This is a genomic window from Serratia oryzae (genome assembly GCF_001976145.1).
GTDB lineage: Bacteria > Pseudomonadota > Gammaproteobacteria > Enterobacterales > Enterobacteriaceae > Chania > Chania oryzae.
Genome location: NZ_MOXD01000009.1, coordinates 173,065 through 225,955 on the forward strand (window position 1 = coordinate 173,065; position 52,891 = coordinate 225,955).

General features: G+C 52.5%; 71 protein-coding genes (2 of these 71 running past the window's edge). 55 read left to right on the forward strand and 16 right to left on the reverse strand.

Going from position 1 to position 52,891, the window contains the following annotated elements; all coding sequences use genetic code 11:
* The 3 genes in view from BMI79_RS16690 to BMI79_RS16700 are tightly spaced (at most 25 nt apart) and all read right to left on the reverse strand, a layout consistent with a single transcriptional unit that may run on beyond the window.
* A protein-coding gene (locus tag BMI79_RS16690) for a PTS lactose/cellobiose transporter subunit IIA (protein ID WP_076943303.1) crosses the window boundary here: on the reverse strand, positions 1-74 show its beginning. It extends 265 nt beyond the left edge of the window; 74 of the gene's 339 nt are visible here — the first part of the coding sequence; it begins with the start codon at positions 72-74; its stop codon lies beyond the left edge, outside the window.
* Between the two features lie 25 nt (positions 75-99).
* Positions 100-1,425, reverse strand: a complete 1,326-nt coding sequence (locus tag BMI79_RS16695; protein ID WP_076943248.1) for a PTS sugar transporter subunit IIC — start codon at positions 1,423-1,425, stop codon at positions 100-102.
* A gap of 16 nt (positions 1,426-1,441) precedes the next feature.
* Positions 1,442-1,747, reverse strand: a complete 306-nt coding sequence (locus tag BMI79_RS16700; RefSeq protein ID WP_076943249.1) for a PTS sugar transporter subunit IIB — start codon at positions 1,745-1,747, stop codon at positions 1,442-1,444.
* A gap of 313 nt (positions 1,748-2,060) precedes the next feature.
* Between BMI79_RS16700 and ppiA the strand changes: the two genes are divergently transcribed.
* The 6 genes from ppiA to argD all read left to right on the forward strand — a co-directional run bounded on the left by ppiA (position 2,061) and on the right by argD (position 8,863).
* A complete protein-coding gene (gene ppiA, locus BMI79_RS16705) occupies positions 2,061-2,630 on the forward strand; it encodes a peptidylprolyl isomerase A (protein ID WP_076943250.1) in 570 nt (189 codons plus the stop codon).
* A gap of 168 nt (positions 2,631-2,798) precedes the next feature.
* Positions 2,799-4,484, forward strand: a complete 1,686-nt coding sequence (locus tag BMI79_RS16710) for a sensor histidine kinase (protein WP_076943251.1) — start codon at positions 2,799-2,801, stop codon at positions 4,482-4,484.
* Entirely contained in the window at positions 4,484-5,209 is a 726-nt protein-coding gene (btsR, locus tag BMI79_RS16715) for a two-component system response regulator BtsR (RefSeq protein ID WP_076943304.1), read from the forward strand. Before BMI79_RS16710 ends, btsR begins: the two co-directional genes overlap by 1 nt.
* 143 nt (positions 5,210-5,352) lie before the next feature.
* Positions 5,353-6,879 (forward strand): helicase HerA-like domain-containing protein, encoded by a 1,527-nt coding sequence (locus BMI79_RS16720; RefSeq protein WP_076943252.1) that lies wholly within the window; start codon positions 5,353-5,355, stop codon positions 6,877-6,879.
* A gap of 58 nt (positions 6,880-6,937) precedes the next feature.
* The gene (locus tag BMI79_RS16725; RefSeq protein ID WP_076943253.1) at positions 6,938-7,513 is read left to right on the forward strand and encodes an aminodeoxychorismate synthase component II; all 576 of its coding nucleotides are present in this window, start codon (positions 6,938-6,940) and stop codon (positions 7,511-7,513) included.
* A gap of 132 nt (positions 7,514-7,645) precedes the next feature.
* Complete coding sequence (argD, locus tag BMI79_RS16730) at positions 7,646-8,863, forward strand: bifunctional acetylornithine/succinyldiaminopimelate transaminase (protein ID WP_076943254.1); 1,218 nt, start codon at positions 7,646-7,648, stop codon at positions 8,861-8,863.
* A 43-nt stretch (positions 8,864-8,906) separates the two neighbouring features.
* On the opposite strand, the gene BMI79_RS16735 is transcribed toward argD, so the two are convergent.
* Positions 8,907-10,982, reverse strand: a complete 2,076-nt coding sequence (locus tag BMI79_RS16735) for a YccS/YhfK family putative transporter (protein ID WP_076943255.1) — start codon at positions 10,980-10,982, stop codon at positions 8,907-8,909.
* 55 nt (positions 10,983-11,037) lie between these two features.
* Entirely contained in the window at positions 11,038-11,670 is a 633-nt protein-coding gene (gene crp / locus BMI79_RS16740; protein WP_005969523.1) for a cAMP-activated global transcriptional regulator CRP, read from the reverse strand.
* A 382-nt stretch (positions 11,671-12,052) separates the two neighbouring features.
* On the opposite strand from crp, the gene BMI79_RS16745 reads away from it, so the two are divergent.
* Positions 12,053-12,460, forward strand: coding sequence for an OsmC family protein (locus tag BMI79_RS16745; protein WP_076943256.1), 408 nt, complete (start codon positions 12,053-12,055; stop codon positions 12,458-12,460).
* A gap of 209 nt (positions 12,461-12,669) precedes the next feature.
* On the opposite strand, the gene BMI79_RS16750 is transcribed toward BMI79_RS16745, so the two are convergent.
* From BMI79_RS16750 to BMI79_RS16760, 3 genes are all read right to left on the reverse strand, one after another.
* Entirely contained in the window at positions 12,670-13,539 is an 870-nt protein-coding gene (locus BMI79_RS16750; protein ID WP_076943257.1) for a phosphoribulokinase, read from the reverse strand.
* A 133-nt stretch (positions 13,540-13,672) separates the two neighbouring features.
* On the reverse strand, positions 13,673-13,906 hold the full coding sequence (locus tag BMI79_RS16755; protein ID WP_076943258.1) for a YheU family protein: 234 nt from the start codon (positions 13,904-13,906) through the stop codon (positions 13,673-13,675).
* Complete coding sequence (locus BMI79_RS16760) at positions 13,903-14,883, reverse strand: hydrolase (protein ID WP_076943259.1); 981 nt, start codon at positions 14,881-14,883, stop codon at positions 13,903-13,905. Before BMI79_RS16760 ends, BMI79_RS16755 begins: the two co-directional genes overlap by 4 nt.
* Positions 14,884-15,000: 117 nt before the next feature.
* On the opposite strand from BMI79_RS16760, the gene BMI79_RS16765 reads away from it, so the two are divergent.
* Both BMI79_RS16765 and BMI79_RS16770 read left to right on the forward strand, forming a co-directional pair.
* Positions 15,001-15,603 (forward strand): LysE family translocator, encoded by a 603-nt coding sequence (locus BMI79_RS16765; RefSeq protein WP_076943260.1) that lies wholly within the window; start codon positions 15,001-15,003, stop codon positions 15,601-15,603.
* Between the two features lie 10 nt (positions 15,604-15,613).
* Positions 15,614-16,396: a PhzF family phenazine biosynthesis protein gene (locus BMI79_RS16770; RefSeq protein WP_076943261.1), complete on the forward strand. Its 783-nt coding sequence runs from the start codon at positions 15,614-15,616 to the stop codon at positions 16,394-16,396.
* Positions 16,397-16,679: 283 nt separating this feature from the next.
* Here BMI79_RS16770 and BMI79_RS16775 read toward each other — a convergent pair whose 3' ends face one another.
* The gene (locus BMI79_RS16775) at positions 16,680-17,408 is read right to left on the reverse strand and encodes an ankyrin repeat domain-containing protein (protein WP_076943262.1); all 729 of its coding nucleotides are present in this window, start codon (positions 17,406-17,408) and stop codon (positions 16,680-16,682) included.
* Positions 17,409-17,653: 245 nt separating this feature from the next.
* Positions 17,654-19,573 (reverse strand): ABC transporter ATP-binding protein, encoded by a 1,920-nt coding sequence (locus tag BMI79_RS16780; RefSeq protein ID WP_076943263.1) that lies wholly within the window; start codon positions 19,571-19,573, stop codon positions 17,654-17,656.
* Positions 19,574-19,749: 176 nt separating this feature from the next.
* Here BMI79_RS16780 and kefG point away from each other — a divergent pair, with 176 nt between their 5' ends.
* From kefG to slyD, 4 genes are all read left to right on the forward strand, one after another.
* Positions 19,750-20,304, forward strand: coding sequence for a glutathione-regulated potassium-efflux system ancillary protein KefG (gene kefG, locus BMI79_RS16785; protein ID WP_076943264.1), 555 nt, complete (start codon positions 19,750-19,752; stop codon positions 20,302-20,304).
* Complete coding sequence (kefB, locus tag BMI79_RS16790; protein ID WP_076943265.1) at positions 20,304-22,112, forward strand: glutathione-regulated potassium-efflux system protein KefB; 1,809 nt, start codon at positions 20,304-20,306, stop codon at positions 22,110-22,112. Before kefG ends, kefB begins: the two co-directional genes overlap by 1 nt.
* A gap of 14 nt (positions 22,113-22,126) precedes the next feature.
* Positions 22,127-22,330 carry a YheV family putative zinc ribbon protein gene (locus BMI79_RS16795; protein WP_037376686.1) on the forward strand — a complete coding sequence of 68 codons (204 nt, stop codon included), beginning with the start codon at positions 22,127-22,129 and terminating at the stop codon, positions 22,328-22,330.
* 94 nt (positions 22,331-22,424) lie between these two features.
* On the forward strand, positions 22,425-23,015 hold the full coding sequence (gene slyD / locus BMI79_RS16800; protein ID WP_076943266.1) for a peptidylprolyl isomerase: 591 nt from the start codon (positions 22,425-22,427) through the stop codon (positions 23,013-23,015).
* 44 nt (positions 23,016-23,059) lie between these two features.
* Here the strand turns inward: slyD and BMI79_RS16805 are convergent, their stop codons facing one another.
* Positions 23,060-23,287: a SlyX family protein gene (locus tag BMI79_RS16805; protein WP_076943267.1), complete on the reverse strand. Its 228-nt coding sequence runs from the start codon at positions 23,285-23,287 to the stop codon at positions 23,060-23,062.
* Positions 23,288-23,649: 362 nt separating this feature from the next.
* Here BMI79_RS16805 and fkpA point away from each other — a divergent pair, with 362 nt between their 5' ends.
* The 41 genes from fkpA (at position 23,650) to BMI79_RS17010 (ending at position 47,044) form a co-directional block, all read left to right on the forward strand.
* Complete coding sequence (fkpA, locus tag BMI79_RS16810) at positions 23,650-24,528, forward strand: FKBP-type peptidyl-prolyl cis-trans isomerase (RefSeq protein ID WP_076943268.1); 879 nt, start codon at positions 23,650-23,652, stop codon at positions 24,526-24,528.
* A gap of 330 nt (positions 24,529-24,858) precedes the next feature.
* Positions 24,859-25,581: a helix-turn-helix transcriptional regulator gene (locus BMI79_RS16815; RefSeq protein ID WP_076943305.1), complete on the forward strand. Its 723-nt coding sequence runs from the start codon at positions 24,859-24,861 to the stop codon at positions 25,579-25,581.
* On the forward strand, positions 25,581-25,970 hold the full coding sequence (tusD, locus tag BMI79_RS16820) for a sulfurtransferase complex subunit TusD (protein WP_076943269.1): 390 nt from the start codon (positions 25,581-25,583) through the stop codon (positions 25,968-25,970). The genes BMI79_RS16815 and tusD overlap by 1 nt, the downstream gene beginning before the upstream one ends.
* Before the next feature lie 9 nt (positions 25,971-25,979).
* The gene (gene tusC / locus BMI79_RS16825) at positions 25,980-26,339 is read left to right on the forward strand and encodes a sulfurtransferase complex subunit TusC (RefSeq protein ID WP_076943270.1); all 360 of its coding nucleotides are present in this window, start codon (positions 25,980-25,982) and stop codon (positions 26,337-26,339) included.
* A 12-nt stretch (positions 26,340-26,351) separates the two neighbouring features.
* Positions 26,352-26,639, forward strand: coding sequence for a sulfurtransferase complex subunit TusB (gene tusB, locus BMI79_RS16830; protein ID WP_076943271.1), 288 nt, complete (start codon positions 26,352-26,354; stop codon positions 26,637-26,639).
* A 143-nt stretch (positions 26,640-26,782) separates the two neighbouring features.
* Positions 26,783-27,157 carry a 30S ribosomal protein S12 gene (gene rpsL, locus BMI79_RS16835; protein WP_004930426.1) on the forward strand — a complete coding sequence of 125 codons (375 nt, stop codon included), beginning with the start codon at positions 26,783-26,785 and terminating at the stop codon, positions 27,155-27,157.
* Between the two features lie 96 nt (positions 27,158-27,253).
* A complete protein-coding gene (gene rpsG / locus BMI79_RS16840; RefSeq protein WP_021181637.1) occupies positions 27,254-27,724 on the forward strand; it encodes a 30S ribosomal protein S7 in 471 nt (156 codons plus the stop codon).
* Positions 27,725-27,821: 97 nt separating this feature from the next.
* Positions 27,822-29,930: an elongation factor G gene (fusA, locus tag BMI79_RS16845; RefSeq protein WP_076943272.1), complete on the forward strand. Its 2,109-nt coding sequence runs from the start codon at positions 27,822-27,824 to the stop codon at positions 29,928-29,930.
* Positions 29,931-30,001: 71 nt separating this feature from the next.
* Complete coding sequence (gene tuf / locus BMI79_RS16850) at positions 30,002-31,186, forward strand: elongation factor Tu (RefSeq protein WP_076943273.1); 1,185 nt, start codon at positions 30,002-30,004, stop codon at positions 31,184-31,186.
* Between the two features lie 132 nt (positions 31,187-31,318).
* On the forward strand, positions 31,319-31,513 hold the full coding sequence (bfd, locus tag BMI79_RS16855; RefSeq protein ID WP_076943274.1) for a bacterioferritin-associated ferredoxin: 195 nt from the start codon (positions 31,319-31,321) through the stop codon (positions 31,511-31,513).
* A 75-nt stretch (positions 31,514-31,588) separates the two neighbouring features.
* Positions 31,589-32,068 (forward strand): bacterioferritin, encoded by a 480-nt coding sequence (bfr, locus tag BMI79_RS16860; protein WP_076943275.1) that lies wholly within the window; start codon positions 31,589-31,591, stop codon positions 32,066-32,068.
* A gap of 366 nt (positions 32,069-32,434) precedes the next feature.
* A complete protein-coding gene (gene rpsJ, locus BMI79_RS16865; RefSeq protein WP_001181005.1) occupies positions 32,435-32,746 on the forward strand; it encodes a 30S ribosomal protein S10 in 312 nt (103 codons plus the stop codon).
* 32 nt (positions 32,747-32,778) lie between these two features.
* Positions 32,779-33,408, forward strand: coding sequence for a 50S ribosomal protein L3 (rplC, locus tag BMI79_RS16870; protein WP_076943276.1), 630 nt, complete (start codon positions 32,779-32,781; stop codon positions 33,406-33,408).
* A 10-nt stretch (positions 33,409-33,418) separates the two neighbouring features.
* The gene (gene rplD / locus BMI79_RS16875; RefSeq protein ID WP_046898648.1) at positions 33,419-34,024 is read left to right on the forward strand and encodes a 50S ribosomal protein L4; all 606 of its coding nucleotides are present in this window, start codon (positions 33,419-33,421) and stop codon (positions 34,022-34,024) included.
* Positions 34,021-34,323, forward strand: a complete 303-nt coding sequence (gene rplW, locus BMI79_RS16880; protein WP_004951179.1) for a 50S ribosomal protein L23 — start codon at positions 34,021-34,023, stop codon at positions 34,321-34,323. Before rplD ends, rplW begins: the two co-directional genes overlap by 4 nt.
* Positions 34,324-34,341: 18 nt before the next feature.
* The gene (gene rplB / locus BMI79_RS16885; protein ID WP_024912205.1) at positions 34,342-35,166 is read left to right on the forward strand and encodes a 50S ribosomal protein L2; all 825 of its coding nucleotides are present in this window, start codon (positions 34,342-34,344) and stop codon (positions 35,164-35,166) included.
* Positions 35,167-35,180: 14 nt separating this feature from the next.
* Complete coding sequence (rpsS, locus tag BMI79_RS16890; RefSeq protein WP_004929772.1) at positions 35,181-35,459, forward strand: 30S ribosomal protein S19; 279 nt, start codon at positions 35,181-35,183, stop codon at positions 35,457-35,459.
* Between the two features lie 14 nt (positions 35,460-35,473).
* Positions 35,474-35,806, forward strand: coding sequence for a 50S ribosomal protein L22 (gene rplV / locus BMI79_RS16895; RefSeq protein WP_002223844.1), 333 nt, complete (start codon positions 35,474-35,476; stop codon positions 35,804-35,806).
* A gap of 17 nt (positions 35,807-35,823) precedes the next feature.
* A complete protein-coding gene (gene rpsC / locus BMI79_RS16900; RefSeq protein ID WP_004956187.1) occupies positions 35,824-36,522 on the forward strand; it encodes a 30S ribosomal protein S3 in 699 nt (232 codons plus the stop codon).
* A 12-nt stretch (positions 36,523-36,534) separates the two neighbouring features.
* Positions 36,535-36,945, forward strand: a complete 411-nt coding sequence (gene rplP, locus BMI79_RS16905; protein ID WP_076943277.1) for a 50S ribosomal protein L16 — start codon at positions 36,535-36,537, stop codon at positions 36,943-36,945.
* Complete coding sequence (gene rpmC, locus BMI79_RS16910; RefSeq protein ID WP_024912203.1) at positions 36,945-37,136, forward strand: 50S ribosomal protein L29; 192 nt, start codon at positions 36,945-36,947, stop codon at positions 37,134-37,136. Before rplP ends, rpmC begins: the two co-directional genes overlap by 1 nt.
* Positions 37,137-37,391 carry a 30S ribosomal protein S17 gene (gene rpsQ, locus BMI79_RS16915; RefSeq protein WP_020837241.1) on the forward strand — a complete coding sequence of 85 codons (255 nt, stop codon included), beginning with the start codon at positions 37,137-37,139 and terminating at the stop codon, positions 37,389-37,391.
* 166 nt (positions 37,392-37,557) lie between these two features.
* On the forward strand, positions 37,558-37,929 hold the full coding sequence (gene rplN / locus BMI79_RS16920; protein ID WP_000613954.1) for a 50S ribosomal protein L14: 372 nt from the start codon (positions 37,558-37,560) through the stop codon (positions 37,927-37,929).
* A gap of 10 nt (positions 37,930-37,939) precedes the next feature.
* The gene (gene rplX / locus BMI79_RS16925; RefSeq protein ID WP_037402707.1) at positions 37,940-38,254 is read left to right on the forward strand and encodes a 50S ribosomal protein L24; all 315 of its coding nucleotides are present in this window, start codon (positions 37,940-37,942) and stop codon (positions 38,252-38,254) included.
* A 14-nt stretch (positions 38,255-38,268) separates the two neighbouring features.
* A complete protein-coding gene (gene rplE, locus BMI79_RS16930) occupies positions 38,269-38,808 on the forward strand; it encodes a 50S ribosomal protein L5 (RefSeq protein ID WP_076943278.1) in 540 nt (179 codons plus the stop codon).
* 13 nt (positions 38,809-38,821) lie between these two features.
* Complete coding sequence (gene rpsN, locus BMI79_RS16935) at positions 38,822-39,127, forward strand: 30S ribosomal protein S14 (protein ID WP_076943279.1); 306 nt, start codon at positions 38,822-38,824, stop codon at positions 39,125-39,127.
* A gap of 30 nt (positions 39,128-39,157) precedes the next feature.
* Complete coding sequence (gene rpsH, locus BMI79_RS16940; protein ID WP_076943280.1) at positions 39,158-39,550, forward strand: 30S ribosomal protein S8; 393 nt, start codon at positions 39,158-39,160, stop codon at positions 39,548-39,550.
* A 14-nt stretch (positions 39,551-39,564) separates the two neighbouring features.
* A complete protein-coding gene (rplF, locus tag BMI79_RS16945; protein WP_076943281.1) occupies positions 39,565-40,098 on the forward strand; it encodes a 50S ribosomal protein L6 in 534 nt (177 codons plus the stop codon).
* A gap of 9 nt (positions 40,099-40,107) precedes the next feature.
* Positions 40,108-40,461 (forward strand): 50S ribosomal protein L18, encoded by a 354-nt coding sequence (gene rplR, locus BMI79_RS16950; protein WP_076943282.1) that lies wholly within the window; start codon positions 40,108-40,110, stop codon positions 40,459-40,461.
* A 14-nt stretch (positions 40,462-40,475) separates the two neighbouring features.
* The gene (gene rpsE, locus BMI79_RS16955) at positions 40,476-40,976 is read left to right on the forward strand and encodes a 30S ribosomal protein S5 (protein ID WP_004956164.1); all 501 of its coding nucleotides are present in this window, start codon (positions 40,476-40,478) and stop codon (positions 40,974-40,976) included.
* A 6-nt stretch (positions 40,977-40,982) separates the two neighbouring features.
* Complete coding sequence (gene rpmD, locus BMI79_RS16960; protein WP_004956161.1) at positions 40,983-41,162, forward strand: 50S ribosomal protein L30; 180 nt, start codon at positions 40,983-40,985, stop codon at positions 41,160-41,162.
* 3 nt (positions 41,163-41,165) lie between these two features.
* Positions 41,166-41,600, forward strand: coding sequence for a 50S ribosomal protein L15 (gene rplO / locus BMI79_RS16965; protein WP_024912197.1), 435 nt, complete (start codon positions 41,166-41,168; stop codon positions 41,598-41,600).
* Between the two features lie 8 nt (positions 41,601-41,608).
* Positions 41,609-42,940 (forward strand): preprotein translocase subunit SecY, encoded by a 1,332-nt coding sequence (secY, locus tag BMI79_RS16970; protein WP_021182218.1) that lies wholly within the window; start codon positions 41,609-41,611, stop codon positions 42,938-42,940.
* Positions 42,941-42,973: 33 nt separating this feature from the next.
* On the forward strand, positions 42,974-43,090 hold the full coding sequence (gene rpmJ / locus BMI79_RS16975; protein WP_037402687.1) for a 50S ribosomal protein L36: 117 nt from the start codon (positions 42,974-42,976) through the stop codon (positions 43,088-43,090).
* A 146-nt stretch (positions 43,091-43,236) separates the two neighbouring features.
* Entirely contained in the window at positions 43,237-43,593 is a 357-nt protein-coding gene (gene rpsM / locus BMI79_RS16980; protein ID WP_025123454.1) for a 30S ribosomal protein S13, read from the forward strand.
* Between the two features lie 16 nt (positions 43,594-43,609).
* On the forward strand, positions 43,610-43,999 hold the full coding sequence (rpsK, locus tag BMI79_RS16985) for a 30S ribosomal protein S11 (protein ID WP_004929731.1): 390 nt from the start codon (positions 43,610-43,612) through the stop codon (positions 43,997-43,999).
* A 33-nt stretch (positions 44,000-44,032) separates the two neighbouring features.
* On the forward strand, positions 44,033-44,653 hold the full coding sequence (rpsD, locus tag BMI79_RS16990; protein ID WP_076943283.1) for a 30S ribosomal protein S4: 621 nt from the start codon (positions 44,033-44,035) through the stop codon (positions 44,651-44,653).
* Positions 44,654-44,679: 26 nt separating this feature from the next.
* The gene (locus BMI79_RS16995; protein ID WP_002919219.1) at positions 44,680-45,669 is read left to right on the forward strand and encodes a DNA-directed RNA polymerase subunit alpha; all 990 of its coding nucleotides are present in this window, start codon (positions 44,680-44,682) and stop codon (positions 45,667-45,669) included.
* 40 nt (positions 45,670-45,709) lie between these two features.
* Positions 45,710-46,099 (forward strand): 50S ribosomal protein L17, encoded by a 390-nt coding sequence (rplQ, locus tag BMI79_RS17000; RefSeq protein ID WP_004929726.1) that lies wholly within the window; start codon positions 45,710-45,712, stop codon positions 46,097-46,099.
* 223 nt (positions 46,100-46,322) lie between these two features.
* On the forward strand, positions 46,323-46,754 hold the full coding sequence (zntR, locus tag BMI79_RS17005) for a Zn(2+)-responsive transcriptional regulator (RefSeq protein ID WP_076943284.1): 432 nt from the start codon (positions 46,323-46,325) through the stop codon (positions 46,752-46,754).
* Positions 46,755-46,837: 83 nt separating this feature from the next.
* On the forward strand, positions 46,838-47,044 hold the full coding sequence (locus BMI79_RS17010) for an alternative ribosome-rescue factor A (RefSeq protein ID WP_076943285.1): 207 nt from the start codon (positions 46,838-46,840) through the stop codon (positions 47,042-47,044).
* Between the two features lie 61 nt (positions 47,045-47,105).
* Here the strand turns inward: BMI79_RS17010 and mscL are convergent, their stop codons facing one another.
* The 5 genes from mscL to def all read right to left on the reverse strand — a co-directional run bounded on the left by mscL (position 47,106) and on the right by def (position 51,937).
* Complete coding sequence (gene mscL, locus BMI79_RS17015; protein WP_076943286.1) at positions 47,106-47,522, reverse strand: large-conductance mechanosensitive channel protein MscL; 417 nt, start codon at positions 47,520-47,522, stop codon at positions 47,106-47,108.
* Between the two features lie 130 nt (positions 47,523-47,652).
* On the reverse strand, positions 47,653-49,029 hold the full coding sequence (trkA, locus tag BMI79_RS17020; protein ID WP_076943287.1) for a Trk system potassium transporter TrkA: 1,377 nt from the start codon (positions 49,027-49,029) through the stop codon (positions 47,653-47,655).
* A gap of 70 nt (positions 49,030-49,099) precedes the next feature.
* Positions 49,100-50,389 (reverse strand): 16S rRNA (cytosine(967)-C(5))-methyltransferase RsmB, encoded by a 1,290-nt coding sequence (gene rsmB / locus BMI79_RS17025; protein WP_076943288.1) that lies wholly within the window; start codon positions 50,387-50,389, stop codon positions 49,100-49,102.
* Between the two features lie 76 nt (positions 50,390-50,465).
* Complete coding sequence (gene fmt, locus BMI79_RS17030; protein ID WP_076943289.1) at positions 50,466-51,410, reverse strand: methionyl-tRNA formyltransferase; 945 nt, start codon at positions 51,408-51,410, stop codon at positions 50,466-50,468.
* A gap of 17 nt (positions 51,411-51,427) precedes the next feature.
* Complete coding sequence (gene def, locus BMI79_RS17035; protein ID WP_076943290.1) at positions 51,428-51,937, reverse strand: peptide deformylase; 510 nt, start codon at positions 51,935-51,937, stop codon at positions 51,428-51,430.
* Positions 51,938-52,069: 132 nt separating this feature from the next.
* Between def and dprA the strand changes: the two genes are divergently transcribed.
* Positions 52,070-52,891, forward strand: the 5' portion of a protein-coding gene (dprA, locus tag BMI79_RS17040) for a DNA-protecting protein DprA (RefSeq protein ID WP_076943291.1). Its footprint extends 300 nt past the window's final position; 822 of the gene's 1,122 nt are visible here — the first part of the coding sequence; the start codon lies at positions 52,070-52,072; its stop codon lies off the right edge, out of view.

The window sequence follows — 52,891 nt, forward strand, 5'->3', positions numbered from 1 at the left end:
CTGCTGCGGGCGCTACCGGCGAACACCAGCAGTTCCATGATGGTGCTTTCAAAATCCGGGCTGACATCAGCCATCTGTTCTGTCACGTTACTTCTCCTGTTACTGTGCAGTAGCGGTATCGATGGCTTCGCGCTCGGCGTCGGCCTGTTGCCGCTCCTGCGCCAATAGTTGTTTTTCATACACCTTGAAGAACGGCAGCCAGATCGCCAGATCGATGGCCATCAAGATCAGCACCAGCAGGGCGGCACGGATATCCCAGGAGGCCGAGATCATCGCCCCTAGCGGTGCCGGTGCGGTCCAGGGGGCCATGGCGACCATTTTTTCCACCAGCTCCCAGTTCAGAGCGAAATAGGCCAGCGTAGCGTTGACCATCGGGACGACGATCAACGGGATAAACAGCGTCGGGTTCATCACCACCGGTGAACCGAACAGCAGAGGTTCGTTGATGTTGAAGGCCGCGGGCACCACGCTCAGTTTGCCGATGGTGCGCAGGTGAATGGAGCGACTACGCATATACAGGAAGGCCAGCACCAACGTCGAGCCGGAACCGCCGATGCAGACATAGAACGACCAGAAGGGGGCGGTCAGGGTCTGGGTGGTGGCCGCGCCGTGTGCCACCAGCGCGGCATTGGTGGCCAGGTTGGTCATAAAGATCGGGTTGAGCAGGCCGGTCACGATGTTGTCACCGTGAATACCGGCAAACCACAGCAGGTTGGCGATCAGCACCGCCAGCAGGATGGCCGGCAGGGTATCACCCGCAGAGATCAGCGGTTGGAACAGGTGCATGATGGCATCGGGCAGCAGAAGCTGGAACTCACTCTGCATCAGAATGCTGATGGGGTACACCGTCAATAGGATGCCCACCACCGGATACAGCAGTTCGAACGAACGGGCAATCGCCGGTGGTACCTGTTCCGGCATGCGGATGGTGATGTGGTACTTTTTCAGCAGGCGGATCAGCTCGACCGACCAGATCGCGCAGATCAGGGCGGTAAACACCCCCTGGCCACCGAGGAAATCGAGCGACATCTTGTTATCCACCTGCGGTGCGGCGGCCAGCAGAAACGCCATCAGCGATAACAACCCGGCGGTCAGGGCATCCAGGCCATAATGCTTCGCCAGGCTGTAGGCGGTGCCAATGGCAACGAAGACGCTCATCAGGCCCATGGTCATAAAGAACGGCATGGTGATGGTGCTCCAGTGGGCTTTGGCGAAACCCAGCCAGGCTTGCCCGAAGCGGGAGGTAGTGGCGGCATCAAACGGCGGGTTGGCAACGATCAGCATGATACTGCCGACAATCAGGAACGGCATGGCGGAAATAAAGCCGTCGCGAATGGCGACGATATGACGTTGGCTGCCGATGCGGCCAGCCAACGGGGCAACATGGTTTTCCACCACGCGCATCAGGGAAGCGTAAAGGCTCATGATTCTCTCCGCAGAGTCAGGCAATCAGACCGAGGGCTTTGTCCAGCACCTTGTCACCGCGCAGGGTGCCGTAATCCATCATGTCGATGACGGCAACCGACAGGCCATGCGGCTCGGCGAGTTTGCTGAAACGCGCCAGTTCGTACTTCACCTGCGGCCCCAGCAGCACAACGCTGGCGGTTGGCAGCTCGGCTGCAAAATCGGCGGCGGGTATCGCGATGATTTCCACGTTCAGTTCACGTTTCTGCGCTTCGGCTTGCATGCGTTTGACCAGCATGCTGGTGGACATCCCAGCGGCACAACACAGCACAATCTTTATCATTCTTGCTCTCCAGTGAGATTACGACTGTGAGCGCAAATGAGAGCGCTCTCATTTGATCAGCGTAGCGGTATTTCAAAATCAAACCGGGAGTTGTATCGCAAAAAAGGAGGGGGAGAGAAAGTGGGTAAATAATGCGTGATCGACTTGGCAAAAATGAGCCTGACGATCATACTGTCGGCAGGCAAAAAACCAGCAGCTGTAAGAAATATCCGGCAATTACTTAAATATTGGTAAATGGCTGGCGCTATCAGGGGTAGCTCTTTAGAATCAAAGCGCTTTTCCGTTGTTTGTCTCCCAGAGAAAGGACCCGTTCATGTTCAAACGTACTTTAGTGACCTTCGTTGCGCTGTGTTCCCTGACCGCAATGGCTCCTGCCGCATTGGCCGCCGGTGAAACTCACGTCATGCTGACCACCTCGGCAGGCAATATTGAATTAGCGCTCGACAGCCAGAAGGCCCCAGTCTCCACCAAGAACTTCATTGACTACGTGAACAGCGGTTACTATAACAACACCGTTTTCCACCGCGTGATCCCGGGTTTTATGATTCAGGGTGGCGGTTTTACGGCGGATATGCAGCAGAAATCGACCGGTGCAGCGATCAAAAACGAAGCTGACAACGGCCTGCGTAACCTGCGCGGTACCATTTCCATGGCGCGCACTGCCGATAAAGACAGTGCAACCAGCCAGTTCTTCCTGAATGTGGCTGATAACGCTTTCCTCGACCATGGCCAGCGTGATTTCGGCTATGCGGTATTTGGGAAGGTAGTGAAAGGGATGGACGTGGTAGATAAGATTTCCCAGGTGCCAACCGGCAACGTGGGCCCTTATCAAAATGTCCCCAGCAAGCCGATCGTGATCCTGTCGGCCAAAGTGCTGCCATAACCTGCTCTGCTGTGCCAGCCCCGTTTGGGGCTGGTGCGTTATCTTCCTCCCGAAGCTTTGCCTGCATCACTGTTTTCTTCCCGTTGGCATGTTCTAATCAGCGCCCAAAACCAGCCCCTTTAGCTGGCACTTTCTGTTTGTTGTTGCTGTTTTGATGAGCTGCTGTTTATGTACGAATTTAACCAGGTTTTGCTGCTGTTACAGCAGATGTGTGTTTATCTTGTTATTGCCTATTTATTAAGTAAGACGCCGCTGTTTATCCCGCTGACGCAGGTCACCATTCGCTTGCCGCACAAGTTACTGTGCTACGTCATTTTCTCCGTGTTTTGCATCATGGGCACCTATTTCGGCCTGCATATCCAGGATTCGATCGCCAATACCCGTGCGATCGGCGCCGTACTGGGCGGGTTGCTCGGGGGACCTTCCGTTGGTTTTCTGGTGGGGTTGACCGGTGGTTTGCACCGCTACACGCTGGGGGGCATGACCGACGTCGCCTGTGCGGTCTCGACGGTGGCAGAAGGCCTGGTTGGCGGCGTCGTGCACAGCATCGCCATGCGGCGTGGGCGTATCGACTTACTGTTCAACCCTCTGTTTGTGGCGTGCATTGCGTTGACCACCGAAGTGCTGCAAATGGCCATCATCCTGGCGATCGCCCGCCCGTTCCCAGAGGCGTTGCGGCTGGTGGAGCACATTGCCTTGCCGATGGTGATCGCCAACACGCTCGGGGCGGCCATGTTTATGCAGATCCTGCTGGATCGGCGGGCGATGTTTGAGAAGTACACCAGCGCATTCTCTTCCAAGGCGCTGAAGATTGCGGAGCGTACCGAGGGTATTCTGCGACAGGGGTTTGATCAGGAAAACAGCATGAAGGTGGCGCGCGTCATTTATCAGGAGCTGGGCATTGGCGCTGTGGCGATCACCGATCGTGACAAACTGCTGGCCTTTATCGGCATTGGCGACGACCACCACGTGCCGGGGACGCCGATCTCTTCGGTGCATTCCCATCGTGCCATCGATAATAACGAGGTGGTGTATGCCGATGGTAATGAGCTCTCTTATTGCTGTTCGATCAACGCCAATTGCAAGCTGGGCTCGACGCTGGTGATCCCGCTGCGCGGCGAGAATCAACGGGTGATCGGCACCATCAAACTGTACGAACCGAAAACCAAACTGTTCAGCACCATCAACCGCACGCTGGGGGAAGGGATCGCCAGCCTGCTGTCGGCACAAATCATGGCCGGGCAATACGAGCGGCATAAACAACTGCTGGCACAGTCGGAAATCAAGCTGCTGCACGCCCAGGTTAACCCGCACTTCCTGTTTAATGCGCTGAATACGCTGGTGGCGGTGATCCGTCGGGATGGCGATCGTGCCTGCGAACTGGTGCAGTCTCTCTCTACCTTTTTCCGTAAAAACCTCAAACGTTCCGCTGATGAAGTGAGCCTGGCAGATGAGATTGAGCATGTGAATGCCTATCTGCAGATAGAAAAAGCCCGCTTTGCCGATCGGCTGGAGATTGCGGTTTCGCTGCCGGAGGAACTGCTGGCGGTCAGGCTGCCTGCCTTCTCGCTCCAGCCGATTGTGGAAAATGCCATTAAGCACGGCACTTCGCACCTGCTGGGGATTGGCCGGATCGATATTGGTGCCCGGCGCGAGGGCGACAATCTGTTGCTGCAGGTGACCGACAATGCCGGTTTGTTCCGCCAGCAGATAGGCGGCAGTGGGTTGGGTATGAATCTGGTGGATAGGCGTATCCGTGTGCGTTACGGTGATGGCTATGGGGTGCAGATCGCCTGTGAACCTGAAGCGTTTACCTGCATTACCTTGAGCGTGCCGTTGGCGAGGGCTGCATGATGTTAACCGTACTGATCGTTGACGATGAGCCCTCTGCCCGCGATAACCTGCGCCATCTGTTGGAAGAGGAACAGGGCGTCACCATTATCGGCGAGTGTGCCAATGCGATTGAGGCCATCAGCCAGATCCACCGTTTGCAACCGGATGTGGTGTTTCTGGATATTCAGATGCCGCGCATCAGCGGGCTGGAAATGGTGGGGATGCTCGATCCAAACCGCATGCCGTATATCGTATTCCTGACCGCTTATGATGAATACGCGGTGCAGGCCTTCGAAGAGCACGCGTTTGATTACCTGCTGAAACCCGCGGAACCCAAGCGGCTGAATAAGACGCTGCAGCGCCTGCATCAACGCCGCGCGCCACAGAATATTGCGGCGTTAGAGGAAAGCGCGGGCTATCTGAAATACATCCCTTGCACCGGCCATAGCCGCATCTACCTGTTGCGTTTTGATGAGGTGATCGCGATCCGCTCACGTTCGACCGGGGTGTATGTGGTGCGCAATGATGGCATGGAGTGTTTCACCGAACTGACGTTGCGCACGCTGGAAAGCCGCACGCCGCTGGTGCGTTGCCATCGGCAGTATCTGGTTAACCTTGAACAGGTCAGAGAGATCCGCTTTGAGGAGAGCGGCACGGCAGAGATGATCATGTCGGTGGGTGAGCCGGTGCCGGTCAGCCGCCGCTATCTGAAATCGCTGAAGGAAGAGTTGGGGCTACGTGGTTAAGCGCTGTCCCGCCATGGCACCTCAGGGCTGCTGACGATCAATTAAGGGACATCGGCTCTTGTCTTGACGGTACTTCATCGTGCTTATAGCTTTAATAGCATTAACGGGTGTTTTTGTGTCGAACAGGACCAAAGGAAAAGCGCATGAGTGAAGCTCGAGTTATTGCCAAAGCGATGCACGATGGGAAACCAGGCGCGGAACTGGTGATTTTGCCTGCCCTAGCTAACCGCCACGGTTTGATTACCGGGGCGACCGGTACCGGTAAAACGGTGACGCTGCAAAAGATGGCGGAACAGTTCTCACGTATTGGCATTCCTGTGTTTCTGGCCGACGTGAAGGGGGATTTGTCGGGGATTGCCGCGCAAGGCGTGCCTTCCGAAAAACTCCAGGCGCGGCTGGCGGCGATTGGCGTTACTGACTGGCAACCGCAGGCCTGTACGATAATCCCGTGGGATATCTTTGGTGAGAAAGGGCACCCGATCCGCGCCACCGTTTCCGATCTTGGCCCGCTGCTGCTTGGCCGTCTGTTAGATTTGAACGATGTGCAAAGCGGTGTGCTGCAGCTGATATTTAAAATCGCCGATGACAACGCGCTGCTGCTGCTCGATATGAAAGACCTGCGGGCGATGGTGCAGTTCGTCGGGGATAACGCCAAACAGTTTCAGACCCAATATGGCAACATCTCTGCTGCCTCGGTTGGCGCTATCCAGCGTGGTTTGCTGACGCTGGAAGAGCAGGGCGCTAATCAGTTTTTTGGCGAGCCGATGCTGGATATCAACGACCTGATGAGAACCGACGGCAATGGCCAAGGGATCATCAACCTGTTGGCGGCGGATAAGTTGATTAACCAACCGAAGCTCTATTCGGTATTCCTGCTGTGGCTGCTGGCCGAACTGTTTGAGCATTTGCCCGAAGTGGGCGACCCCGAGCAGCCAAAGCTGGTGTTTTTCTTCGACGAAGCCCACCTGCTGTTTAACGATGCGCCACCGGCTCTACTGACTAAAATCGAACAGGTGGTACGGCTGATCCGCTCGAAAAGCGTCGGGATCTATTTTGTTACCCAGAATCCGCTCGATATCCCGGACAGCGTGCTGGGGCAGTTGGGTAACCGCGTTCAGCATGCGCTGCGGGCTTTTACGCCGCGCGATCAGAAAGCGGTGAAGGCAGCCGCGCAAACGATGCGTGCCAATCCGGCGTTTGATGCTGAAACGGCGATTACCGAGCTGGGTGTGGGTGAGGCATTGGTGTCTTTTCTGGATGAGAAAGGGCGGCCAAACGTGGTGGAACGGGCGATGGTGATCGCCCCTGAATCGAAAATGGGCATGCTGGGGGCCGAAGGGCTGAACAGCGCCATCAATAAGTCGCCTCTCTACGGGCGCTACGAAGATGGGGTGGATCGTGAATCTGCCTATGAGAAGCTTTCTGCCGGAGGGTTTGCCACCATGGGCAAACCGCAGCCGGGCCAGCCTGAGCAACAGTCTGCCGCCGGGCCGGAGAGCGGTGGCGGGTTGATGGACGGCTTGAACGATATCCTGTTTGGCTCCACTGGCCCGCGCGGGGGGAAACGCGATGGTATCGTCCAGACTGCCGCCAAAAGCATGGCGCGCGATCTGGGCCGCCAGATCCTGCGTGGCGTCTTGGGTTCGATTATGGGTGGCCGCAAAAAGTAAGCTGACATTATTGGCGCTGGCAGTAAACTAGCGCAGCATTTTTGCTGTTGGAAATCACATGCTGCTGCTGATCGATAACTACGACTCCTTTACCTATAACCTTTATCAGTACTTCTGCGAACTGGGTGCAGAAGTGCTGGTGAAGCGCAATGACGAACTGCAACTGGCCGATATCGAACGGCTGGCGCCGCAGCATTTAGTCATCTCCCCTGGCCCCTGCACGCCGAACGAGGCGGGTATTTCGCTGGCGGCGATCCGTCATTTTGCCGGCAAACTGCCGATCCTCGGGGTTTGCCTTGGGCATCAGGCGATTGGCCAGGCATTGGGTGCCGATGTGGTTCGTGCCCGTGAGGTGATGCATGGCAAAACGTCGGCGATTCGCCATCACCATCAGGGCGTATTTGCTGGCCTGAATAACCCGCTGACCGTCACTCGCTACCATTCGTTAGTGCTGGATGCCGCAACCTTGCCAAGCTGCTTTGAGGTGACCGCCTGGAGCGAGCGTGACGGTGAGCAGGATGAAATCATGGGCATTCGCCACCGCACGCTGGCGCTGGAAGGGGTGCAGTTCCATCCGGAAAGCATCCTGAGCGAACAGGGTCATCAGTTGCTGGATAATTTTCTTAAAAGTTAGTGGGTTAGGATTTTCTTTGCCACTATCGGCGATTTTGGTTTGCCCTTAATTGGTTTTTTATGCATATTTTGTGACTATATTTTCAATTATTCGCAACAATGACACTGAGTCAATTTCAGGGTGGAGCCCACAATGACCGAAAAAATCGCAGTCGATCGCAGCACTTTTGATCAGGTTATCCTGCCTGTTTATGCACCGGCTCAGTTCGTGCCGGTAAAGGGCAAGGGCAGCCGCGTGTGGGATCAGCAGGGAAACGAGTATATCGACTTCTCTGGCGGCATTGCCGTCACCGCGCTTGGGCACTGCCATCCTGCATTGGTCGCCGCGTTGAAACAGCAGGGCGAAACTCTGTGGCACACCAGTAACGTCTTCACCAATGAACCGGCACTGCGCCTGGCGACCAAGCTGATCAACGCTACGTTTGCCGACCGGGTGTTCTTCGCAAACTCGGGGGCGGAGGCTAACGAAGCCGCGTTCAAGCTGGCGCGCCATTATGCCATCAGCCGCCACAGCCCTTACAAAACCAAGATTATTGCGTTTAACAACGCGTTCCATGGCCGCACGCTGTTCACGGTTTCCGTCGGTGGACAGGCGAAATATTCCGATGGTTTCGGGCCAAAGCCGGCCGATATCGTGCATGTGCCGTTCAACGATCTGGCGGCGGTGAAAGCGGTGATGGACGATCACACCTGTGCCGTGGTGATGGAGCCGATCCAGGGGGAAGGTGGGGTTACTCCGGTGGATGCCGCTTTCCTGCAGGGCGTGCGGGAGTTGTGCGACAAGCATCAGGCATTACTGGTGTTTGACGAAGTGCAAAGCGGTATGGGCCGGAGCGGTAAACTGTTTACCTATATGCACTATGGCATTACGCCGGATATTCTCACCACCGCCAAAGCGTTGGGCGGTGGTTTCCCGGTGAGCGCGATGCTGACGACAGAGGAGATCGCATCGGTGATGCATGTGGGCACCCACGGCACCACCTATGGCGGCAACCCGCTGGCCTGTGCGGTGGCGGAAGCGGCACTGGACGTGATCAATACGCCGGAAGTATTGAGCGGCATTGAGCAGCGCCACAAGCTGTATGTGCAGGCGTTGCAGAACATCGGTGAGAAGTACGCAATTTTCAGCGACATTCGCGGCATGGGATTGTTGATCGGCGCGGAACTGACACCGGAGTATCACGGCAAAGCGCGGGACTTCCTGACCGCGGCAGCCGCTCGGGGTTTGATGATCCTCAACGCCGGGCCAAACGTGATTCGCTTTGCACCTTCGCTGGTGGTAGAACTGAAAGATATCGACGAAGGCATGGCGTTGTTCGAGCTGGCCGTACAGGATGTGATTAACGCATAAGCGATCCACAGGGGCTATGCGCTAGCTTTAGCCCCTGCCAATCTCAGTTTTCCCGCAGTTTCCGTTTCAGCCAGATGCCATGGTGCGGGCGTTGGCGCCAGGCCAGCGACGAAATGGTATGCATCACGCTCAGGTGCGAAAGGATACGCCGCAGGTGGCGTTCCATCTCGGTTATTGGCATATCTGGGTGCATCTCGGGGAGATGCATGGGGCTCTGGCTGCTGCTTGGGCCGTCATATTCCAGCCGCTGTTGGCAGCTTTGCAGGGCAATTTCGCAACTTTGCAAATACTCTTTCGCCATCTCTGGCGTTAAGGTGTCGTGCTCGCGCGCCAGAATGGTCAGCGCATTCAGATGCTCGACAATAAACTGGCTGTGCGTGATCCATAAGCGCATATCCGCCAGATAATTCGACTCAAACCCCGGTTCCTGCATCGCCTGATTAAGCGAAGTGAACAGCGCATTATGTGCCTGATTAACCTGCATTCGTGCGTAGGCCTGCGTAGCAGGATCCGCTTCCTGTTCTTGCAGCAGCAGGCGTAATGCCGTTTGATCCCGCTCCAGCGCCTGATGTGCGTTCTTACGCAGCAGGCCGCTTTGCCATTGCGGCCATAGCCAGATACTCCCGCCAAACGCCAGCACACAGCCAATCAGCGTATCGATTAGGCGCGGCACCAGAAAATGGGTGCCATTCAGCGCCAACAATTGCAGGGTATACACCGCAGTGACGGTAAACCCCATCACCGCCAGCCCATAATTTTTGCGCAATATCAGGTAGGCAGCCAGCGTGATTGCCAGCATGATGCTCAGCGTCAGGTGCTCCGGCAGTTGCAACTGCAAGAGTCCTGCGGCGATCGCCAACCCGGCCAGCGTGCCGAGGGCACGATGCTGGATCCTGACGCGCGTGGCGTTATAGCCGTTCTGGCTCACCAGCATAATGGTCAGCAGGATCCAATAGGGCTTCGGCAGGTTGAAAATCATACCCAGACTGCTACCCACCGCCAGTATGATGCCCAGCCGGGCGGCATTGCGCAGGGCGTTGGACTTCCACGACAGGTAGCTCACCACGGCAGGCCAGAACGGCAAGCGCGCCTGGTCGGCCATCAGATCGCGCTGATACAGCGGGCGCTGGCTACGTAATAAGCGGGCGATGCGGCTGAAGTGGTAAAAACAGAACTGGCCTACCGGGTTATCGGCATGCTGTGTGGCCACTTTTTCCAGTGCCGCCAGCTCACTCTTCATGCTGAAACGCGTTGAGCGCCGGTGATAGAGAATATCGTTGGCCACGATGCGCAAACGCCCGGCAATCACTTGGGCGTTACGGCGGATAATCGCTTCGGCCTGGCTCTGTTCTACCAGCTTTTGCACTTCTTCCGGCTGATGCAGGCTGACGGTAATGTGTTCCTGCAGATCGAGTGCCACCTGGAAAGTGCGCTGCAGGCGTTTTTGTTCCTGGCTATTGGCATGAGGCAGGAAGTTAACTTGCTGATACAGAAGGCTGATCATGTCCATCACCTTCTGCTGGCGTTGCAGCAGCGGTGGCAGTGCGGTTTCGGGATCGATATGCTGGGTCAGCAGCGAGTATTTAGCTTCGAAATAGTCCGCCAACTGGATATAGAGCGGGCTCAGGGACTCGCGCATTGGCTGCTCTTTCCACAGCTTGAACCAGAACCAGGTGAACAGCCCGTACCAGAGGGTGCCAACCAGATACAGCAGCGGGGTATGCCAGATCGGTACGTGGCCTGCCATGCTGAGAGAAAAGATGGCCGCGACCAGCGCGGCGGGCAGCAAGCGCGCATGCAGTGGGCTGATTTCACCGCTGACGCCCAGCAACAGCGCCATCGCCAGCATCAGCAGGGGCAACGGAATATGCCACAACAGCGCCTGTTGCAGCAGCAAGCTGCTGAGGGCAAACAGTGAGCCGCCGACGATCAGGCGTTTAAAAAAGCGTTTGTGGGGTGTGTCTAATCCGGCAATGTTGCAGCAGGCAGGCACCAGAGAGAACAGCAGGCCGAGTTGCAGGTTGCCCAGCAGCAGGAAGAAAACCACTGGCAGACACAGCACCAGCGTTTGCCGCAGTGCGTAGTTGACTTCCGGGTGGTAGATCAGGCGCCGCCACATGAGTAATCGGGGGAAGCTAAAAAAGCGGCGTATTGCTACGCCGCTTCTTCAATGATTAACGCGTGCCGTAAACGACAATGGTTTTGCCGTGGGCAGAAATCAGGTTTTGATCTTCGAGCATTTTCAAAATACGACCGACGGTTTCACGTGAGCAACCGACGATTTGACCAATTTCCTGGCGGGTAATCTTGATTTGCATGCCGTCCGGGTGAGTCATGGCATCGGGCTGTTTTGCCAGATTCAGCAAGGTTTGCGCGATGCGGCCGGTAACGTCAAGGAAGGCGAGGTTACCCACTTTCTCTGAGGTGACTTGCAGGCGGTTTGCCATCTGCGCAGACAGGCGCATCAGGATATCCGGGTTAACCTGAATCAACTGGCGGAATTTCTTATAGGAAATTTCAGCCACTTCACAGGCTGTTTTCGCTCTAACCCAGGCACTGCGTTCCTGGCCTTCTTCAAATAATCCAAGTTCACCGATGAAATCCCCCTGGTTCAGGTAGGACAGGATCATCTCTTTGCCTTCTTCATCCTTGATCAGCACCGCAACGGAGCCTTTCACAATGTAGTAAAGCGTTTCGGCCTTTTCACCTTGGTGAATCAGCGTACTCTTTGATGGATATTTGTGGATATGGCAATGAGACAGGAACCATTCGAGAGTAGGGTCTGTTTGCGGTTTGCCGAGAACCATTCGCTGTTATCCTCTGTTGTTATCGCTGCCTTGTATCACAGGGGTCAGAGTTCCCTGTAAAACGTGCTTATAGCCTGGTGTAATGTGGGGTGGCTATCAACAGGTTTTGAGGCATGTTATAGAAATACGCTTGCACTCTAGCATATTAACTTGCGTGAAGTGCTGCAAGTTACATTCTGTTAACATGCCAATATAGGGCCCTTTCCTCGGGCATTTCCCTGAAATCGATGACCTGGAAAGAGTTATTGCGGCTCTGTTTGTAGCACAGAGTGAGGCGAGTGTCTTGTGTTGTCTCGCTTCAGCATGATTAGCATCAGGTTCCGTTGCCAGTTTCTATGCGAAAGCGTACCCTGATTTTGAGAAATTAACCGGAGTGTACAAAATGCAGGCAAGAGTTAAGTGGGTGGAAGGGCTGACATTCTTGGGTGAGTCTGCGTCTGGCCATCAGGTGTTGATGGATGGTAACGCGGGCGATAAAGCGCCAAGCCCGATGGAAATGGTCCTGATGTCAGTGGGCGGTTGCAGTGCTATTGACGTCGTGTCTATTTTGCAGAAAGGCCGTAACGATGTCCGTGACTGCGAGGTGAAACTGACCTCGGAGCGCCGTGAAGAAGCACCGCGTCTGTTTACCCATATCAACCTGCATTTTATCGTCACCGGTAAAGGGCTGACCGATAAGATTGTTGAGCGTGCGGTTAACCTGTCGGCCGAGAAGTATTGCTCGGTTTCGCTGATGCTGAGCAAAGCGGCCAGCGTTACCCACAGCTTTGAAATTCGTGACGTTGCCTGAGGCTACCAAGGGTAGTGCTGGCAATGGCTGCGTAGTAAATCCAGAAATCGCCGCGCTGAACGTCAGGCTGATGGTTTCGCCTTGCCCACAGGAAAGAATATTGGCAATGAAAAATCGTTCATTAATGACTTTTTTGCCGAGTGTGAGGCAGTAGCATGCATCGAGGGGAATAAGGGGAAAGGCGCGGTGGCTGGCCGCGCCCGAGAGCGTTATTCGATTTTTTTACCTTCCAGTAGCCGTTGTACTAATGGTGCCATGATCAGCTCCATCGCCAGCCCCATTTTGCCGCCCGGCACTACCAGCGTATTGATGTGAGAGATAAACGACCCCTGTAGCATTGCCAACAGATAGGGGTAATCGATCTGATCCAGGCCGCGGAAGTGGATCACCACAAAGCTTTCGTCCAATGAGGGGATGGCCTTGGCGGCAAACGGATTGGAGGTATCGACCGTGGGGACGCGTTGGAAGTTGATATGGGTGCGCGAGAACTGCGGCGTGATGTAGCTGATGTAATCTTCCATTGAACGTACCACGGAGTCCATCACCGCTTCACGCGAATGGCCGCGCTCGCCGGTATCGCGGATCAATTTCTGGATCCACTCCAAGTTGACGATTGGCACTACCCCCACCAGCAGATCAACATGCTTGGCGACGTCAACCTTATCGGCAACTACGCCGCCGTGCAGTCCTTCGTAGAACAACACATCGGTGGGGGTTGGCAGCGGTTCCCACGGCGTGAAGGTGCCGGGGACCTGATCGTAAGGCACGGCCTCATCGTAGGTGTGCAGGTATTTGCGCGAGCGACCGGTGCCGTTTTTGCCGTACTGGATAAAGCTTTGTTCCAGCAGGCTGAAGTTATTGGCTTCGGGGCCGAAATAGCTGATATGGCGGCCAAGATCGCGTGCCTTACGGATGGCCGCATCCATTTCTGGCCGGGTGTAGTGATGGAAACTGTCCCCTTCCAACTGGGCGGCACGGATATTCAACTGCTGGAAAATCTTGCGAAACGCCAGGCTGGTGGTCGTGGTGCCGGCCCCGCTGGAGCCGGTCACCGCAATAATGGGATGTTTGGCAGACATAATGGGTTGTCACTCCGTATTAAGTACATATCCCCGCCATACTTCGCACAACTTGAATTATTTTGGGCATAGGCGTCGATCGGCAATCGTCCATTGTTACCTGATTTTTTTTACCAATCATAGGCTGGAGTGACTAAATTTCTTCCTGCCCGGCGTGGATCTGCCCGCGTGGCATGATATTGACGGTTTCGTGCAGTTCCGACCACACCAGCACTACATCGCCGCTTTTCAACTGGCGGCGTACGTCATTCACCTTCTGTTCCAGCGAACGTTCGTGCTCACCGTAGTCAGTACCCTCACGCAGCACGAAGGATTCGATCAGGCTGTTGAGGGTTTCTTGTTCAAGCTCTTGCCAAGGGATAATCACGTTGTTGATTCCAGAAAAGGGGAAAGCCAGGATGGAATACGGTATTCCAGCCACATTTGTGGTTTTTTCAAGGTACCGCCGACAAAGCCAACGTGGCCGCCACGCTCGGTGAGCTGATATTCGATATTGGCTGGCAGGCGGGTGAGATCGGGGATCACCTCGTCGGTCATAAACGGGTCGTCTTTGGCATGAATGATCAGCAGCGGTGTGGTGATCTGTGGCAACAGGGGCAGGGCGCTGCAGCGGCGGTAATAATCCAGCGCGCCGTTAAAACCGTGCAAGCGTGAGGTGATCACCTCGTCAAACTCACGGATCCGGCGCAACTGGTTCAACTGCGGCAGACTCAGCGGCAGGGTATCAGGGTAATGTAGCAACTTGCGCGTGGCATTCTGCTTCAACTGGCCCAGCAGATAGTGCTGATAAACACGCGAAAAACCTTGTTCCATGCGAACCGAGCAGGGCTCCAGCATCAGCGGTGCCGACACCACTACCGCGGCCTGCAGCAGGCTGTCGTTGCCTTGCTGCGCCAGGTAGTACGCCAGCATATTACCGCCGAGAGAGATCCCCACCGCCGCCGTGGGTACCTCACCAAAACTGTCGCGCAGCCAGCGCAAAAAGAAACGCGCATCCTCGGTTTCACCGGAATGATAGATACGCTGCTTGCGGTTGGGCACACCGCTGCAACCACGGAAATGCATCACCACCCCGAGCCAGCCTTGTTCGCGCCAGGCGTTGAGCAGGCCGTGCGCGTAAGGGCTGTAGAAATTGCCCTCTAAGCCGTGGAACAGGACCACGCGCGGCTTGTGGCGGGCTAACTGGGGATCTTCGCTCCAGGCAAGATCGACAAAATCACCGTCGGGCAATTCCAGCCGTTGCCAATGCGGTTTCAGCAGCACATGACGGCGTACCAAGCGTGGCAGCAGGGTTTGCAGATGCGGATTACTGGCCCCGGTCAAAGGGCGAAAGGATTCATGCATAGTTGAATAAAATTCTTGTTGGCGGCTATTGTGTGATCAATACCGCACTGTTAGCTTCAATGTCATGTATTAACAATAATACTGCAAAAAATCATTTGGGTGAGGAGCACCCGCTTCATGGAACTGAGTTTATTTCTTTCGATGTTAGGCTTCCTGTGGGTTGCCGCGATTACGCCTGGCCCAAACAATATGCTGCTCACCACCTCTGGGGCCAACTTCGGTTTTATGCGTTCGCTGTGGCTGATGATCGGCATCATGCTCGGTATGCAGAGTATCATGCTGCTGGTGGCGTTTGGCGTGGGTGGTCTGATCCTGATTTATCCCTCACTGCACCTGATTCTGAAGATCCTCGGTAGCCTGTATCTGTTGTGGCTGGCGTGGAAAGTCGCGACCGCCGCTTATGAGAAACTGGAAACCGATGTGGCACCGCCCAAGCCGATTCGCCTGTATCAGGGGTGGCTGTTACAGTTCCTTAACCCGAAAGCCTGGCTGATGGGCCTGGGGGCGGTGGCGAGTTTTAGCCTGGAAGGGGAAAGGTACAATAATTCTATTCTGGCGATCGCTTTTGGCCTGTTGCTGGTGAATATCGTTGCCGGGGTGATTTGGCTAGGCTTCGGCACGGTGATCGGCCGCCTGCTGCGCAGCAAGAAAGCCTGGGTGATTTTCAACGTTTCCATGGGGCTGTTAACGGCGGCCTGTGTGTTACTTATCTGGCATTAAGGAAAAGCGGATGAGCGAAAATTATTTCCATGTTGATGCGTTTATCGGGGCAGGCCTGCGCGGCAATCCTGCAGGGGTCTGTTTGCTGAAACACCCGCTGGAAAGCGCGCAGATGCAGGCCATTGCCAATGAGTTGTTCCTGCCGGAAACCAGTTTTGTCTGGGAAGATGGCGATATGTATGGGATTCGCTGGTTCACCCCCACGCGGGAGGTAGATCTGTGTGGGCATGCCACGCTGGCCACGGCGCACGTGCTGTTAAACGTGGTGAATCCGGCCTTGCGTGATGTTCGCTTTCGCTCTGCCAGCGGTGAACTGCATGTCACAAGGGATGCTGAGGATCGTGAACGCCTGATTCTGGATTTCCCGTCCCGTCCGCCGCAGAAAGTGGCTGAACCTGTGGCACTGGCGGCCTTGCTGGGCGCTCAAGCGCAGGAGGTGTGGCAGGCTAGGGCAATGATGGTGGTATTGGAGAGTGAGGCGCAGGTACGGGCGCTGCAGCCAGACATTCCGGCACTGATCGATCATCTGGGCTGCGGCGTGATGGTTACTGCACCGGGCGATGGGGTGGATTTTGTCTCACGTTATTTCTCGCTGGATCGCAGCGAAGATCCGGTGACCGGCTCTGCCCATTGTACGCTGATGCCTTACTGGACGGCACGCCTTGGCCGCCATGTGTTGCACGCCAAGCAGATCTCATCGCGCGGTGGTGAGCTGTTCTGCGAACTGAAAGGGGAGCGCACGCTGCTGGGGGGCTATGCGCGTATTTTCCTGCGGGGTGAAATCAAGCTGTAGCCTGAAGATATATTCACATAAGGAATAAAGAATATTTTTTATTCCTTTATTGCTGAGTTTCGCTCAGATAAAACTGTCAGCCACTGAATGGCAGTTTATCAACAGAGCGGAACTATGGCGGGCAAACTCTTTTCATTGCGCAGCGCGGCGCTGGCAGGAGAATGATATTGCGATTTGGGATAACCGCGTGACGCACGGGCTTGAGGGCAATCTACCTATTTTTTGTGGTACAGGCGTACTTTGCGTACGCCTGTACCACTCTGTGGGTTAATCAATGAACAGATTAATCGCAGCTTGATTTACCCGTTTTATGATTGATCGCCCCTTTTTCGATCAGCAGATTTGCCACATCGGTAAAGCCGTGTTCGCAGGCACCGCTGAGAGGGCTGGCGTTAATTTTAGGATTCTCGTTTATCGCGACGACGTTTAAATCTGGGTTAAATTGCAGAATGTATTTGACGGTGTCGAGTCTGCCATCCACCGCGGCGACCATAAACAGTGTTTCACCATCTTTTTCTTTGGCATTCCAGTCTACTTCGTTCTTTAAACGCTCATGCAGATATTTAACAACTTCGACGTTTTTACCCATCACGGCGGATTTCACCGTATTATAAACATCGGCTCTATCGGTGGCGCGAATATCGGCCCCTTGCTCTGTCAGATATTGGACGATATCCAAATAACCAATGAATGCGGCCCAGCCTAACGCGGTTTGCCCTAAAGAGGCTTCATCTTTTGCTTCAAGATTTTGCCCCGCTTCGACCATTTTTTTAACGGTGGCTAAATTGCCTTGTTTAACTGCGTCGAACCAGGCGGCATCTGGGCCAACTGAAGGGGTCTCATAGAAAATACGATGCGATAGCAACTTAGGGTTGGCAATTTGCTGCATCTCTTCATAGCTGAATCTGAATTTTGATAAATCTACGTTGCCCTTTTTTTCTTGTGCGTACAAATTAAAAGAACTAGAAGCAACAAGGCTGGCTAGAAATACTATTTTTGCTAATTTCATCATCTTATTCCGCAGAGGTCAGTTTAAAAGGTGTTTTTAGATGATTTCTGCTGATAACACCAGTAGTTATATTGAGCATGATATTCAAAAAAATTGAATTTTAAATAAACCCAAATAATGCGGGTTACTTGTAGGCGGCAAGCGCTGCTTCGCCGTGGTGAAAAGGGGGCTTACTGGTGCTGCCGGTTTACATCCTGAGTTCGCCTGGTACCGCAAGGCGAACTCCAGTATCCAGACGTAACGGGGTATTAACCTTCTGATTCAAATGCCTGAGTCAGCGTCTCCAACTGTTCTTGCGCCTCCAGCCAGGCCATTTCTGTTTCTTCCAGGGCGGATTTGGTCTGGCTCTGTTTTTGCAGGCACTCGGTCAGATCGGCCTTGCGGCTGACGTCATACAGCGCTGAGTCGGCCAGTTGCTCTTCTAATGCTGCCAACGCTGCCCCCAATTTCTCCATCTGCTGTTCCAGCTTGGCGATCTGTTTGCGTAGCGGCTGAGTTTGCGTACGGAATTCGGCCTCACGGCGCTTTTGATCTTTACGCGCCTGTGCGCTGTTGCCGCTATCCTGCTTCGGTGCCGCGTCCTGCTGCGCCTGCTGCTTTTGCAGATCGCTCAGCCACTGCTGGTAATCGTCCAGATCTCCTTCGAAGGGTTCCACCTGGCCGTCGTGTACCAGATACAGATCGTCGGTGGTGGAGCGCAGCAGGTGACGGTCGTGCGAAACCACCACCAGCGCGCCTTCGAAATCGATCAGTGCTTCGGTCAGCGCCTGGCGCATATCCAGATCCAGGTGGTTGGTCGGTTCATCAAGCAGCAGCAGGTTAGGGCGTTGCCAGACGATCAGCGCCAAGACCAGCCGCGCCTTTTCGCCGCCGGAGAAACGCTCGGTCGCCTCAGTGACTTTGTCGCCCTGGAAACCGAAACCGCCGAGGTAATCGCGTAACTGCTGTTCCAGCACCCGTGGCGCAATGCGGCTCAGGTGTTGCAGCGGCGATTCATCGGCGCGCAGGAACTCCAACTGATGCTGGGCAAAATAGCCGAGCTTGATGCCTTTCGCTAACCCAACCTCACCGCTCAGGGGTTCCAGCGTGCCTGCCAACAGCTTGATCAGCGTCGATTTACCGGCGCCGTTGCGCCCCAGCAGACCGATGCGGGAACCGGGCACCAGATTGAGCTTGATCGATTGCAGGATCACTTTCTCGCCATAACCCGCGCTGACTTTTTCCATGCGCAGCAGCGGATTCGGCAGGCTTTCCGGCTGGCGGAAACTGAAGCTGAATGGGTTATCGACGTGCGCAGGGGCGATCAGCTCCATACGTTCCAGCATCTTGATGCGGCTCTGCGCCTGCTTGGCTTTGGTGGCCTGGGCGCGGAAGCGATCGATATAGCTTTGCAGATGCGCTACTTTTTCCTGCTGGCTTTGGTACAGCGACTGCTGTTGTGCCAGCTTGGTGACGCGCTGGCGCTCGAACGAGGAGTAGTTACCGGTGTATTCGTTGATGGTCTGGTTTTCGATATGCAGGATTTTATCAACGATCGGGTCGAGGAAGTCGCGGTCATGCGAAATCAGCACCAGAGTGCCTGCATAGCCTTTCAGCCAGCGTTCCAGCCAGATTACCGCATCCAAATCCAGGTGGTTGGTTGGTTCGTCGAGCAGCAGCAGGTCGGAACGGCAAACCAGGGCCTGTGCCAGGTTCAGGCGCATGCGCCAACCGCCCGAGAAGGCACGTACCGGGCTTTGCAACTGTTCGTTAGAGAAACCTAAGCCGTGCAACAGGCTGGCAGCGCGCGCGCGGATGGTCCAGGCGTCGATAGCATCGAGCTTGCCGTGCAGCGTGGCGATGGCATGGCCATCATTTTTATCGTTGGCCAACTGTAAATCGGCTTCGAGCTGGCGGAATTCGCGATCACCATCAATCACATACTCGATGGCAGGAACATCCAGCGCAGGTGTTTCCTGATTCACCCAGGCCAGTGCCCAGTTGCCAGGGAAGGTATAGCTGCCACCGTCTGCGGCGATTTCGCCCTTCAGCAGGGCCAGCAGCGTGGATTTACCACAGCCATTTTTGCCCACCAAGCCGACTTTCTGACCGGGATTAACCGTCGCCGTGGCGTTGTCCAACAGGACGCGCGTGCCGCGTCGGATTTGTAGCGAGGAGAAAACAATCATAAAGCGCCGTATGTTCAGAGTATGTTAAATTGGGATGAGTTTACGTTAACAGGGCGCAGATACCCTATGGATTTCAAGCTGGCGCTTGAAAGACGACGGGTAGGCTGCCCTATTATTGATCTTTGCGTGCATGGTAACGGAAATCCGCTACCCTGACGACGCTTTGGAGGGGAATGATGTCGCAGCCGCCGAAGGTTTTGCTGCTGTATGCCCATCCGGAATCCCAGGACTCGGTCGCAAACCGGGTTTTGTTACAACCGGCGCAGCAGTTGGAACATGTCACCGTGCACGATCTCTACGCGCACTATCCCGATTTTTTTATTGATATCCACCATGAACAACAGCTGCTGCGTGACCATCAGATTATTGTTTTTCAACATCCTTTATACACCTATAGCTGCCCGGCCTTGCTGAAAGAGTGGCTGGATCGCGTGCTGTCGCGCGGTTTTGCCAGCGGTGTGGGCGGCAACGCGTTGGCAGGAAAATACTGGCGTTCGGTGATCACCACCGGTGAACCGGAAGGGGCCTATCGCACCGGCGGGTATAATCGTTATCCGATCGAAGATATCCTGCGCCCGTTTGAGCTGACTGCTGCCATGTGCCATATGCACTGGCTGACACCGATGGTGGTCTATTGGGCTCGTCGGCAAAAACCGGAAGTATTGAAACACCATGCCAGCGCTTATGCTGATTGGCTGAGTAACCCGTTACCGCATACAGGGAGAGTGTGATGGAAGGGGCGTCTTTATTGACAGCAATACTGCTGTTTCTGTTTGCTGCCGTGGTGACCGTGCCGATCGCCCGCCGTCTGGGGATCGGCGCGGTATTGGGCTATCTGATCGCCGGTATCGCGATTGGCCCGTGGGGGTTAGGGTTTATCCGCGATGTGGATGAGATCCTGCACTTTTCTGAACTTGGCGTGGTGTTCCTGATGTTTATCATCGGGTTGGAACTGAACCCGGCCAAGCTGTGGGAACTGCGCCGTTCGATCTTTGGAGTGGGCGCCGGGCAGGTGTTGATCACGGCAGCAATACTGGGAGCGTTGCTGTATTTCAGCCACTTTGCCTGGCAGGCGGCGGTGATTGGCGGGATTGGCTTGGCGATGTCGTCGACCGCCATGGCACTGCAACTGATGCGTGAAAAGGGCATGAATCGCAACGAGGGCGGGCAGTTGGGGTTCTCGGTGCTGCTGTTTCAGGATATGGCAGTGATCCCCGCGTTGGCCCTGATCCCGATTCTGGCCGGTGGTGGTGGCACCAGCGATGACTGGGCGGAGATCGCCACTAAGGTGGCGGCGTTTGGCGGCATGCTGATCGGCGGCCGTTTTCTGCTGCGCCCGCTGTTCCGCTATATCGCCTCTTCTGGCGTGCGTGAGATCTTCACTGCCGCCGCTTTGCTGGTGGTGCTTGGGGCCGCGCTGTTTATGGAGGAACTGGGCCTTTCCATGGCGCTCGGGACCTTTATCGCCGGTGTGTTGCTGGCCGAAAGCGAATATCGCCACGAGTTGGAAATCGCCATTGAACCCTTTAAGGGGCTGTTGCTTGGGCTGTTCTTTATTTCGGTGGGGATGGAGCTGAATATCGGTGTGCTCTACACCCATCTGGCCGAGATTTTGTTGGGTGTCTTGCTGTTAGTGGCGATTAAATCGGGTGTGTTGTATGTATTGGCGCGCATTTTCGGCCTGCATCATTCGGTGCGTCTGCAGTTTGCGGGTGTCCTGAGCCAAGGCGGTGAATTTGCCTTCGTGCTGTTCTCGGCGGCGCTGGCACAGCATGTACTGAACTCTGATCAGTTGGCTCTGCTGCTGGTGGTGGTAACGCTGTCGATGATGACTACGCCGTTACTGATGCAGATTATCGATCGCATTCTGGTGCGCCGCTACAACGCCAAAGACGTTCATGAAGAAGCACCGTACGTGGCCGATGATGATCCGCAGGTGATCATCGTTGGTTTCGGGCGTTTTGGCCAGGTGGTTGGCCGCTTGCTGATGGCCAACAAGATGCGAATTACCGTGCTTGAGCGTGATGTCAGCGCGGTCGGCGTGCTGCGCCGTTATGGCTATAAGGTTTACTATGGTGACGCGACGGAGCTGGAATTGCTGCGTGCCGCCGGTGCAGAGAAAGCCAAGTCCATCGTGATTACCTGTAATGAACCGGAAGACACGATGGCGATTGTGCATTTGTGCCAGCAGCACTTTCCTAATCTCACCCTGTTGGCGCGCGCCCGTGGCCGTGTGGAGGCGCATGAGCTGTTGCAGGCCGGGGTGAAGCAGTTCACCCGCGAAACCTTCTCCAGCGCCTTGGAATTGGGGCGTAAAGCGTTGACGGAATTGGGGATGCATCCGCACCAGGCTTATCGTGCGCAGCAGCATTTCCGCCGTTTGGATATGCGGATGTTGCGTGAGCTGATGCCGCCGCATCAGGGCGACGTGGCGCAGATTTCCCGCGTGAAAGAAGCCCGGCGAGAGCTGGAAGAGTTGTTCCATCGTGAAATGCAAAAAGAGAAACGCCAGTACGATGGTTGGGATGAACACGAATAATTTGGAGCGCAATGATGTCTGCAACACGTAAAAGATTTATCGCCGGGGCGGTTTGCCCAAGCTGTAACGCGATGGATACGCTGGCGGTTTGGCGCGAAGATCAGGTTGAAGTGGTGGAGTGCGTCAAATGTGGCCACCATCAGCGCCAGACCGAACAACAGGTGGAAAAGCACGTTCGCCCGCAGGAGCAGGTGATTGGTATTTTCCACCCTGAGTAGCGATATCTGCCGTGATTTTTTATGCTGGAGGGTACAGCGGTGCAGATTTCCGATACAATCTTCACCGATTTAGTTTCCAACGGTAGGAGATATCATGAAAGTAGCAAAAGACTTGGTGGTCAGCCTGGCTTACCAAGTACGTACAGAAGACGGTGTTTTGGTTGATGAGTCTCCGGTGAGTGCACCGTTGGACTATCTGCACGGGCATGGTTCTCTGATCGCAGGTCTGGAAAAAGCACTCGAAGGCCACGATGCGGGCGACAGTTTTGATGTGCATGTCGGCGCAAACGAAGCTTACGGCGACTATGACGAAAACCTGGTGCAGCGCGTACCGAAAGACGTCTTTATGGGCGTTGACGAACTGCAGGTTGGCATGCGCTTCCTGGCGGATACCGATCAGGGCCCGGTCCCGGTTGAGATCACCGAAGTGGATGGCGATCACGTGGTGGTTGATGGCAACCATATGCTGGCTGGCCAGAACCTGAACTTCCACGTAGAAGTGGTTGCGATCCGCGAAGCCACCGCAGAAGAGCTGGCGCACGGGCACGTGCATGGCGAACACGATCATCACCACGAGCATGGTGACGGTTGCTGTGGCGGTCATGGCCACGATCATGACCATGAAGGCCATCATCATGGCAAGAAAGGCGGTTGTGGTGGTAATGGCGGTTGTGGTTGCCATTAATTCTGGCATCGTCACTGTAAAAAAGGTCGCTTCGGCGGCCTTTTTTAGTAATGTGGCGGCGGCGTTTCTTCTGACTGTGGGGCGATCATCGAAGGTTGCGTCGCACGCAGTTTATCGGTGAGTAAGCGCAGATGTTCCTGCAGCTTCAGCATTTCAAGCTGAAGCTGCACGACGGTTTGATTAAGTTCTTCGATAGTGACTTCCTGAAAAGCCTGGCGGCTTTCCAGCTCTTCCAGCCGCTTTAACAGACTTTCGTTGTCGGCATTGTGCATGATATTACCTCTGGCACTGTTCAATCCGGGAGACTGGCGCTATGTTAACAGTAGCTGCCCGCTTTGCGCTGCGCTATTTATGAATGCGGTGTCTTTACATCCCATCACATCTCTAGGATGTGTTGATAAAAAGAGCGCTTCAAGTCGTAGATGTGGATAGTCCAGCGTGGCTGCCGTAGAAGAAAGTTCTGAATTATCAGCTAACTAGGCAGAAGTTGGAAACTTATAGGCAAATCTAAGGTCACACTTTGACTCGATTGGTCACCTGTGTGGCTGTTTTGTTTTGTTTCAGGCAGCTATAGTAGCCCGGTTAACTTACTTAATGATCGTTTGGAGCACTGCTTCAAACACTGGAGAAATGGATGAAATCTTTGTTTAAAGTCACGCTTCTGGCAACGACCATGGCTTTCGCTCTGGGTACTACTCAGGTAATGGCTGCTGATGCCGCTAAACCCGCTGATACGGCTGCTGCACCTGCTGCCGAAGCGGCTAAACCTGCAGAAGCACCAAGCACCGGCAAATTCAAGAATGATGATGAGCAGGCTGCGTATGCCCTGGGTGCTTCACTGGGTCGTTACATGGAAAACTCGCTGAAAGAGCAAGAAAAGCTGGGTATCACGCTGGATAAAGAGCAGTTGATCTCTGGCGTTCAGGATGCGTTTGCCAACAAGAGCAAACTGAACGATGGCGATATCGAGAAAACTCTGCAAAGCTTTGAAGCACGTGTGAAAGCTTCTGCTCAGGCGAAGATGGAGCAGGATGCCAAAGAAAACGAAGCCAAAGGGGCTAAATACAGCGAAGCCTTCGCCAAAGAGAAAGGCGTGAAGAAAACTGAGTCTGGCTTGCTGTACCTGGTAGAGAAAGAAGGTACCGGTGAAGCACCAAAAGACAGCGATACTGTCGTGGTGAACTACAAAGGGACTCTGACCGATGGTACTGAGTTTGACAACTCTTACACCCGTGGCGAGCCGCTGTCGTTCCGTCTGGATGGTGTGATTCCAGGTTGGACCGAAGGCCTGAAGCAAATTAAGAAAGGTGGCAAAATCAAGCTGGTTATCCCACCGGCATTGGCCTACGGTAAAACTGGCGTTCCAGGGATCCCTGCCAACTCTACTCTGGTGTTTGACGTTGAGCTGCTGGATGTGAAGCCAGCCGCTAAAGTTGACGAAAAAGCAGCAGATGAAAAAGCAGCTGAAGAGCCAGCAGCAGAAGCTAAACCAGCAGACGCTAAAGCGAAATAAGCCGTTTTCCCCCAACCGCCGCGAAGGTTCTTCGCGGCGGTTGTCATTTCTATCCCAGCGAATAATGCAAAATCCCCTGCAAGTTTACTTTCTCCCCTTACTGATTGCTTGACGCCTGCCGGGCATCGGGCTTAACGTCATTACCACGCGCAAATGCAAGGATGTTGATTTGGCTATTTTGCCAGGTCCAATGTCTGGATTTATGAGTCATGCGCCTGCCCCTAAGGGCGTGTATCTAAAGCTGTTTCTGGCTTCCCGCTGACGGAACTCTGCACGAGCAGTTTTAGCTGCGTCCCCTGGCTCAGGCGATCTATGAGGGTGGTATTTTCGATGTCTAATTCGCTTTTATCCGGCGAAGCCAGTGAACTTGATTTGCTGAATGAGCGTCCGTTTAGCCAGACGGATCATGAAATCCTGAAGTCTTACGAAGCCGTGGTGGACGGCCTGGCGATGTTGATCGGTGCTCATTGTGAAATCGTGCTGCATTCGTTGGAAGACCTGAAGTGTTCGGCAGTACGTATCGCCAATGGTGAGCATACCGGGCGCAAAATCGGTTCGCCCATCACCGACTTGGCGCTGCGTATGCTGCATGACATGGCCGGTGCCGACAGCAGCGTTTCCCAAGCCTATTTCACCCGTGCCAAAAGCGGCGTGCTGATGAAATCAGTGACTATCGCCATTCGTAATCGCGAGCAACGTGTGATCGGCCTATTGTGTATCAACATGAACCTTGATGTGCCGTTCTCGCAGGTGATACAGACATTTATGCCGCCAGAAACTCAGGAAGTGGCCTCTTCGGTCAACTTCGCGTCTTCCGTGGACGATCTGGTTGCCCAAACGCTGGAATTCACTATCGAAGAGGTGAACGTCGATCGCAACGTGTCCAATAACGCCAAAAATCGCCAGATAGTGCTTAACCTCTACGAAAAAGGCATTTTTGATATCAAGGATGCGATTAACCAGGTGGCCGAGCGTCTGAATATCTCCAAACATACCGTGTATCTGTATATCCGCCAGTTTAAAAGCGGCGATCTGTTGGGAAGTGAGCGTTGATGCTGAATTACTGCCTGCTGGTCACCGGCCCGGCGTATGGCACCCAGCAGGCCAGCAGTGCCTGGCAGTTTGCTCAGGCGTTGCTGGCGGCCGGGCATAACCTCTCTAGCGTGTTTTTTTACCGCGAAGGTGTTTTGAATGCCAATCAACTGACCTCTCCGGCGAGCGACGAGTTCGATTTGGTGCGTGCCTGGGTTGGGTTATCCAGGCAACACGGCATTGAGCTGAATATCTGCGTCGCTGCGGCTCTGCGGCGCGGTATTACCGATGAGCAGGAAGCCGCACAGCTTGGGCTGAGTTCGGCTAATTTGCAGGAGGGGTTCACCCTCAGTGGTTTGGGATCGCTGGCGCAAGCAGCGCTGAGTTGCGATCGCCTGGTGCAGTTTTAAGAGAGCAAGATGAAACGAGTGGCGTTTGTTTTTACCCATGGGCCGCATGGCAGTTCTGCCGGTAGAGAGGGGCTGGATGCGCTGCTTGCAACTTCGGCGTTGAGCGAAGATATCGGCGTATTCTTTATCGGCGATGGGGTGTTGCAGCTGCTTCCAGGCCAGCAGCCGGAAAAGATTCTGGCGCGTAATTACATCGCCACCTTCGGTGTGTTGCCATTGTATGACGTCGAGAACTGTTATCTCTGCGAGGCGTCTCTGCAGGAGCGCGGTTTGCAACAGACCACTGACTGGGTGCTGGCGGCAGAGGTTTTGCCAGCGGATAGGCTGCGCCAGCAGTTGGCCGCTTATGATGTGGTGATGACTTTCTAGTAGGATATTTTCATGCTGTATACCCTGAGCCATTCACCGAGTTATTGCGATTTGCCCACCTTGTTACGGCTCACCACGCAGGATGACGCCCTATTGCTGCTGCAGGACGGCGTGTTGGCGGGCCTTATGGGCAGCACTCACCTTGATCTGCTGCTCAATGCCTCCATATCTCTGTATGCGTTGCAGGCCGATGTGGAGGCTAGAGGATTGATTGGTCATATTTCGCACGATATTACGCTCATCGACTATACTCACTTCGTTGAATTAACCGAAAAGCACCCTAGCCAAATGGCGTGGTAATCGACGGGATGTTGTATATTTCTTGACACCTCTACTGGTCAGCCATAAAATTCTGCGTCCTCGTACTTTGCCAGTAGTGCATACGAGGGGTTTTATCACATGTTTACGAAGCAAGAAACGAAGCAAAAACCAGGAGCTTTTTAATGGCAACAATTAATCAGCTGGTTCGCAAACCACGCTCTGTGAAGGCTGCTAAAAGCAACGTTCCAGCGCTGGAAGCCTGCCCGCAGAAACGTGGTGTATGTACCCGCGTATATACTACCACCCCGAAAAAACCAAACTCCGCACTGCGTAAAGTTTGCCGTGTGCGTTTGACTAACGGTTTCGAAGTGACTTCCTACATCGGTGGTGAAGGCCACAACCTGCAGGAACACTCCGTGATCCTGATCCGTGGCGGTCGTGTAAAAGACCTGCCAGGTGTGCGTTATCACACCGTTCGCGGCGCACTTGACTGCTCCGGTGTTAAAGACCGTAAGCAAGCTCGTTCCAAGTACGGCGTGAAGAAGCCAAAGGCTTAATGGTTCTTCGTTAAGTAAGGCCAAACATTTTCACTTTAATGTCAAAATAAACTCGTAGAGTTTTGGACAATCCTGAATTTACAACGGAGTATTTCCATGCCACGTCGTCGCGTTATTGGTCAACGTAAAATCCTGCCAGATCCTAAGTTCGGATCCGAGCTGTTGGCCAAATTTGTTAATATCCTGATGGTAGATGGTAAAAAATCTACTGCAGAAGCAATCGTCTATACCGCGCTGGAAACCCTGGCCCAGCGTTCTGGTAAAGGTCACCTGGAAGCTTTCGAAGTCGCTCTCGACAACGTTCGCCCGACTGTAGAAGTTAAGTCGCGTCGCGTTGGCGGTTCTACTTACCAGGTACCAGTTGAAGTTCGTCCGGTTCGTCGTAATGCCCTGGCAATGCGTTGGATCGTTGATGCTGCTCGTAAACGTGGTGATAAATCCATGGCTCTGCGCCTGGCGAACGAACTGTCTGACGCAGCAGAGAACAAAGGTTCTGCTGTTAAGAAGCGTGAAGACGTTCACCGTATGGCAGAAGCCAACAAGGCGTTCGCCCACTACCGCTGGTAATCACCACGCTGTAGTTATGCTAACCAAGCGGGCGCGTCAAGTCGCTAACCCGCTTGGATTAACCGAACTTGAACGCCTAAGGCAATAGAGGAATCAAATGGCTCGTACAACACCCATTGCGCGCTACCGTAATATCGGTATCAGTGCTCACATCGACGCCGGTAAGACCACCACTACCGAACGTATTCTGTTCTATACCGGTGTAAACCATAAGATTGGTGAAACGCACGAAGGCACCGCGACCATGGACTGGATGGAGCAGGAACAGGAACGTGGTATCACTATCACCTCCGCTGCGACCACCGCTTTCTGGTCTGGTATGGCCAAGCAGTTTGAACCGCACCGTATCAACATCATCGATACCCCGGGGCACGTTGACTTCACCATCGAAGTAGAACGTTCCATGCGTGTCCTTGATGGTGCAGTAATGGTTTACTGTGCGGTTGGTGGTGTTCAGCCGCAGTCTGAAACCGTATGGCGTCAGGCAAACAAATACAAAGTTCCACGCATCGCGTTCGTTAACAAAATGGACCGTATGGGTGCTAACTTCCTGAAAGTTGTTGGCCAGCTTAAATCTCGTCTGGCAGCGAACCCAGTTCCATTGCAACTGGCGATCGGCGCAGAAGAGAAATTCACCGGTGTTGTTGACCTGGTGAAAATGAAAGCCATCAACTGGAGCGATGCTGACCAGGGCGTGTCCTTCGAATACGAAGAGATCCCGGCGGACATGCAGGAACTGGCTGAAGAATGGCACCAGAATCTGGTTGAGTCTGCTGCTGAAGCTTCAGAAGAGCTGATGGATAAGTACCTGGGTGGCGAAGAGCTGACCGAGGAAGAAATCAAGAAAGCTCTGCGTCAGCGCGTGCTGAACAACGAAGTTATCCTAGTTACCTGTGGTTCTGCGTTTAAAAACAAAGGCGTACAGGCAATGCTGGATGCAGTTGTCGAATATCTGCCTGCGCCAACTGACGTTGAATCCATCAACGGTATTCTGGACGACGGTAAAGATACGCCTGCAGTGCGTCATTCTGACGACAAAGAGCCGTTCTCGGCGCTGGCGTTTAAGATCGCTACCGACCCATTCGTGGGTAACCTGACGTTCTTCCGTGTTTACTCCGGTGTGGTTAACTCCGGTGATACCGTACTGAACTCAGTAAAAGCGCAGCGTGAACGTCTGGGCCGTATTGTTCAGATGCATGCTAACAAGCGTGAAGAGATCAAAGAAGTTCGTGCTGGTGACATCGCTGCGGCTATCGGTCTGAAAGACGTAACCACCGGTGACACTCTGTGTGATCCAGCTAGCCCGATCATTCTGGAGCGTATGGAGTTCCCAGATCCGGTAATTTCGGTTGCTGTTGAGCCGAAAACCAAAGCTGACCAAGAAAAAATGGGTCTTGCTCTGGGCCGTCTGGCGAAGGAAGATCCATCCTTCCGCGTGTGGACTGACGAAGAGTCAGGTCAAACCATCATCGCAGGTATGGGTGAACTGCACCTGGATGTACTGGTTGACCGTATGCGTCGTGAATTTAACGTTGAAGCGAACGTCGGTAAGCCGCAGGTTGCTTATCGTGAAACGATTCGTGACACCGTTACTGACATCGAAGGTAAGCATGCTAAGCAGTCTGGTGGTCGCGGTCAGTATGGTCACGTAGTGATCGATATGATGCCATTGCCTCCAGGCGGCGCTGGTTATGAATTTGTCAACGACATCGTGGGTGGTACGATTCCGAAGGAATTCATCCCGGCTGTTGATAAAGGCATCCAGGAGCAGTTGAAAGCTGGTCCTCTGGCTGGTTATCCGGTTGTTGACATCAAGGTGCGTCTGCACTTCGGTTCTTACCACGATGTTGACTCCTCTGAATTGGCGTTTAAATTGGCCGCTTCTATCGCGTTTAAAGACGCGTTTAAGAAAGCCAAGCCAGTTCTGCTTGAGCCAGTGATGAAGGTTGAAGTCGAAACCCCTGAAGATTACATGGGTGACGTTATTGGTGACCTGAACCGTCGTCGCGGTATGATCGAAGGCATGGATGATACTGCCACCGGTAAAACCGTTCGCGCTCAGGTTCCACTGTCTGAAATGTTTGGTTATGCTACTGACCTGCGTTCTCAGACCCAGGGCCGTGCTTCATACTCCATGGAGTTCTTGAAGTATGCTGAAGCGCCGAACAACGTCGCTCAGGCCGTTATCGAAGCCCGTGGTAAATAAGCTGCCGGGTTTAAAACATTGATCCAGTGCTCTCTCCATGAGGGGGGAGCATAAGAGTAAGGAATATAGCCGTGTCTAAAGAAAAATTTGAACGTTCCAAACCGCACGTTAACGTTGGTACTATCGGCCACGTTGACCATGGTAAAACTACCCTGACTGCTGCAATCACTACCGTACTGGCTAAAACCTACGGCGGTAACGCACGTGCTTTCGATCAGATCGATAATGCGCCAGAAGAAAAAGCTCGTGGTATCACCATCAACACTTCTCACGTTGAATATGACACCCCGACTCGTCACTACGCGCACGTTGACTGCCCTGGGCACGCCGACTACGTGAAAAACATGATCACCGGTGCTGCTCAGATGGACGGCGCGATCCTGGTAGTTGCTGCGACTGATGGCCCAATGCCACAGACCCGTGAGCACATCCTGCTGGGTCGTCAGGTTGGCGTTCCTTACATCATCGTGTTCATGAACAAGTGTGACATGGTTGATGATGAAGAGCTGCTGGAACTGGTAGAAATGGAAGTGCGTGAACTTCTGTCTGCTTATGACTTCCCTGGTGATGATCTGCCAGTGGTTCGTGGTTCAGCTCTGCAGGCGCTGAATGGTGTGCCAGAGTGGGAAGAGAAGATCATCGAGCTGGCTGGCCATCTGGATACTTACATCCCAGAACCAGAGCGTGCGATTGACAAGCCATTCCTGCTGCCAATCGAAGACGTTTTCTCCATCTCCGGTCGTGGTACCGTTGTTACCGGTCGTGTAGAGCGCGGTATCATCAAAGTTGGTGAAGAAGTTGAAATCGTTGGTATCAAAGACACCGTTAAGTCTACCTGTACCGGCGTTGAAATGTTCCGCAAACTGCTGGACGAAGGCCGTGCGGGTGAGAACGTAGGTGTTCTGCTGCGTGGTATCAAGCGTGAAGATATCGAGCGTGGTCAGGTTCTGGCTAAACCAGGTTCTATCAAACCACACACCAAATTTGACTCAGAAGTGTATATCCTGAGCAAAGAAGAAGGTGGCCGTCATACGCCATTCTTCAAAGGCTACCGTCCACAGTTCTACTTCCGTACAACTGACGTGACCGGTACCATCGAACTGCCAGAAGGCGTAGAGATGGTAATGCCAGGCGATAACGTGAACATGGTTGTAACCCTGATTCACCCAATCGCGATGGACGACGGTCTGCGTTTCGCAATCCGTGAAGGCGGCCGTACTGTAGGTGCGGGCGTGGTTGCTAAAGTTCTTGCTTAATAGCAAGTAACTTATAAGCACGAAAAGAGGGCACTTATGTGCCCTTTTTTTATACAATTTATTTAAATGTTAATTGAAATAAAAACAATTCCTATTTAGACTTGCTGTATTGGTTAAGAAGTGGGTCTTTCTATGTATGTATGTCTGTGTAATGCCGTGACTGATAAAGCAATCCGCAAGGCGGTTCGTCAGCACAACCCCCATACCATGAAGCAGTTGCGTGACTTGGTGCCGCTTGGCACTGACTGTGGGAAGTGCATTCGTCAGGCAAGGCAAATTATGGTGGAGGAACGCGCGAGCATCATCCATATGCATAAAGTCGCCTAATAAAAGGTATGGTTATTTTTTTGACTCTTGTTCAGCAGGTTCTACACTTCTAGAACTGCCCAGGAGGACATACTTATGAAAGGTGATAAAAAACTTCTTGCTCATCTCAACAAACTGCTCGGTAACGAGTTGGTTGCCATCAATCAATACTTCCTGCATGCGCGAATGTTCAAAAACTGGGGGTTGATGCGCCTCAATGATAAGGAATATCACGAGTCCATCGATGAGATGAAACATGCCGATCGTTATATCGAGCGTATTTTGTTCCTTGAGGGGATACCTAACCTGCAGGATCTCGGTAAGCTGAATATTGGTGAAGATATCGAAGAGATGCTGAGGTCCGATTTGGCGCTTGAGTTGGATGGTGCTAAAAATCTGCGGGAAGCTATCGCTTATGCCGACTCGATCCATGATTATGTCAGCCGCGATCTGATGAGGGATGTGCTGGCCGATGAGGAAGGGCACATCGACTGGCTGGAAACTGAGCTGAGTCTGATCGAACGTCTCGGCATTCAAAACTATGCCCAAGCACAAATACTCGAGCGTAAAGACTGATTTTCACGGTTTTTTATAGCCCCTCGCCTGATTCGTGATTTAAGAGCAGTAGGTTAGGGGGCTATTATCAATGATTGCCACTTCCTCTGTTTTACCTCAAAGCGTCACTGCAAACCAAAATCGCCGCAATCCTGCGCATATTTCCATCCGTGACTTGCTTCCTGGCCCGTTTTGCGTATAATGCGCGGGCTTACCTAATCAAGGTAAGCCTGATTTTAGCGAATCAGTCGATAGGCAAGCTCGTTTTGCCCTTCGAACAATACTCCCGATATGGGGGTTATATGTTGACGATTACACTCCCCCATCAATCGAAATGGGTGTGAGGAGTAATTATTTACGTTTATAAATAATTGGAGCTCTGGTCTCATGCAGAACCAAAGAATCCGTATCCGCCTGAAAGCGTTTGATCATCGTCTGATCGATCAATCAACTGCGGAAATCGTCGAGACTGCCAAGCGCACTGGTGCGCAAGTCCGTGGTCCGATCCCGCTGCCAACTCGCAAAGAGCGCTTTACCGTTCTGATCTCTCCGCACGTCAACAAAGATGCGCGTGATCAGTACGAGATTCGCACTCACAAGCGTCTGGTTGACATCGTTGAGCCAACCGAGAAAACCGTTGATGCTCTGATGCGTCTGGATCTGGCTGCCGGTGTAGACGTGCAGATCAGCCTGGGTTAATCAGGTCATTGAGCGATTGAGAGGTTGAAACAATGATTGGTTTAGTCGGTAAAAAAGTGGGCATGACGCGTATCTTCACTGAAGATGGCGTTTCTATCCCAGTAACCGTAATTGAAATTGAAGCGAACCGCGTGACTCAGGTTAAAGACCTGGCGACCGACGGGTACCGTGCCATTCAGGTCACTACCGGTAGCAAAAAAGCTAACCGTGTGACCAAACCGGAAGCGGGCCATTTCGCTAAAGCTGGCGTTGAAGCTGGCCGTGGTCTGTGGGAATTCCGCCTTGAAGAAGGCCAAGAGTTCGCTGCAGGTCAGGAAATTAGCGTTGAGATTTTCTCTGACGTTAAAAAAGTCGACGTTACCGGTACTTCTAAAGGTAAAGGTTTTGCTGGCACTGTAAAGCGCTGGAACTTCCGTACCCAAGACGCTACCCACGGTAACTCCTTGTCTCACCGCGTTCCGGGTTCTATCGGTCAGAACCAGACTCCGGGCAAAGTGTTCAAAGGCAAGAAAATGGCTGGCCACCTGGGTGACGAGCGTGTAACCGTTCAAAGCCTGGACGTAGTACGTGTTGACGCTGAGCGCAACCTGCTGCTGGTTAAGGGTGCTGTACCGGGCGCTACCGGTGGCAACCTGATCGTTAAACCAGCTGTGAAGGCGTAAGGGGATAGCAATGGAATTAGTATTGAAAGACGCGCAAAGCGCGCTGACTGTTTCCGAAACTACCTTCGGTCGTGATTTCAACGAAGCGCTGGTACACCAGGTTGTTGTTGCTTATGCAGCAGGTGCCCGTCAAGGTACTCGTGCTCAGAAGACCCGTGCTGAAGTAACTGGTTCCGGTAAGAAACCGTGGCGTCAGAAAGGTACTGGCCGTGCGCGTTCAGGTTCTATAAAGAGCCCGATCTGGCGTTCCGGTGGTGTAACCTTCGCTGCCAAGCCACAGGACCACAGTCAGAAAGTAAACAAAAAGATGTACCGCGGCGCGCTGAAAAGCATCCTGTCCGAACTGGTACGTCAAGATCGTCTGATCGTTGTCGAGAAGTTCTCTGTAGAAGCGCCTAAAACCAAGCTGCTGGCACAGAAACTGAAAGATATGGCTCTGGAAGATGTGCTGATCGTGACCGGTGAACTGGATGAGAATCTGTTCCTGGCTGCGCGTAACCTGTACAAGGTTGACGTGCGCGATGTAGCAGGTATCGACCCAGTTAGCCTAATCGCCTTCGACAAAGTGGTTATGACTGCTGATGCTGTGAAGCAAGTTGAGGAGATGCTGGCATGATCCGTGAAGAACGTTTGCTGAAAGTGCTGCGTGCACCGCACGTATCTGAAAAAGCATCCGCAGCGATGGAAAAAAGTAACACCATCGTTCTCAAAGTTGCCAAAGACGCGACCAAAGCAGAAATCAAAGCTGCAGTGCAGAAACTGTTTGAAGTCGAAGTCGAAGACGTAAACACCCTGGTAGTTAAAGGGAAAGTGAAGCGTCACGGTCAGCGTGTTGGTCGTCGTAGCGACTGGAAAAAAGCTTACGTCACCCTGAAAGAAGGCCAGAATCTGGACTTCATCGGCGGCGCAGAGTAAGTCGGAGGAGTAAGAACAATGGCAATTGTTAAATGTAAACCTACATCTCCGGGTCGTCGCCATGTTGTTAAAGTGGTTAACCCTGAGCTGCACAAGGGTAAACCTTACGCCCCGTTGCTTGAGAAATTGAGCAAAAGCGGTGGTCGTAACAACAATGGTCGTATCACCACCCGTCATATCGGTGGTGGCCACAAGCAACACTATCGTCTGGTTGATTTCAAACGCAACAAAGATGGTATCCCTGCTGTGGTTGAGCGTCTGGAGTACGATCCGAACCGTTCCGCGAACATCGCGCTGGTTCTGTACAAAGACGGCGAACGCCGTTACATCCTGGCGCCGAAAGGCCTGAAAGCTGGTGACCAGATCCAATCTGGTGTTGATGCTGCAATCAAAGCGGGTAACACCCTGCCGATGCGCAACATTCCAGTCGGTTCAACGGTTCATAACGTAGAAATGAAACCAGGTAAAGGCGGCCAGCTGGCTCGTTCTGCCGGTGCTTACGTTCAGATCGTTGCACGTGATGGTTCCTACGTAACTCTGCGTCTGCGCTCTGGCGAAATGCGTAAAGTTCCAGTTGATTGCCGCGCCACCCTGGGTGAAGTCGGTAACGCTGAACATATGCTTCGCGTTCTGGGTAAAGCAGGTGCTGCACGTTGGCGTGGTGTTCGTCCTACCGTTCGCGGTACGGCGATGAACCCAGTCGATCACCCGCACGGTGGTGGTGAAGGTCGTAACTTTGGTAAGCACCCGGTAACTCCGTGGGGCGTTCAGACCAAAGGTAAGAAGACCCGTAGCAACAAGCGTACTGACAAGTTCATCGTACGTCGCCGTAGTAAAAAATAATTAGAGGATAAGCCATGCCACGTTCTCTCAAGAAAGGTCCTTTTATTGACCTGCACTTGCTGAAGAAGGTAGAGAAAGCGGTGGAAAGCGGTGACAAGAAGCCTTTGCGCACTTGGTCCCGTCGTTCAACGATCTTTCCTAACATGATCGGTTTGACCATCGCTGTCCATAATGGTCGTCAGCACGTACCAGTGTTCGTTTCCGATGAAATGGTCGGTCACAAACTGGGTGAATTCGCGCCGACTCGTACTTATCGCGGCCATGCGGCTGATAAAAAAGCTAAAAAGCGCTAAGGTAGGAGGAAGAGATGGAAACTATCGCTAAACATCGCCACGCTCGTTCTTCTGCTCAGAAGGTTCGCCTTGTTGCAGACCTGATCCGCGGTAAGAAAGTGTCGCAAGCTCTGGAAACCCTGACCTACACCAACAAGAAAGCTGCTGGTCTGGTTAAGAAAGTGCTGGAGTCTGCCATTGCTAACGCAGAACACAACGATGGCGCTGACATCGATGATCTGAAAGTCACGAAAATTTTCGTCGACGAAGGCCCAAGCATGAAGCGCATTATGCCGCGTGCAAAAGGTCGTGCAGATCGCATCCTGAAGCGCACCAGCCACATTACTGTGGTTGTGTCCGATCGCTGAGACTCTGGAGACTAGCAATGGGTCAGAAAGTACATCCTAATGGTATTCGCCTGGGTATTGTCAAACCTTGGAACTCTACTTGGTATGCGAATACCAAAGAATTCGCTGACAACCTGGACAGCGACTTTAAAGTTCGTCAATTCTTGACTAAAGAACTGGCGAAAGCTTCCGTTTCGCGCATCGTTATCGAGCGTCCTGCGAAGAGCATCCGTGTGACTATTCACACCGCTCGTCCAGGCATCGTTATCGGCAAGAAAGGTGAAGATGTCGAAAAACTGCGTAAGGTCGTAGCGGATATCGCTGGCGTTCCTGCACAGATTAACATCGCCGAAGTCCGTAAACCGGAACTGGACGCTAAATTGGTTGCTGACAGCATCACTTCACAGCTGGAACGTCGCGTTATGTTCCGTCGTGCTATGAAGCGTGCTGTACAGAACGCAATGCGTCTTGGCGCTAAAGGTATCAAAGTTGAAGTAAGCGGCCGTCTTGGCGGTGCTGAAATCGCGCGTACCGAATGGTACCGTGAAGGTCGTGTTCCGTTGCACACACTGCGTGCGGATATCGATTACAACACATCTGAAGCGCACACCACTTATGGTGTAATCGGCGTTAAGGTATGGATCTTCAAAGGTGAGATCCTGGGTGGTATGGCTGCAGTTGAACAACCGGAACCGGCTGCTCAACCTAAAAAGCAGCAGCGTAAAGGCCGCAAGTAAGGAGAGTCGCTGATGTTACAACCAAAGCGTACAAAATTCCGTAAGGTGCACAAGGGCCGCAACCGTGGTCTGGCGCAAGGTACGGATGTTAGCTTCGGCACTTTCGGTCTGAAAGCTGTTGGCCGTGGCCGTCTGACTGCTCGTCAAATCGAAGCAGCTCGTCGTGCAATGACTCGTGCAGTTAAGCGTCAAGGTAAGATCTGGATCCGTGTATTCCCGGACAAACCGATCACCGAGAAGCCGCTTGAAGTGCGTATGGGTAAAGGTAAGGGTAACGTGGAGTATTGGGTTGCCCTGATCCAACCAGGTAAAGTCCTGTACGAAATGGACGGTGTGCCGGAAGAAATCGCCCGCGAAGCGTTCAAGCTGGCAGCAGCGAAACTGCCGATCAAAACCACCTTTGTAACTAAGACGGTGATGTAATGAAAGCACAAGAGCTGCGTCAAAAAAGTGTTGAAGAGCTGAACACTGAGCTGCTCAACCTGCTGCGTGAGCAATTTAACTTACGCATGCAGGCGGCGAGTGGCCAACTGCAACAAACTCACCTGTTGAAGCAAGTGCGTCGTAATGTCGCACGTGTTAAGACTTTACTGACTGAAAAGGCGGGTGCGTAAATGACTGATATTATCCGTACTCTGCAAGGTCGTGTTGTTAGTGACAAAATGGAGAAATCCATGGTTGTTGCTATCGAACGTACGGTGAAACACCCAATTTACGGGAAGTTCATCAAGCGTACGACTAAGCTGCATGTACATGACGAGAACAACGAATGTGGCATCGGCGACGTGGTAGAAATCCGCGAATGCCGTCCACTGTCCAAGACTAAGTCCTGGACGTTGGTTCGCGTTGTAGAGAAAGCGATTCTGTAATAGAGTAGCTGGCTCTAACCTAATAAACGGCTCAGAAAGTGGGCCGTTTATTTTTTCTACCCATACTTTGGATGCGGTGTTATAATGCTGCGCCCTCAGTTATGGGGCTTTTCAACGACCTATTAATGGGTCCTAAAGTTGTAGTTGACATTAGCGGAGCACTAACATGATCCAAGAACAGACTATGCTGAACGTGGCCGACAACTCCGGTGCACGTCGCGTAATGTGTATCAAGGTTCTAGGTGGCTCGCACCGTCGCTACGCAGGCGTCGGCGACATCATCAAAATTACCATCAAGGAAGCAATTCCTCGTGGTAAGGTGAAGAAAGGCGATGTGCTGAAGGCGGTAGTGGTGCGCACCAAGAAGGGTGTACGTCGCCCGGACGGTTCTGTCATTCGCTTCGATGGTAATGCATGCGTTATTTTAAACAATAACAGCGAGCAGCCTATCGGTACGCGTATTTTTGGGCCGGTAACTCGTGAACTGCGTAATGAGAAGTTCATGAAAATTATCTCTCTGGCACCAGAAGTACTCTAAGGAGCGAACCATGGCAGCGAAAATCCGTCGTGATGACGAAGTTATCGTGATTACCGGTAAAGACAAAGGTAAACGCGGTAAAGTAAAAAGTGTCCTGTCTGCGAGTAAGGTCATTGTTGAAGGGATCAACCTGGTTAAGAAACATCAGAAGCCTGTTCCGGCTCTGAACCAACCAGGTGGCATTGTTGAAAAAGAAGCGGCTATTCAGGTTTCTAACATTGCTCTCTTCAACGCGGCTACTGGTAAGGCTGACCGTGTAGGCTTTAGATTCGAAGACGGCAAAAAAGTCCGTTTCTTCAAATCAAATAGCGAAACTATCAAGTAATTTGGAGTATGACGATGGCGAAACTGCATGATTACTACAAAGACGAGGTAGTCAAACAACTGATGTCTCAGTTTGATTACAACTCTGTCATGCAAGTCCCTCGGGTCGAGAAGATCACCCTGAATATGGGTGTTGGTGAAGCGATCGCTGACAAGAAACTGCTGGACAATGCAGCAGCTGATTTGGCGGCAATCTCCGGTCAAAAGCCGTTTATCACCAAAGCACGCAAATCTGTTGCAGGCTTCAAAATCCGCCAGGGCTATCCGATCGGCTGTAAAGTAACTCTGCGTGGCGAACGCATGTGGGAGTTCTTTGAGCGTCTGATTACCATTGCTGTTCCACGTATCCGTGACTTCCGTGGCTTGTCTGCTAAGTCATTCGATGGCCGTGGAAACTACAGCATGGGTGTGCGTGAGCAAATCATCTTCCCAGAAATCGACTATGACAAAGTCGATCGCGTTCGTGGTTTGGATATTACCATTACCACTACTGCGAAATCTGATGATGAAGGCCGTGCGCTGTTGGCTGCTTTCAAATTCCCATTCCGCAAGTAAGGCAGGGTTACTGATGGCTAAACAATCAATGAAAGCACGCGAAGTCGTTCGCGTGAAACTGGCTAACAAGTACCGCGCTAAGCGCGAGGAATTGAAAGCTATCATTTCTGGTGTGAACTCTTCCGACGAAGATCGTTGGGATGCTGTTCTCAAGCTGCAAAGTCTGCCGCGTGATTCCAGCCCGTCTCGTCAGCGTAAGCGCTGCCGCCAAACTGGCCGTCCACATGGTTATGTGGGCAAATTCGGGTTGAGCCGTATCAAGCTACGTGAAGCCGCTATGCGCGGTGAAGTACCAGGCCTGAAGAAAGCTAGCTGGTAATTACCAATTGAATCACGGGAGTAAAGACAGATGAGCATGCAAGATCCGATCGCGGATATGCTGACCCGTATCCGTAACGGTCAAGCCGCGAACAAAGTTGCGGTCACCATGCCTTCCTCCAAGCTGAAAGTGGCAATTGCCAAAGTGCTGAAGGAAGAAGGTTTTATTGAAGATTTCAAAGTCGAAGGCGATACCAAGCCTGTTCTGGAACTCGTACTGAAGTACTTCCAGGGCGCGGCAGTGGTAGAAAGCATTCAGCGTATCAGTCGTCCAGGTCTGCGCATCTATAAGAAAAAAGATGAGCTGCCAAAAGTTATGGCCGGTTTGGGTATCGCTGTTATTTCTACCTCTAAAGGTGTTATGACCGATCGTGCAGCTCGCCAGGCTGGTCTTGGTGGCGAGATTATCTGCTACGTAGCTTAATTCGGGAGGAAAGAATGTCTCGTGTTGCAAAAGCACCCGTCGTCATTCCTGCCGGCGTAGAGGTAAAACTCAACGGTCAGGTTATTTCGATTAAGGGTAAAAACGGCGAGCTGACTCGTACAGTCCACGACGCCGTTATCGTTACGCATGAAGCTAATGCACTGACTTTCGCTCCGCGCGAAGGTTTTGCCAACGCATGGGCCCAAGCGGGTACTACGCGTGCTCTGCTGAACGCAATGGTTGTCGGTGTTACCGAGGGCTTCACCAAGAAGCTTCAATTGGTAGGCGTTGGTTATCGTGCTGCTGTTAAAGGCAATGTGGTGAATTTAGCCCTCGGCTTCTCTCACCCAATCGATCACCAGCTGCCAGCAGGTATTACTGCTGAATGCCCAAGCCAAACTGAAATCGTGCTGAAAGGTACTGATAAGCAAGTTATTGGCCAGGTTGCTGCAGATCTGCGTGCCTACCGCCGTCCTGAGCCTTACAAAGGCAAGGGTGTCCGTTACGCCGACGAAGTCGTGCGTACCAAAGAGGCTAAGAAGAAGTAAGGTAACACTATGGATAAGAAATCTGCTCGTATCCGTCGTGCGACCCGCGCACGCCGTAAGATCAAAGAACTGGGAGCAACTCGCCTGGTGGTACATCGTACCCCGCGTCACATTTACGCACAGGTAATTGCTCCAAATGGTTCTGAAGTACTGGTAGCCGCTTCTACTTTAGAAAAAGCTATTACTGAGCAATTGAAGTATTCCGGTAACAAAGATGCAGCAGCAGCCGTAGGTAAAGCTCTGGCTGAGCGCGCATTGGAAAAAGGGATTGCGAAAGTATCCTTTGACCGTTCCGGTTTCCAATATCATGGTCGAGTCCAGGCACTGGCAGATGCTGCCCGTGAAGCTGGCCTTCAGTTCTAAGGAAGAGGTTTAAGATGGCTCACATCGAAAAACAAGCTGGCGAACTGCAGGAAAAGCTGATCGCGGTAAACCGCGTATCTAAAACCGTAAAAGGTGGCCGTATTTTCAGCTTTACCGCACTGACAGTAGTTGGTGATGGTAACGGTCGCGTTGGTTTTGGCTACGGCAAAGCACGCGAAGTTCCGGCAGCGATCCAGAAAGCGATGGAAAAAGCCCGTCGCAACATGATGAATGTCGCGCTGAACAGCGGCACCCTGCAGCACCCTGTTAAAGGTGCTCATACGGGTTCCCGTGTGTTCATGCAGCCGGCTTCCGAAGGTACCGGTATTATTGCCGGCGGTGCAATGCGCGCCGTTTTGGAAGTCGCTGGGGTGCACAACGTATTGGCTAAAGCTTATGGTTCCACCAACCCGATTAACGTGGTTCGTGCAACTATCGATGCTTTGGCAAATATGAAGTCCCCTGAAATGGTCGCTGCCAAGCGTGGTAAATCCGTTGCAGACATTCTGGGGTAATTGACCATGGCTAAGACTATCAAAGTAACACAAGTTCGCAGCTCCATTGGCCGTCTGCCGAAGCATAAAGCTACACTGCTCGGTCTGGGTCTGCGTCGTATTGGTCACACCGTAGAGCGCGAGGATACTCCTGCTGTACGCGGTATGATCAACCTGGTTTCCTACATGGTTAAAGTTGAGGAGTAACAGATGCGTTTAAATACTCTGTCTCCGGCTGAAGGTGCCAAGCATGCGCCGAAGCGTGTAGGTCGTGGTATTGGTTCTGGCCTGGGTAAAACCGGCGGCCGTGGTCACAAAGGTCAGAAGTCTCGTTCTGGCGGTGGCGTACGTCGTGGTTTTGAAGGTGGTCAGATGCCTTTATATCGTCGTTTGCCGAAATTCGGCTTCACCTCTCGCAAAGCTATGATCACGGCAGAAGTTCGTCTGTCTGAACTGGCTCTGATTGAAGGCGACGTAATCGACCTGAACACGCTGAAAGCCGCTAACGTTGTTGGTACCCAGATCGAATTCGCGAAAGTTATGCTTTCTGGCGAAATCGCTCGTCCGGTTACCCTGCGTGGTCTGCGTGTCACCAAAGGCGCTCGTGCTGCTATCGAAGCTGCTGGCGGTAAAATTGAGGAATAAGTGAGCTAATGGCTAAGCAACCAGGATTAGATTTTCAAAGTGCTAAAGGCGGGCTCGGCGAGCTGAAGCGCAGACTTTTGTTTGTTATCGGCGCGCTGATTGTTTTCCGCATCGGCTCTTTTATTCCGATTCCTGGTATCGATGCCACTGTGCTTGCCAAATTGCTTGAGCAGCAGAGAGGCACCATCATTGAAATGTTTAACATGTTCTCTGGTGGCGCTCTCAGCCGTGCTTCTATCTTTGCACTGGGGATCATGCCGTATATTTCGGCGTCGATCATTATCCAGTTGCTGACGGTGGTTCATCCAGCGTTAGCAGAGATCAAGAAAGAAGGGGAGGCTGGCCGTCGCAAGATTAGTCAGTACACCCGCTACGGTACGCTGGTATTGGCCATATTCCAGTCGATCGGTATTGCTACCGGTTTACCGAATATGCCTGGTATGCAGGGCCTGGTGTTAAACCCAGGCTTTGCATTCTACTTTACTGCGGTTGTGAGTCTGGTTACTGGGACAATGTTCCTGATGTGGCTGGGTGAACAAATTACTGAGCGTGGTATCGGTAACGGTATTTCGATCATTATTTTCGCGGGTATTGTGGCGGGTTTACCGCCGGCAGTGGGCCATACTATTGAGCAAGCTCGGCAAGGCGACCTGCACTTCCTCCTGTTGCTGTTGGTTGCAGTATTAGTGTTTGCAGTAACCTTCTTCGTTGTTTTCATCGAACGTGGTCAACGTCGTATCGTCGTTAACTATGCGAAACGTCAACAAGGTCGTCGAGTTTACGCAGCACAGAGCACACACTTACCACTGAAAGTGAATATGGCCGGTGTAATACCTGCAATCTTCGCTTCCAGTATTATTCTGTTCCCTGCCACGATTGCATCATGGTTTGGGGGCGGTACCGGTTGGAACTGGCTGACAACGATTTCGCTGTATTTGCAGCCTGGACAACCGCTTTATGTGTTACTCTATGCGTCTGCAATCATCTTCTTCTGTTTCTTCTACACGGCGTTGGTTTTCAACCCGCGTGAAACAGCAGATAACCTGAAGAAGTCCGGTGCCTTCGTACCAGGAATTCGTCCGGGAGAGCAAACGGCGAAGTATATCGATAAAGTAATGACGCGTTTAACCCTGGTGGGCGCGATGTACATTACTTTCATCTGCCTGATCCCGGAGTTCATGCGTGATGCAATGAAAGTACCATTCTACTTTGGTGGTACCTCGCTACTGATCGTGGTTGTCGTCATCATGGACTTTATGGCTCAAGTGCAAACTCTGATGATGTCAAGTCAGTACGAGTCTGCATTGAAGAAAGCAAACCTGAAAGGCTATAACCGCTAATCAGGTGCGTTTGAGAAGTTACGGAGAGTAAAAATGAAAGTTCGTGCTTCCGTCAAGAAATTATGTCGTAACTGCAAAATCGTTAAGCGTGACGGTGTCGTTCGTGTGATTTGCAGTGCCGAGCCGAAGCATAAACAGCGTCAAGGCTGATTATCTCGCATATTTTTCTTGCAAAGTTGGGTTGAGCTGGCTAGATTAGCCAGCCAATCTTTTGTATGTAGCTGCAACATTATTTGAGTATCCTGAAAACGGGCTTTTCAGAATGGTGTTGCCGTAAAAATAAGTAGGAGTGCATAGTGGCCCGTATAGCAGGCATTAACATTCCTGATCATAAACATACCGTTATCGCGTTAACGTCGATCTTCGGAATCGGCAAGACTCGTTCACAGTCCATCTGTGCTGCTACGGGTATTGCTGAAAATGTTAAGATCAGTGAGCTGTCTGAAGAGCAAATTGAACAATTGCGTGAAGCAGTTGCCAAATTCACTGTTGAAGGTGATTTGCGTCGTGAAGTTACCCTGAGCATCAAGCGTCTGATGGATCTTGGTACATACCGTGGTTTACGCCATCGTCGTGGTCTGCCAGTGCGCGGTCAGCGTACCAAGACCAACGCACGTACCCGTAAGGGTCCGCGTAAACCGATCAAGAAATAATCGGGGTGATTGAATAATGGCAAAGGCACCTGTTCGTACACGTAAGCGTGTAAGAAAACAAGTCTCTGACGGCGTGGCTCATATCCATGCTTCTTTCAACAACACCATTGTAACTATTACCGATCGTCAGGGTAATGCTTTGGGTTGGGCAACTGCCGGTGGTTCCGGTTTCCGTGGTTCTCGTAAGTCAACTCCGTTTGCAGCTCAGGTTGCAGCAGAACGTTGTGCTGACGCAGTAAAAGAATACGGTATCAAGAACCTGGAAGTTATGGTTAAAGGACCTGGTCCTGGTCGTGAGTCTACTATCCGCGCTCTGAACGCGGCTGGTTTCCGCATCACTAATATTACTGATGTGACTCCGATCCCTCATAACGGTTGTCGTCCGCCGAAAAAGCGTCGCGTGTAACGCCCCTGCTTTTCGGATTGTTGGAGAAAGAAAATGGCAAGATATTTGGGTCCTAAGCTCAAGCTTAGCCGCCGCGAGGGCACAGACCTGTTCCTGAAGTCTGGCGTTCGCGCGATCGATTCAAAGTGCAAAATTGAGCAACCGCCTGGTCAACACGGTGCGCGTAAACCGCGTCTGTCTGACTATGGTGTACAGTTACGTGAGAAGCAAAAAGTTCGCCGTATGTACGGTGTTCTGGAGCGCCAGTTCCGTAACTATTACAAAGAAGCAGCACGTCTGAAAGGCAACACCGGTGCAAACCTGTTGCAACTGCTGGAAGGCCGTCTGGACAACGTAGTTTATCGTATGGGCTTTGGTGCCACTCGTGCAGAAGCACGTCAGCTGGTTAGCCATAAAGCAGTTATGGTAAATGGTCGCGTTGTTAACATCGCTTCTTATCAGGTATCTCCGAATGACGTAGTCAGCATCCGCGAGAAAGCTAAAAAGCAGTCTCGTGTTAAGGCTTCTCTGGAGCTGGCTGAGCAGCGTGAAAAGCCGACTTGGCTGGAAGTTGATGCTGCGAAGATGGAAGGTGTGTTCAAACGTATTCCTGAACGTACCGATCTGTCCGCCGACATTAACGAACACCTGATCGTCGAGCTTTACTCCAAGTAAAGCTTGAGTTTCAAAGAGAGGACACAATGCAGGGTTCTGTGACAGAGTTTCTAAAACCGCGCCTGGTAGATATCGAGCAAGTCAGTTCGACGCACGCCAAGGTGACCCTTGAGCCTTTAGAGCGTGGCTTTGGCCATACTCTTGGCAACGCACTGCGCCGTATTCTGCTTTCATCTATGCCGGGTTGCGCGGTGACCGAGGTTGAGATTGATGGTGTACTGCATGAGTACAGCACCAAAGAAGGCGTACAGGAAGATATCCTGGAGATCCTGCTCAACCTGAAAGGGCTGGCGGTGAGAGTTCAAGGAAAAGATGAAGTTATTCTTACCCTGAATAAATCTGGCATTGGCCCTGTGACCGCTGCCGACATCACCCATGATGGTGATGTCGAAATCGTCAAGCCGCAGCACGTGATCTGCCACCTGACCGATGAGAACGCTGCTATCAGCATGCGTATCAAAGTTCAGCGCGGTCGTGGTTATGTGCCGGCTTCTGCCCGAATTCATTCGGAAGAAGATGAGCGCCCGATCGGTCGTCTGTTGGTTGACGCCTGCTATAGCCCTGTAGAGCGTATTGCCTACAATGTTGAAGCAGCGCGTGTAGAACAGCGTACTGACCTGGACAAGCTGGTAATCGAAATGGAAACCAATGGTACGATCGATCCTGAAGAGGCGATCCGCCGTGCGGCAACCATTCTGGCTGAACAACTGGAAGCTTTCGTTGACTTACGTGATGTTCGTCAGCCGGAAGTGAAAGAAGAGAAACCAGAATTCGATCCGATCCTGCTGCGCCCTGTTGACGATCTGGAATTGACTGTCCGCTCTGCTAACTGCCTCAAGGCAGAAGCTATCCACTACATCGGTGATCTGGTACAGCGTACCGAGGTTGAGTTGCTGAAAACGCCTAACCTGGGTAAAAAATCTCTTACTGAGATTAAAGACGTGCTGGCTTCGCGTGGGTTGTCTCTGGGCATGCGCCTGGAAAACTGGCCACCGGCAAGCATTGCTGACGAGTAACCGGATCACAGGTTAAGGTTTTACTGAGAAGGATAAGGTCATGCGCCATCGTAAGAGTGGTCGTCAACTGAACCGTAACAGCAGCCATCGCCAGGCTATGTTCCGTAACATGGCCGGCTCTTTGGTTCGTCATGAGATCATCAAGACGACTTTGCCAAAAGCGAAAGAGCTGCGTCGCGTTGTTGAGCCGCTGATTACTCTTGCCAAGACCGACAGCGTAGCTAATCGTCGTCTGGCATTCGCCCGTACTCGTGATAACGAGATCGTGGCAAAACTGTTTAACGAGCTAGGCCCGCGTTTTGCGAGCCGTGCCGGTGGTTACACTCGTATTCTGAAGTGTGGCTTCCGCGCAGGCGACAACGCGCCGATGGCATACATCGAGCTGGTTGATCGTGCTGAGTCTCAAGCAGAAGTAGCAACTGCAGAGTAATCTGTAGACGCGTAAAAAAACCGGGCTTGCCCGGTTTTTTTACGTCTATTAAGCAACATGAAAACATTCTCCTGTAGTAGCACCTCTTAAGCTCCTTCTTTTTATCCGTTATGCTAATACTATCCATCGGGTTAATTGTGACGGCGGACTCTCGCTACGTGGTGTGTTTGTGTTGGAAACACCCAACACCCGCTGCTGGAAGATTCAGCCTTGGGGAGTAAAAATGTTTAAAATCGGCCAACTGGCGAAACTCGCGGATGTTACACCAGACACCGTTCGCTATTACGAGAAGCAAGGCATGATGGACCATAACGTCCGTACTGAGGGCGGCTATCGCTTGTATAGCGTTCAGGATCTGCAGCGTCTGCGTTTTATCCGCTATGCCAAGCAATTGGGCTTCACGCTGGAAACCATTGCGGAATTATTGTCGATCCGTGTAGATCCAGAACATCATACTTGCCAGGAATCTAAATCCATCGTAGATGCCAGGCTAGCTGAAGTAGAAGACAAGCTTACCGAACTGACCAGAATGCGCGCGTCGCTCAAACGGCTCAGCGATGCCTGCTGTGGCAGTGCACATACCAGCAACTACTGTTCTATTCTGGAGGCTTTGGAACAAGGTGCGAGCGAAGACAAGAGTAAAAAACCAGTCTGAACGCTTCCAACGCTTTAATTTTTATCCGTACAGCAGTATTATCAGCCCGTTTTATGCACACGCGATTCACAAGGAATATGACTATGACTAAATATCGGCACACTAAAGGCCAAATCCAGGAAAACGCCATTGAGGCGCTGTTACATGACCCACTTTTCCGTCAGCGCGTAGAAAAGAATACCAAAGGGAAAGGCAGCTACCGGCGTAAAGATAAGCATGTAAAAGGGGGGAGCTGGGAGGCCAGTGGTAAGTTATCAAATAATAATTTACCACTGGCCTTCTGCTTTTGAATCATACACATAAAGAAGCCATCTGAATTAGATGGCTTTTTATCGTAATAAAAAGTTTAATTTACTGCTTTGGCTGTTGTTGCTGGCTCAGTAAATCACGGATTTCCGTCAGCAATTTCTCTTCTGCAGTAGGGGCTGGCGGTGCTGCTGGTTCTTCTACTTCTTTGCGGCGCATTTTGTTCATTAATTTGATGGCCATAAAGATAGCGAAGGCAACAATGATAAAGTCAAAAATATTCTGCAGAAACGCACCATAATTCATGACAACTGCGGGGATACTGCCTTCAGCTTCGCGTAATACCAGGTGGAATTGTTTGAAGTCGACACCTCCGAGCAACATACCTAATGGTGGCATGATGATATCTGAAACCAGTGAAGAGACAATTCTGCCAAATGCGGCACCAATAATGACACCTACTGCCAAGTCGACCACATTGCCGCGCATAGCAAACTCGCGGAATTCTTTCAAAATACCCATAACAACCCCCTTAAAAATTAATGATGAAAGCTTAACAAAGCGATTTCCTTTCGCCACGATGAGTATAGAAAAGTTTATGGGTTTTCACGCCAACATATGCTGAGAAAACCCATTTACATGACCAATGTTTTTATAAGAAGAACGGGCTTGGCTGGAACAGACGTTCAACGTCTGGCACGAATTTCTTATCGGTAATAAACATGATCACGTGATCGCCTTGCAGAATTTTGCTATTGCCGTTGGCAATGATGACATCATCCCCACGGACGATGGCACCGATGGTGGTACCAGGTGGCAGTTTGATCTCTTCCACCAGGCGGCCAACTACTTTAGAGGTACTTTCGTCCCCGTGGGCGATAGCTTCGATAGCTTCTGCAACACCACGACGCAGCGAAGAAACGCTGACAATATCGGCTTTACGCACATGCCCCAGCAATGCGGAGATCGTTGCCTGCTGCGGTGAAATAGCAATATCGATCACGCTGCCTTGTACTAAATCGACATAAGCACGGCGCTGGATCAGCACCATGACTTTTTTGGCCCCCATGCGTTTGGCTAGCATGGCAGACATGATATTAGCCTCATCGTCATTGGTGATGGCGATAAACACGTCTACCTGCTCCACGTGTTCTTCGGCAAGAAGTTCCTGATCGGAAGCATCTCCGTAGAAAACAATCGTATCGTGCAGATGTTCCGCCAACTCGGCGGCTCGCTGCTGATTACGTTCAATCAGCTTCACGTTGTATGATTTTTCCAACCGCTGTGCCAACCCTGCTCCCACATTACCACCGCCAACAATCATGATGCGCTTATAGGGCTTTTCTAGCCGCTGCAACTCGCTCATTACCGCGCGGATATGCTGAGAGGCGGCAACAAAAAAGACTTCATCACCCGCTTCTATGATGGTTGAACCTTGTGGACGTATCGGGCGATCTTGGCGGAAGATGGCGGCAACACGGGTATCAATGTGTGGCATATGTTCGCGCATAGACGATAGGGCATTGCCAACCAGCGGGCCACCATAATAGGCTTTCACCGCCGCAATGCTGACTTTACCGGCGGCAAAATTCACCACCTGCAATGCGCCAGGGTATTCAATCAGCTTATAAATGTAATCGATGACCAACTGCTCTGGCGAGATCAGGTGATCGATTGGCACCGCATCCGGATGGAACAGTTTCTCGGACTCACGAATGTATTCCGGTGCGCGAATACGGGCGATGCGATTTGGGGTATTAAACAGTGAATAGGCGATCTGGCAGGCGACCATATTGGTTTCGTCAGAGTTGGTGACAGCGACCAGCATGTCGGCATCTTCTGCCCCAGCCTCACGTAAGACTCGCGGGTGGGAGCCATGCCCTTGGACGACGCGCAGATCGAATTTATCCTGTAGCTGGCGCAAACGCCCAGAATCGGTATCGACCACGGTGATATCGTTGTTTTCGCCCACCAGGTTTTCTGCCAGCGTCCCGCCAACCTGACCAGCGCCAAGAATAATTATTTTCATCGTGTTCTCTGCTTTACACCGCAACGGCCATAGCCGTTATTTGTAGGCGCCCTAAAGTGCGCCCTGATAGTTACATTTTAATCAGCTTAGCGTAAAAGAAACCATCTCCATCCTCAGGATGAGGAAGATTTTGCTTGCCTGGTGACTGATTATCACCTGTTTCTACCAATTTAGCGTCACTGTGGCGCTGCAGGAAAGCGGATATCTGTTCGCTGTTTTCCTGCGGCAGAATAGAACAGGTCGCATAGACCATCACGCCACCTGACTTTACGTGTGGCCAGATAGCCTCGAGAATCTGGCACTGCAGACTGGCTAACTCGGCGATGTCGCTATCTCGACGTAGCCATTTAATATCAGGATGGCGGCGAATGACACCAGTGGCAGAACAGGGGGCATCCAACAGGATGCGGTCAAACTGTTTATCGCCACACCAGGCTGCCGGTGTGCGGCCATCACCTAATTTGACTTCGGCATGTAGGCGCAGGCGCAGCAGGTTTTCTTTTACCCGGCCCAAACGTTGTTCATCAATATCAACGGCCATCACATGGGCTTTTGGGGCAGCCTCCAGAATATGGGTGGTTTTACCCCCCGGCGCAGCACATAAATCAAGGATCTGTTCGCCATCTTGCGGATCTAACAGATCGACACAGCCTTGGGCTGACGCATCCTGCACGGTGATCCAGCCGTCAGCAAAACCCGGCAGGTCTGTCACGGCGCAAGGTGCCAGCAAACGTACCGCGTCGCGATATTCGCTATGGGGCTCAGCGGCGATACCTGCCTGTTGCATCAGTTGCAAGTATTCATCACGGCTATGGTGAAGACGATTAACGCGCAGCCACATCGGGGGTTTCTGATTGTTGGCATCAACGATCTGTTCCCAATTGGCTGGATAGGCCTGCTTAATACGCTTGAGCAGCCAGCTTGGGTGCAGGTAACGGCTTTCGTTATTGGCCGCACGTTGCAACAGTTCTTCTTGCTGGCGTTGGAATTGGCGCAGAACGCCATTGATCAGGCCTTTCAACTGCGGGCGTTTGAGGGCTACGGCCCCCTCTACTGTTTCAGCCAGCGCTGCGTGCGGAGGAATACGGGTATACAGTAGCTGATACAGGCCAACCATCAGCAAATAATGCAGCGTACGCTGCTTGCCGGTCATTGGTTTGGCCATCAGTTGTTGAATGCACCATTCGAGCTGAGGTAGTACTCGCAGCGTGCCGAAGCAAAGCTCCTGCAGCAGAGCACGATCTTTGTCTGAAATGTTCTTTTGCAATGCAGGCAGAACAGTGCTGAGTGACTGCCCCTGATCCAGTACTTGGCCGATAGCTTTGGCTGCATGGCTTCGGAGATTGTAATTGTTTTTCATAGGCTGAAGCTGATAACGAACGGCATTAAGAAAGAAACAGCCCGGCAACTGTGACCGGGCAAGAGCAATGGGCTTTTTATAACCGGTTTCCCGGTATAAACCATTCGCGGCGTGAATTCAGTAAATCCTGTGCTGACATCGGTTTTTTGCCCGCGGGCTGCAATTGTGTCAGGTTCAGAATACCGTCAGCGGTGGCAACTTGGATGCCATGTTTGTCGGCATGAACGACAGTGCCGGGTTGTGAGCCGGCTGTTTCGGCCAGAACCGTTGCTTGCCAGACTTTCACCGGCTGGTCTTCAATCGTGAAATAGCTGACTGGCCATGGGTTGAAAGCGCGAATACAGCGCTCAAGCTGTGCCGCAGATAGGTTCCAATCCAGGCGAGCTTCTTCTTTGCTCAGTTTCTCTGCATAGGTGACCAGCATTTCATCTTGCACTTCGCGCTGAGCCGTTCCGGTCGCCAACTGCTGCAACGTTGCCAGTAACCCCTGTGGCCCCAGTTCCGCTAACTTGTTGTATAGGCTGGCGCTGGTATCGCTGGTTGTGATCGGGCAACTGATTTTGTGCATCATGTCGCCGGTATCAAGCCCAACATCCATTTGCATGATCGTCACGCCAGTTTCACTGTCACCGGCCCACAATGCCCGTTGGATAGGCGCAGCTCCCCGCCAGCGGGGCAGCAGTGAACCGTGCACATTGATGCAACCCAAGCGCGGCATCTCCAGAACGGCTTTCGGCAGGATCAGGCCATAGGCAACCACCACCATAACATCGGCGTTGAGATCGGCAACCAGATGCTGATTTTCTTGCGGGCGCAGTGATTTGGGCTGAAACACCGGGAGCTGGTGCTGTTCTGCCAGTACCTTGACCGGGCTTGGCGTCAGTTTGTTCCCACGACCTGCCGGGCGATCGGGCTGAGTGAAAACCCCAACAATCTGGTGCTCAGACGACAACAGCGCGTCGAGGTGACGCGCTGCGAAGTCTGGTGTTCCGGCGAAAATAATCCGTAAAGAGTCAGACACGTTAGTTTCCTGATCGGTTAGGCACGGGCGTTAAGCTTGGCCATTTTTTCCAGTTTCTGACGGATACGCTGGCGTTTAAGCGGAGAAAGGTAATCGACAAACAACTTACCGACCAGGTGATCCATCTCGTGTTGGATGCAAATAGCCAGCAACTCATCGGCTTCGAACTCAAAAGACTTCCCTTCTCGGTCAAGCGCACGGATCTTCACTTTCTCTGCTCGTGGCACCAGAGCGCGATGCTCAGGAACAGAAAGGCAGCCTTCTTCTATACCGGTTTCACCGTGTTTTTCCAGCATTTCCGGGTTAATCAGCACCAGCGGTTCGTCGCGGTTTTCGGAGATATCAATGACGATAATGCGCTGATGAATATCCACCTGTGTCGCAGCCAGACCAATGCCTTCCTCTGCGTACATGGTTTCAAACATATCATCCACTATGCGCTGGATATCTGCATTGACTTCTTTTACCGGGGCTGCAACTTTGCGTAGCCGCTCGTCTGGGAAATGTAATACCTGCAAGACTGACATATATCTTTAGATCTGTATCCGAGTGATAAAAGGGAGTTAGTTTCTATTCTAGACATTTCCTGGCTTGATTGACAGCATCGTTGACCAATTGCACCAATGGGTAACACCATACTTTTAGCGAGGGAACGCGTGATGCAGCGAGAGGAGATCGGTCTACGTATGCATGCGGTGACTGGGATAAATGCGCAGCAAGCCAGCCAAATTATCCATCAACTGGTTATTGAGGGCGGAGATCCTTACCCGTTACTGAACTTGCTGGGTTTGAATAATAAGCAACGGGAGCAATTTCGCCACACCCCTACGCATTACCTGCAGGCATCGCTGAAATGGTTGGAGCAACCAGGTAATCAGATGGTGATTTACGGCGAACCGGGTTTCCCTGAGCTTTTGACACATATTGCCGATGCGCCGTTTTTACTGATGGTGAGAGGAAATCCAGCCGCTCTACAATTACCGCAGATCGCTATGGTGGGCAGCCGCCAATTCAGCCACTATGGTGAGCATTGGGGGAACGATTTTGCCACTGGGCTGGTGCACTGCGGTTTTGCTATCACCAGCGGGTTAGCTATCGGTATTGACGGTATTTGCCATCGTGCCGCTTTGGCGGCTCAAGGAGTGACGATCGCCGTGTTGGGCAGCGGCCTGGCCAATATCTATCCGCGTCGCCATCGGTATCTTTCTGAACAAATCGTTGAACAGGGTGGGGCGGTGGTTTCTGAACATCTGGCTACGGATTTGCCGCTGGCGGATCACTTCCCACGTCGCAACCGGATTATCAGCGGCTTAAGTATGGGAGTGGTGGTCATCGAAGCTTCGTTACGCAGCGGTTCATTGATTACAGCACGTTGCGCGCTGGAGCAGGGGCGTGAAGTTTTCGCCCTGCCAGGAGCGCTGGGGAGCCCGATGAGTGAGGGCACTCACTGGTTAATTCAGCAGGGAGCCAGCTTGGTTACC

Coding starts and splice junctions, on each gene's coding strand:
- tusB (WP_076943271.1), top strand. CDS start 26,352: ATGCTGTATACCCTGAGCCATTCACCGAGTTATTGCGATTTGCCCACC.
- rpsG (WP_021181637.1), top strand. CDS start 27,254: ATGCCACGTCGTCGCGTTATTGGTCAACGTAAAATCCTGCCAGATCCT.
- tusD (WP_076943269.1), top strand. CDS start 25,581: ATGCTGAATTACTGCCTGCTGGTCACCGGCCCGGCGTATGGCACCCAG.
- rsmB (WP_076943288.1), bottom strand. CDS start 50,389: ATGAAAAACAATTACAATCTCCGAAGCCATGCAGCCAAAGCTATCGGC.
- fusA (WP_076943272.1), top strand. CDS start 27,822: ATGGCTCGTACAACACCCATTGCGCGCTACCGTAATATCGGTATCAGT.
- rplQ (WP_004929726.1), top strand. CDS start 45,710: ATGCGCCATCGTAAGAGTGGTCGTCAACTGAACCGTAACAGCAGCCAT.
- BMI79_RS16710 (WP_076943251.1), top strand. CDS start 2,799: ATGTACGAATTTAACCAGGTTTTGCTGCTGTTACAGCAGATGTGTGTT.
- slyD (WP_076943266.1), top strand. CDS start 22,425: ATGAAAGTAGCAAAAGACTTGGTGGTCAGCCTGGCTTACCAAGTACGT.
- rplD (WP_046898648.1), top strand. CDS start 33,419: ATGGAATTAGTATTGAAAGACGCGCAAAGCGCGCTGACTGTTTCCGAA.
- rplN (WP_000613954.1), top strand. CDS start 37,558: ATGATCCAAGAACAGACTATGCTGAACGTGGCCGACAACTCCGGTGCA.
- bfd (WP_076943274.1), top strand. CDS start 31,319: ATGTATGTATGTCTGTGTAATGCCGTGACTGATAAAGCAATCCGCAAG.
- rplW (WP_004951179.1), top strand. CDS start 34,021: ATGATCCGTGAAGAACGTTTGCTGAAAGTGCTGCGTGCACCGCACGTA.
- BMI79_RS16795 (WP_037376686.1), top strand. CDS start 22,127: ATGTCTGCAACACGTAAAAGATTTATCGCCGGGGCGGTTTGCCCAAGC.
- rpsC (WP_004956187.1), top strand. CDS start 35,824: ATGGGTCAGAAAGTACATCCTAATGGTATTCGCCTGGGTATTGTCAAA.
- BMI79_RS16695 (WP_076943248.1), bottom strand. CDS start 1,425: ATGAGCCTTTACGCTTCCCTGATGCGCGTGGTGGAAAACCATGTTGCC.
- kefG (WP_076943264.1), top strand. CDS start 19,750: ATGTCGCAGCCGCCGAAGGTTTTGCTGCTGTATGCCCATCCGGAATCC.
- def (WP_076943290.1), bottom strand. CDS start 51,937: ATGTCAGTCTTGCAGGTATTACATTTCCCAGACGAGCGGCTACGCAAA.
- tusC (WP_076943270.1), top strand. CDS start 25,980: ATGAAACGAGTGGCGTTTGTTTTTACCCATGGGCCGCATGGCAGTTCT.
- BMI79_RS16720 (WP_076943252.1), top strand. CDS start 5,353: ATGAGTGAAGCTCGAGTTATTGCCAAAGCGATGCACGATGGGAAACCA.
- BMI79_RS16745 (WP_076943256.1), top strand. CDS start 12,053: ATGCAGGCAAGAGTTAAGTGGGTGGAAGGGCTGACATTCTTGGGTGAG.
- rpsH (WP_076943280.1), top strand. CDS start 39,158: ATGAGCATGCAAGATCCGATCGCGGATATGCTGACCCGTATCCGTAAC.
- zntR (WP_076943284.1), top strand. CDS start 46,323: ATGTTTAAAATCGGCCAACTGGCGAAACTCGCGGATGTTACACCAGAC.
- crp (WP_005969523.1), bottom strand. CDS start 11,670: ATGGTTCTCGGCAAACCGCAAACAGACCCTACTCTCGAATGGTTCCTG.
- rpsN (WP_076943279.1), top strand. CDS start 38,822: ATGGCTAAACAATCAATGAAAGCACGCGAAGTCGTTCGCGTGAAACTG.
- rpsD (WP_076943283.1), top strand. CDS start 44,033: ATGGCAAGATATTTGGGTCCTAAGCTCAAGCTTAGCCGCCGCGAGGGC.
- rplR (WP_076943282.1), top strand. CDS start 40,108: ATGGATAAGAAATCTGCTCGTATCCGTCGTGCGACCCGCGCACGCCGT.
- mscL (WP_076943286.1), bottom strand. CDS start 47,522: ATGGGTATTTTGAAAGAATTCCGCGAGTTTGCTATGCGCGGCAATGTG.
- rpsK (WP_004929731.1), top strand. CDS start 43,610: ATGGCAAAGGCACCTGTTCGTACACGTAAGCGTGTAAGAAAACAAGTC.
- rpmC (WP_024912203.1), top strand. CDS start 36,945: ATGAAAGCACAAGAGCTGCGTCAAAAAAGTGTTGAAGAGCTGAACACT.
- BMI79_RS16805 (WP_076943267.1), bottom strand. CDS start 23,287: ATGCACAATGCCGACAACGAAAGTCTGTTAAAGCGGCTGGAAGAGCTG.
- BMI79_RS16995 (WP_002919219.1), top strand. CDS start 44,680: ATGCAGGGTTCTGTGACAGAGTTTCTAAAACCGCGCCTGGTAGATATC.
- ppiA (WP_076943250.1), top strand. CDS start 2,061: ATGTTCAAACGTACTTTAGTGACCTTCGTTGCGCTGTGTTCCCTGACC.
- rpsE (WP_004956164.1), top strand. CDS start 40,476: ATGGCTCACATCGAAAAACAAGCTGGCGAACTGCAGGAAAAGCTGATC.
- btsR (WP_076943304.1), top strand. CDS start 4,484: ATGTTAACCGTACTGATCGTTGACGATGAGCCCTCTGCCCGCGATAAC.
- rplC (WP_076943276.1), top strand. CDS start 32,779: ATGATTGGTTTAGTCGGTAAAAAAGTGGGCATGACGCGTATCTTCACT.
- rpsS (WP_004929772.1), top strand. CDS start 35,181: ATGCCACGTTCTCTCAAGAAAGGTCCTTTTATTGACCTGCACTTGCTG.
- BMI79_RS16750 (WP_076943257.1), bottom strand. CDS start 13,539: ATGTCTGCCAAACATCCCATTATTGCGGTGACCGGCTCCAGCGGGGCC.
- rpsQ (WP_020837241.1), top strand. CDS start 37,137: ATGACTGATATTATCCGTACTCTGCAAGGTCGTGTTGTTAGTGACAAA.
- BMI79_RS16765 (WP_076943260.1), top strand. CDS start 15,001: ATGGAACTGAGTTTATTTCTTTCGATGTTAGGCTTCCTGTGGGTTGCC.
- fkpA (WP_076943268.1), top strand. CDS start 23,650: ATGAAATCTTTGTTTAAAGTCACGCTTCTGGCAACGACCATGGCTTTC.
- BMI79_RS16760 (WP_076943259.1), bottom strand. CDS start 14,883: ATGCATGAATCCTTTCGCCCTTTGACCGGGGCCAGTAATCCGCATCTG.
- rplX (WP_037402707.1), top strand. CDS start 37,940: ATGGCAGCGAAAATCCGTCGTGATGACGAAGTTATCGTGATTACCGGT.
- rpsL (WP_004930426.1), top strand. CDS start 26,783: ATGGCAACAATTAATCAGCTGGTTCGCAAACCACGCTCTGTGAAGGCT.
- rplO (WP_024912197.1), top strand. CDS start 41,166: ATGCGTTTAAATACTCTGTCTCCGGCTGAAGGTGCCAAGCATGCGCCG.
- BMI79_RS16780 (WP_076943263.1), bottom strand. CDS start 19,573: ATGATTGTTTTCTCCTCGCTACAAATCCGACGCGGCACGCGCGTCCTG.
- rplV (WP_002223844.1), top strand. CDS start 35,474: ATGGAAACTATCGCTAAACATCGCCACGCTCGTTCTTCTGCTCAGAAG.
- trkA (WP_076943287.1), bottom strand. CDS start 49,029: ATGAAAATAATTATTCTTGGCGCTGGTCAGGTTGGCGGGACGCTGGCA.
- rplB (WP_024912205.1), top strand. CDS start 34,342: ATGGCAATTGTTAAATGTAAACCTACATCTCCGGGTCGTCGCCATGTT.
- BMI79_RS16775 (WP_076943262.1), bottom strand. CDS start 17,408: ATGATGAAATTAGCAAAAATAGTATTTCTAGCCAGCCTTGTTGCTTCT.
- rpmD (WP_004956161.1), top strand. CDS start 40,983: ATGGCTAAGACTATCAAAGTAACACAAGTTCGCAGCTCCATTGGCCGT.
- rplE (WP_076943278.1), top strand. CDS start 38,269: ATGGCGAAACTGCATGATTACTACAAAGACGAGGTAGTCAAACAACTG.
- BMI79_RS16725 (WP_076943253.1), top strand. CDS start 6,938: ATGCTGCTGCTGATCGATAACTACGACTCCTTTACCTATAACCTTTAT.
- rpsJ (WP_001181005.1), top strand. CDS start 32,435: ATGCAGAACCAAAGAATCCGTATCCGCCTGAAAGCGTTTGATCATCGT.
- BMI79_RS16815 (WP_076943305.1), top strand. CDS start 24,859: ATGTCTAATTCGCTTTTATCCGGCGAAGCCAGTGAACTTGATTTGCTG.
- BMI79_RS16770 (WP_076943261.1), top strand. CDS start 15,614: ATGAGCGAAAATTATTTCCATGTTGATGCGTTTATCGGGGCAGGCCTG.
- rplP (WP_076943277.1), top strand. CDS start 36,535: ATGTTACAACCAAAGCGTACAAAATTCCGTAAGGTGCACAAGGGCCGC.
- BMI79_RS16700 (WP_076943249.1), bottom strand. CDS start 1,747: ATGATAAAGATTGTGCTGTGTTGTGCCGCTGGGATGTCCACCAGCATG.
- secY (WP_021182218.1), top strand. CDS start 41,609: ATGGCTAAGCAACCAGGATTAGATTTTCAAAGTGCTAAAGGCGGGCTC.
- bfr (WP_076943275.1), top strand. CDS start 31,589: ATGAAAGGTGATAAAAAACTTCTTGCTCATCTCAACAAACTGCTCGGT.
- BMI79_RS16735 (WP_076943255.1), bottom strand. CDS start 10,982: ATGTGGCGGCGCCTGATCTACCACCCGGAAGTCAACTACGCACTGCGG.
- rplF (WP_076943281.1), top strand. CDS start 39,565: ATGTCTCGTGTTGCAAAAGCACCCGTCGTCATTCCTGCCGGCGTAGAG.
- argD (WP_076943254.1), top strand. CDS start 7,646: ATGACCGAAAAAATCGCAGTCGATCGCAGCACTTTTGATCAGGTTATC.
- kefB (WP_076943265.1), top strand. CDS start 20,304: ATGGAAGGGGCGTCTTTATTGACAGCAATACTGCTGTTTCTGTTTGCT.
- BMI79_RS17010 (WP_076943285.1), top strand. CDS start 46,838: ATGACTAAATATCGGCACACTAAAGGCCAAATCCAGGAAAACGCCATT.
- rpmJ (WP_037402687.1), top strand. CDS start 42,974: ATGAAAGTTCGTGCTTCCGTCAAGAAATTATGTCGTAACTGCAAAATC.